Below are 55,220 nucleotides of genomic sequence, written 5' to 3'. Positions count from 1 at the left end.
GCGCCCCAGGGATGCCAGCTCACCGGCATCCGCCCCGACCAACGAACTGCCCGGCCGCACGATGGCGGCCGTCAGACCGGAGAGCGGCGAACGCAGTTGTACGGCCTCGACCAGGGTCTTGCCCATGCGCCCGGCGGCGCCCATCACAGCTATACGTCGCATGCCTTACTCCTTACAGGTCGCCGAAGAAGCGCTTGACGCCCTCGAACCAACCAGTGGTCTTGGGCGAATGCGAATTATCGCCTTCCAGCGAACCACGCAATTCTTCCAACAACTCACGCTGACGACGACTCAGGTTGACCGGGGTTTCCACCGCAACCCGGCACATCAAATCGCCAGCTCCGCCACCGCGCACCGGCGCTACGCCTTTTCCGCGCACCCGGAACTGCTTGCCGGTCTGGGTTCCCTCAGGAATCTTCAGCTTGACCCGACCATCCAGGGTTGGAATCTCCAGCTCGCCACCCAAGGCCGCATCGGCGAAGCTGATCGGCACTTCGCAGAACAGATGCTTGCCATCGCGCTGGAAGATCGCGTGCTCGCGCACATTGATCACTACATACAGATCGCCGGTCGGACCACCCTGGGTCCCGGCTTCACCCTCACCCGACAGACGGATGCGGTCGCCGGTATCGACACCAGCCGGCACCTTCACCGACAGAGTCTTGTACTCTTCGACCCGACCCTCGCCGTGGCACGACTCACATGGATCGGAAATGATCTTGCCCTGGCCATGACAGCGCGGGCAGGTCTGTTGCACCGAGAAGAAGCCCTGCTGCATGCGCACCTGGCCGATACCGCCACAGGTTGGGCAAGTGACCGGCGACGAACCTTTCTTGGCTCCCGAACCATCGCATGGCTTGCAATTGACCAGCGTCGGCACACGGATATTGACCGTGGTACCGCGCACCGCCTCTTCCAGATTCAGCTCCAGGGTGTAGCGCAGGTCGCTACCGCGCTGGGCGCCGCCGCGAGCGCTGCCGCGACCGCCACCGAAGAAGTCGCTGAACACATCGCCGAAGATATCGGAGAAGTTCTGCCCGCCGAAACCGGCACCGCCACCACCCATGCTCGGATCCACACCGGCATGGCCATACTGGTCATAGGCAGCGCGCTTGCTGGAATCGGACAGCACCTCATAGGCCTCGTTGGCCTCCTTGAACAGATCTTCCGACGCTTTGTCGCCGGGATTACGGTCCGGGTGGTGTTTCATCGCCAGGCGACGATAAGCCTTCTTCAGCTCCGCCTCGCTGGAGCCACGCTCCACACCCAACACTTCGTAATAGTCACGCTTTGCCATAAGTCTTTGCACTCTTAAGGACGTCCGGCAAACCCCTCCTGAGCTCCGCCAAACTCGCTGAGCCCCTCTACAGGCCCGGACCCAACTCACGTCAATTCAACGATCCTGGTCTTGAAAGCCGATCCGGTTGCGGATCGACCATCGCGGTCATCGCAGCTGGAAAGCAGGAGCTTTCCGAGCCGACCGCCAGCACGCAAAACTAAGGTTGCATACCATTGGAAATTCATTGACTCCAGACACGCCAACGCGGGAGCAAGCTCCCGCGCGGCGACATCCTACCAGTCACCGCCAGAAGGCAGTCAACCGGCCGACCGACAAGCCATTACTTGTTGTCTTTCACTTCTTCGAACTCGGCATCGACCACATCGTCGGCCTTTTCGGCGGACTCGGCGTGCGGCGCCGCACCTTCAGCAGGCTGGGCCTGCTCGGCGTACATCTTCTGCGCGACAGGCGCCGATACCTTGGACAACTCCTCGACCTTGGCATCGATGGCGGCCTTGTCGTCGCCCTTGACGGCGGCTTCCAGGGCGACCACGGCGGCCTCGATGGCGGTCTTCTCTTCAGCGGTGACCTTGTCACCGGCTTCGTTGACCATCTTGCGGGTCGAGTGCACCAGCGCATCACCCTGGTTGCGGGCAGAGGCCAGCTCTTCGAACTTGCGGTCTTCCTCGGCGTTGGCCTCGGCGTCACGCACCATTTTTTCGATCTCTTCGTCGGACAGGCCGGAGTTGGCCTTGATCACGATCGACTGGGCCTTGCCGGTGGCCTTGTCTTTCGCGCCCACGTGCAGGATGCCGTTGGCGTCGATGTCGAAGGTCACTTCGATCTGCGGCACGCCACGCGGAGCCGGCGGGATATCGGCCAGGTCGAACTTGCCCAGCGACTTGTTCTGCGAAGCTTGCTTGCGCTCGCCCTGCAGCACATGGATAGTCACGGCGCCCTGGTTGTCGTCGGCGGTCGAGAACACCTGCGACTTCTTGGTCGGGATGGTGGTGTTCTTCTCGATCAGCGCGGTCATCACGCCACCCATGGTTTCGATACCCAGGGTCAGCGGGCTGACGTCCAGCAGCAGCACGTCCTTCACGTCACCAGCCAGGACCGCGCCCTGGATCGCGGCGCCCATGGCGACGGCTTCGTCCGGGTTGACGTCCTTGCGCGCTTCCTTGCCGAAGAAGTCGGCAACGGCTTTCTGCACCATCGGCATACGGGTCTGGCCACCGACCAGGATCACGTCGTCGATCTTGCTGGCGTCGATGCCGGCGTCTTTCAGTGCGATGCGGCAAGGCTCGATGGTACGGTTGACCAGGTCTTCGACCAGCGACTCCAGCTTGGCGCGGGAGATCTTCACGTTCAGGTGCTTCGGACCGGTCGCGTCTGCCGTGATGTACGGCAGGTTGACGTCGGTCGACTGCGCCGAGGACAACTCGATCTTGGCCTTTTCAGCGGCTTCTTTCAGACGCTGCAGGGCCAGGGGATCGTTCTTCAGGTCCATGCCGGACTCTTTCTTGAACTCGTCGACGAGGTAGTCGATCAGGCGCATGTCGAAGTCTTCGCCACCCAGGAAGGTGTCACCGTTGGTCGCCAGCACTTCGAACTGGTGCTCACCGTCGACCTCGGCGATTTCGATGACCGAAACGTCGAAGGTACCGCCACCGAGGTCATAGACGATGACAGTGTGGTCGCCCTTGGCCTTGTCCATGCCGTACGCCAGCGCAGCGGCGGTCGGCTCGTTGATGATGCGCTTTACGTCCAGGCCGGCGATGCGACCGGCATCCTTGGTGGCCTGGCGCTGGCTGTCGTTGAAGTAGGCCGGCACGGTGATGACCGCTTCGGTGACTGGCTCGCCGAGGTAGTCTTCGGCGGTCTTCTTCATTTTCTTCAGGACTTCGGCGCTGATCTGCGGCGGAGCCATTTCCTTGCCGGAAGCCTCGACCCAGGCGTCACCGTTGCTGGCCTTGACGATCTTGTAAGGCACCAGCTTGATGTCTTTCTGCACCACGTCTTCTTCGAAACGACGGCCGATCAGGCGCTTGACGGCGAACAGAGTATTGTGCGGATTGGTGACCGCCTGGCGCTTGGCCGACTGGCCAACCAGGATTTCGCCATCGTTGGCGTATGCGATGATCGATGGAGTGGTACGCGCGCCTTCGGCGTTCTCGATAACCTTTACGTTGCCGTTTTCAAGAATGGAAACGCACGAGTTGGTGGTCCCCAGGTCGATACCAATGATTTTGCCCATGTTAACTCTCCCGAAACTTTGGATTTGGATGCCGCAGCGGTGGTGGCAAACTGCGGTAGCACTTAAACGCTTGACTGATAAATGGGGGCTCTAGAGCCGTTTTCAAGCCTTCTCGTTGATCGAAGGCGAAACCGGTGCCGGAGCCTTGCTGACCACGACCATGGCCGGACGCAACAGGCGACCGTTGAGCTGGTAACCCTTCTGGAACACCTTGAGAACACTGTTAGGCTCGACGTCGGCGCTTTCCTGCATGGCCATGGCCTGATGCTGCTCAGCGTTGAAGGGTTCGCCGTGGGGATCGATGGCTTCCAGCTGGTAGCGCTTGAGGGTGTCGTGGAACATCTTGAGGGTCAGTTCGATGCCTTCGCGCATCGGACGAATACTCTCGTCATCCGGGCTGGACAGCTCCAGGCCGCGTTCCAGGCTATCGATCACCGGCAGCAGGTCGCCGGCAAACTTCTCGAGGGCGAACTTGTGGGCCTTTTCCACGTCCTGCTCGGCACGGCGGCGGACGTTCTGCAGATCGGCAGCGACGCGCAGAGCCTGGTCCTGCGCGGTAGCCAGCTGCTCCTCGAGCACTTGTACGCGAGTTGCAAGGTCTTCACCCGCCACCTCGGGGGCCTGATTGGTATCCGGGTTTTGCGTATCCAGGGTCTGTTCGTCAGCCATGAAATTCTCCTTTCAATATCGTCCGTGGGTCGAACCCACTCTTCTGCCCAGCTATATGGGGACGCATTTTCCGGGTTCAAGCCCGCCGCCATGGCAAAAGTCGGCACAGGCCGCCAAATCCACGGCGACCTCATTCCCGAACGCACTAAAGAGCAACGACAGCCAAGTGAATCGAGCTAAGGGAAGGCATTGTCAGGCAGAAACAAAACACTGTATAAATAACCAGACATCTAGTTTGGGAGCGGCCTTAATGCTGGTGCACCTGTCCGTACATAATTACGCCATCGTCGAACACCTGGACCTGGAACTGGATCGCGGGATGAGCGTCATCACAGGTGAAACCGGCGCCGGCAAGTCGATCATGCTCGACGCGCTCGGCCTGACCCTGGGCGATCGCGCCGACAGCGGCGTGGTACGACCAGGCGCGGACAAGGCCGACATCCTTGCCACCTTCGACCTGGGAGACATCCCCGAAGCCCGCACCTGGCTGGCGGAGCGAGACCTGGACACCGACGGCCCCTGCATCCTGCGCCGGGTGATCACCGCCGAAGGCCGCTCCCGCGGCTATATCAATGGCACCCCCTGCCCCCTCGGCGACCTCAAGGCCCTGGGCGAGTTGCTGATCGACATCCACAGCCAGCACGAACACCAGTCACTGCTCAAGACCGACACCCACCGCCGTCTGCTGGACGAATATGCCGGCGCCACCGACCTGGCCCGCCAGGTGCAGCTTGCCGCACAACGCTGGCGCCAGACCCGACAGGAGCTGGAGCGGCTGTCCAACTCCGGGGACGAACAACGGGCCCGCCATCAACTGCTCAGCTACCAGCTGGAAGAGCTTGCAAACCTTGGCCTTGGCGAGAACGAACTCGAGGAACTGGAGCAGGAACACAAGAACCTGACCAACGCCGAAACCCTGCTGGGCATCTGCCGACAAGTAGTGGAGCAGTGCAGCGAAAGCGACTCGGGCAATGTACTCAACGCTCTGACCGTCAGCCTCAACCGCCTGGCCAGCATCGGCAGCTCGTCAGGAGCCCTGACGGAGGCTACCAACCTGCTGGCCAGCGCCCAGATCCAGGTGGAAGAAGCCGTAGGGGAATTGAACCGCTTCGTCGACAACTTCGACGCCGACCCGGCACGCCTGCAGCACCTGGAGGAGCGCCTCGACTCCATCTACACCCTGGCCCGCAAGCACCGCATCCAGCCCTTCGAGCTGGCTGCGATGCAACAGACCTTGCTGGACGAGATCGAGACCCTGGACGCCAACAACGAATCCATCGAGCGACTGGGCGACGAGTTGCAGTCTTTCGCACGGCATTATCACGAGAAGGCCCGGGAGTTGAGCCAACTGCGCCAGCAAGCCGCCACTGGCCTGGCCAACGCAGTGGAGCAGGAAATCCAGCGCCTGGGCATGCCCGGCGGGCGCTTCACCATCGAACTACGAGCCAATACCGGCGACGAACTGCTGCCCCACGGCCTGGAACAGGTCGAGCTGCTGGTCAGCGCCAACCCCGGCCAACCCCTCAAGGGCCTGGCCAAGGTCGCTTCGGGTGGCGAGCTGTCACGCATCAGCCTGGCGATCCAGGTCATCACCGCCCAGACCTCACGAGTCCCGACCCTGGTATTCGATGAAGTCGACGTGGGTATTGGCGGGCCGACCGCCGAGATCGTCGGTCAGTTGCTGCGTCGCCTGGGCGAGCGCGGGCAAGTGCTGACCGTCACCCACTTGCCACAGGTGGCCGCGCAAGGACACCAGCACCTGTTCGTGCACAAGGTGCGCGGCAGCAACGCGACCCACACTGCGGTATCCAAGCTGGGCAAAAACGAAAGAGTCGAGGAAATCGCCCGGATGCTGGGCGGCATCGATTTGACCAAGGAATCCCTGGCTCACGCCAAAAAGATGGTGGTAAACACCAAGGCATGAGTCCTGGCCCCTTCCTTTATATAAGAGTCTTCATACTAGAAGACACGAAGGCGACCCTAGGGTCGCCTTCGATCGTTTCACGACTATGAAAGTCGCGTAGGAAGCTTATTTCTTCTTGCGCACATACAGCACAAGATTGTGATCCACCAGTTCGAAGCCGTGCTTCTCGACAATCACTTTCTGGAGCTTCTCGATTTCTTCGTCGAAGAACTCGATCACCTCACCAGACTCCACGTTGACCATATGGTCGTGGTGACCGCCGTCAGCCAGTTCGAACACGGCATGGCCGCCATCGAAGTTATGACGCACCACCAGCCCAGCGGCTTCGAATTGAGTCAGTACACGGTAGACCGTGGCCAACCCGACATCTTCACCAGCCTCCATCAGCGCCTTGTAGACATCTTCAGCGCTCATGTGCCGCTGCTCGGTGGAGTCGAGCATTTGTAGAATCTTGACCCGTGGCAGAGTCACTTTAAGGCCGGCTTTACGTAGTTCGCTATTTTCAACCATGGTCAGCTTTCTCGCCGATGCTGCTTCGCAGCTTCTCTTAATGCGGGTATGATCGGGGTTTACGTTGTCCCAGCCAAGATAGTGGAAGTCGCCCACCGATGCAAAACACCAAGCTCTTGCTAACCAGTTTCACCTTCGTGGGACTGCTCGCACTCGCCGGTTGTTCATTCCCCGGGGTTTACAAAATCGACATCCAGCAGGGCAATGTCGTGACGCAGGACATGATAGACCAGTTGCGCCCTGGAATGACCCGGCGGCAAGTACGGTTTATCATGGGCAACCCGCTGCTGACCGATACGTTCCATGCCAATCGCTGGGATTATCTCTACAGCCTGCAACCTGGTGGTGGCGAGCGCCAGCAGGAACGCGTCAGCCTGATCTTCAACGAAAGCGATCAGCTGGTGAGTCTGGCCGGAGACTTCATGCCCGGCGTGAGCCGCGACGAGGCCCTGCTGGGTAAAGAGAACGGCAACACCGTTACCACTCCAGCCGAAAACGCCGAGAAGCCCAAGGCCGAGAAGCCGGTCAAGCCTGGCTCCTTGCTGGACCAGATCCAGAAGGACGTGGATGGTGTCGAAACCGTTCCGGTCCCTACGCCGGAACCGCTGGACACCTCGCCGCAATAAATCCGCTGCGACCAAAAAGCCCGGGACTTCCCGGGCTTTTTAGTGCCTGTCGCAACCTGCAGCTACCCTTCGCGCTTACGCGCCTCGGCAGCCTTGGCCGCTCGCATCCGCCGCACTTCCTTGGGATCGGCCAACAGCGGGCGGTAGACCTCGATCCGCTCCCCAACCTGGAGCACATGCCGCTCCGGGTCGTTGACCTGCTTGCCGAAGATCCCGACCGGACAACTCGCCAAGTCCAGTTCGGGAAAATGCTCGCCCAGGACAGAAGCCAGTAGCGCCGCACGCAGGGTCGTGCCTTCAGGCACCTGCACCTCGACCAGCAATTGACGATCGACCGCGGCATGTACCACTTCGATCCGCATCATCGCCTCAGCCATGCAGTTGCTTGGCGCGCTGGCAGAAGGCATCCACCAGGGTATTCGCCGCCTGGTTGAACAATGGCCCCAAGGTGGCGCGAACCAGCGGCCCGGCGTAGTCGAACGACAGGTCGAGACTGATCTTGCAGGCCTTTTCCCCCAACGGCTTGAATACCCACAGGCCGTGCAACTGGTTGAACGGCCCCTCCTCCAGATTCATCTCGATCGACTGACCCGGCACTAGGCTGTTGCGAGTGACGAAGTGCTGGCTCAGGCCGCCCTTGGCCACCTCCAGGCTGGCACGCATCTGCTCGGCGCTACTTTCCAGCACCGTGGACGAAGAGCACCAAGGGAGGAACTCCGGATACCGGGCCACATCGTTGACCAGGTCATACAGAAACTGCGCCGGATAGGGCAAAAGGGCCGAACGTTGAATATGGGTCGTCATGTGAGCTTCATTTCCACAACTGGGCGGCAAACACCACAAGAATGCCGACGGGCGCCACATAGCGCATCAAAAACAAGGCCAGGAAGAACAACAAGGGGCTACGCAGCGACAACTCATCGCGCACCGCCTCACGGCCCATCACCCAACCTGCAAATACCACGAAGCACAAACCGCCTAGAGGCAACATGATCCGCGAGGTAAAGAAGTCGATCACACCGAAGAAGTCCAGGCCGCCTGCCGCACCCCATTGGTAGAGGTGGAAAGCGCCGCCTTCGTTCACGAAAAACTTGGCCTGCTGCCAGATGTTGAAGGAAAACACCGTTCCCAACCCCACGAACCAGCAGCTGAACGCCAGCCAGAATGTCACCCAGCCGCGGCGGATTTTAGTCCTCTCGACAAGATAAGCCACCATCGGCTCCAGCAGAGAGATGGCCGAACTCCATGCGGCGATGGCCACCAGGATGAAAAACACTACGCCCATGAGCTGGCCGAACGCCACATTTCCGAAGGCGAACGGCAGGCTGATGAACATCAGCCCCGGCCCTTCACTGGGGCTCAGGCCCGCCGCGAAGACGATGGGGAACAGCGCCATCCCGGCCAGCAGAGAAACGAAGGTGTCCAGCAGCGCCACGCCCACCACCGTTCCAGCCAGGGACGAATGCTTGGGCATGTAGGCGCCATAGATCATGATCGAACCAACCCCCACACTGAGGGAGAAGAAGGCATGGCCCATGGCCGGCAGCAAGCCGTCCAGCAGGCGTTCCAGGCTGAAGTCGAACATGAAGTGCAGGCCCTGCATGAAGTGCCCGGTGGTCATGCTGTAGCCCAGCAGTACCAGCAACATCACGAACAGCAGCGGCATCATGACCCGCAGGCTACGCTCGAGCCCGGCGACCACGCCCTTGGCGATCACCAGCGCCGACAACAACATGAACAGGGTATGCCAGAGGGTCAGGCGCCAAGGGTCCGCGGTCACGCAAGCGAAGTAAGCGCTGACCTGCTCGGCCGTGACGCCGCTGAAATCGCCGCGTCCCATGTCGATGATGTAGTCCAGCGACCAACCACCGACCACGCTATAGAAGGAAAGAATCAACAACGCCGTGATCATTCCGGCGAAGGCGCCCCAGGACCACCTGGCCGAATGCCCTGCCTCTTGGGCCAGGACTTTCAGGGCGTTGGCCGGGCTCTGCCGGGCGCGGCGCCCGATCAGGGTTTCGGCCAGCATCACCGGCAAGCCGATCAGGGCGATACACGCCAGGAACACCAGGACAAAAGCACCGCCACCATAGACGCCGACCATATAGGGGAATTTCCAGATGCTCCCCAGGCCCACGGCAGAACCAGTTGCAGCGAGTATAAAGACCCAGCGGCTTGCCCAGCCGCCGTGGACAGAGACCCTGTCTGTCGACATCGTTAACGCGCCCAACCGAAAAAAAAGAGCGCGCATTGTCCGGGATTCAATCAACCTGCTCAAGCACGCTGCATCACCGTAGCGGGCGACCGCGCAACTCCCTATAATGCCGCCCCTATGGCTAAACAGAAGAAACATCCAACAGGGACCATCGCGCAAAACAAAAAGGCGCGGCACGACTACTTCATCGAACATCGTTTCGAGGCCGGACTGGTCCTGGCCGGCTGGGAAGTAAAGAGCCTGCGGGCGGGCAAGGCACAACTGGTAGACAGTTACGTGCTGCTCAAGGATGGCGAGGCCTGGCTGTTCGGCAGCCATTTCACCCCGCTGACCACCGCCAGCACCCACGTCATCGCCGACCCGACGCGCACGCGCAAGCTGCTGCTCAACCAGCGCGAGCTGGAAAAGCTGTTCGCCGCCGTGCAGCAGAAGGGTTATGCCTGCGTCTGCCTTTCGCTCTACTGGAGCAAGCACCTGGTCAAGTGCGAGATCGCACTGGGCAAGGGCAAGAAGGAATATGACAAGCGGCACACCGAGCGCGAGCGCGATTCCGACCGGGAATTGCAGCGCGCCGTGCGGACCAAGGGCAAGGAAGACTGACCGTCCTGCCCTGAAGCCGTCATCGCCGGTACTCCGGTTCCTGCACCATCGCTGCAGGAACCGGAGCACCGGCGATTTGCATCAGATGCCCTTGCGCCGTTCGGCCCGGGCCACTCGCTGTACTTCCTGACGCACTTCCTCAAGCACCTCCTGCACATAGAGAATGTGCTGGCTGGAGACCTCACGCGCGTCCTCCGCACGCCCTTCGATAATCGCCAGGTACAGGTCACGGTGCTGGCTGATCAGCATCTCGCGGGTTTCCGTGCGCTGCTTGTACATGCCGCCGATATTGGTCACCACGTTGCGCTTGAGCAGGTCGAACAGGCCGCGAATGGTGTGCAACAGCACCGCGTTATGGCTGGCCTCGGCAATCGCCAGGTGGAACCGCGCATCCGCCGCCCCCTCCTCGCTGCGGCTGTCGTCATTGGCATGGGCGTAGCAATCCTGCAGCTCTTCGAAGGCCTGGGTCAGGCGCTCGCGATCCACCGGGGTCGCCCGCAACGCCGCGTAATAGGCGCAGGACGCTTCGAGGGTATGGCGGAACTCCAATAGATCGCGCTGGGCCTCGGGATTGTTTTCCAGAAGATGCAGCAGTGGGTCGCTGAAGGTCGAGCCCAGGCCTTCCACCACATAATTGCCGCCGCCCTGGCGGCTGATCAGCAACCCCTTGGCGGTCAGCTTCTGGATCGCTTCACGCAGCGATGGGCGTGAAACCCCGAACTGCTCGGCCAGCGTCCGCTCGGCCGGCAAGCGCTCGCCCGCCTTCAAGGTGCCTTCGAGAATCATCGCTTCCAGGCGCTCGACTATATCGTCGGACAAACGGCGCTGGCGTATCTGGTCAAACCCCATCACTCACTCCCCAGCCTCCGACCCATCGTCGGGGGGCTCTATTCTGGCCTATTCACGCCGCGCCAACACCTGGCAGAAAGCAGACATTTCCAGCGATCAGATGCGTTCCCGCGCCCGCTTCCGACAAAAGTTCTAGGGCGGCAAATTGACACACCGAGCATCGGGCTTTTACCCTAGCCAACAGCGATTGTAAATTGGTCTTACCAATTAACCAAGTCGCTAGCAGTGCCTGACCAACAACAATTAGGGGCCACCCCACTATGCAAACCTGGCAACAGCTCTATAGCCCGCTTGGCAGCCTCGGCCTGTCCGCTCTCGCCGCCGTCATCCCGATCGTGTTCTTCTTCCTGGCTCTGGCCGTGTTCCGCCTCAAGGGACATGTCGCCGGGAGCATCACTCTGGCCTTGTCGATCCTGGTGGCGATCTTCGCCTTCCAGATGCCCGCCGACATGGCCTTCGCTGCCGCTGGCTATGGATTTGCCTACGGTCTATGGCCCATCGCCTGGATCATCGTCGCCGCCGTATTCCTCTACAAGCTGACCGTGAAGAGCGGCCAGTTCGAGATCATCCGCAGCTCGGTACTGTCGATCACCGACGACCAGCGCCTGCAGGTACTGCTGATCGGCTTCTGCTTCGGCGCCTTCCTGGAAGGTGCCGCAGGCTTCGGCGCGCCAGTGGCGATCACCGCCGCCCTGCTGGTGGGCCTGGGCTTCAACCCACTGTATGCCGCGGGCCTGTGCCTGATCGCCAACACCGCGCCAGTGGCCTTCGGCGCCCTGGGCATCCCGATCATCGTCGCCGGCCAGGTGACCGGTATCGACGCCTTCAAGATCGGCGCCATGACCGGCCGCCAACTGCCCCTGCTGTCGCTGTTCGTGCCGTTCTGGCTGGTGTTCATGATGGACGGCCTGCGCGGCGTCAGGGAGACCTGGCCGGCGGCGCTGGTGGCCGGCCTGAGCTTCGCCGTGACCCAATACTTCACCTCGAACTTCATCGGCCCGGAGCTACCGGACATCACCTCGGCCCTGGCCAGCCTGGTCGCCCTGACGCTGTTCCTGAAGATCTGGCAACCCAAGCGCAGCGCCGGCGCGCGCATTCCCGGGGTCAGCGCCGACATCGCCATCACCGCCAGCGCCGGCGGCTTCGGCCAGCCACGCAGCACCCTGGCCTCGCCCTACAGCCTGGGCCAGATTTTCAAGGCCTGGTCGCCCTTCCTGATCCTCACCGTGCTGGTCACCCTCTGGACCCTCAAGCCGTTCAAGGCGATGTTCGCCGCCGGTGGCGCGATGTACGCCTGGGTATTCAACTTCGCCATCCCGCACCTGGATCAGCTGGTGATCAAGGTGGCGCCGATCGTCACCACGCCCACAGCCATTCCTGCGGTGTTCAAGTTCGACCCGATCTCGGCCACCGGCACCGCGATCTTCTTCTCGGCACTGCTGTCCATGCTGGTACTGAAGATCGACTTTAAAACTGGTCTGACCACTTTAAAGGAAACCTTCTACGAGCTGCGCTGGCCGATCCTGTCCATCGGCATGGTGCTGGCCTTCGCCTTCGTCACCAACTATTCGGGCATGTCTTCGACCATGGCCCTGGTCCTGGCGGCCACCGGCGCGGCCTTCCCGTTCTTCTCGCCGTTCCTGGGCTGGCTGGGGGTGTTCCTCACCGGTTCCGATACTTCGTCCAACGCCCTGTTCAGTTCGCTGCAGGCCACCACCGCGCATCAACTGGGGGTCAACGACACCCTGCTGGTGGCGGCCAACACCAGCGGTGGCGTGACCGGCAAGATGATCTCGCCACAGTCGATCGCCGTGGCCTGCGCCGCCACCGGCCTGGTGGGCAAGGAATCCGATCTGTTCCGCTTCACCCTCAAGCACAGCCTGTTCTTTGCCACTATCGTCGGTCTGATCACCCTGGCCCAGGCCTACTGGTTCACCGGCATGCTGGTGCACTAGGCAATACTGATGGCGCCGCAAGGAATCGCGGCGCCAGTCATTCACCACCCGGTCTGCAAGGCTGCTGAAAGCTTGCTGGTTTATCTTTCGGCCGCCGCGACAGACGAATAACCGGGACCACCCGGAGACACGCCTGATGAGCGAGCTTTTCTACAACGCCGTGCCCAATGCGACCCGTGTCGCGCCACCTTTGGCCGAGCCCCGGCAGTACCCCGGCGCCAAGCCGGCGCGGGTCTACCTGTTCGGCACTTGCGTGGTCGATCTGTTCTATCCCGAAGCCGGGATGGATGCGATCCACCTGCTGGAGCGCGAAGGCATTCGCGTGGAATACCCACAGGGGCAAAGCTGCTGCGGACAACCGGCCTACACCAGCGGTTACACCGAGCAGGCGCGCACCGTGGCCCGCGCGCAACTGGCGCTGTTCGCCGGGGATTATCCGGTGGTGGTGCCCTCGGGCTCCTGCGCCGGGATGATTCGCGAGCACTACGCGGACTTGTTCAAGGACGAGCCCGAGACCCTGGCACAGGTGCAGGCCCTGGCCGCACGCACCTACGAGTTGGCCGAGTTCCTCCTGCATGTGTGCAAGGTGCAACTCAAGGACAGCGGTGAGCCGATCAAGGTGGCGTTGCACACCTCCTGCTCGGCGCGCCGGGAAATGAACACCCACCTGCACGGGCGTGAGCTGCTGTCACAACTGGGCAACGTGGAACGGGTAGAACACAGCCACGAAAGCGAATGCTGTGGCTTTGGCGGGACTTTCAGCGTCCGAATGCCGGATATCTCCGGCGCCATGGTCGCGGACAAGACCCGCGCCCTGAAGGACTCCGGCGCGCACCAGGTGGTCAGTGCCGACTGCGGCTGCCTGATGAACATCAACGGCGCCCTGGAGAAACAAAGAGAGGCATTGCGCGGCCAGCACCTGGCGAGCTTCCTCTGGCAGCGTACCGGAGGTGCCCGATGAGCACTCCCGAGCTGATTCCGACCACGACGGTGGCGGACGATTTTCGCACCCGGGCCCACCAGGCCCTGGGCGACCAGCAACTGCGCAACAACTTCCGCAGCGCCATGGATTCACTCATGGCCAAGCGGGCGGCATCGTTCAGCGATGCCTTTGAGCGCGAACACCTGCGCGCCCTGGGCAATGCGATTCGCGCCCGGGCGTTGTCCAAGCTGCCCGACCTGCTCGAGCGCCTGGAACAGAACCTGACCCGCAACGGTGTGACAGTGCACTGGGCGGAAACGGTGGACGAGGCCAATGGCATCGTTCTTTCGATCATCCGTGCTCACGAGGCACGGCAAGTGATCAAGGGCAAATCGATGGTCAGCGAGGAAATGGAAATGAACCATGTCCTCGCTGAACAAGGCATTGAATGCCTTGAGTCGGACATGGGCGAGTTCATCGTCCAGCTCGACCACGAGAAGCCTTCACACATCATCATGCCGGCGATCCACAAGAATGCCGGTCAGGTCGCGTCCTTGTTCCACGACAAACTTGGCGTGGAGTACACCAAGGACGTCGACCAACTCATCCAGATCGGTCGCAGGGTCCTGCGGCAGAAATTCTTCGAAGCCGATATCGGCGTCTCCGGCGTCAACTTCGCCGTGGCCGAGACCGGCACCCTGCTGCTGGTGGAAAACGAGGGCAACGGACGCATGTCCACCACCGTGCCGCCGGTGCATATCGCCGTCACCGGGATCGAGAAAGTGGTCGAGAACCTGCGCGACGTAGTGCCGCTATTGTCGCTGCTGACCCGCTCGGCCCTGGGCCAGCCGATCACCACCTACGTCAACATGATCTCCGGCCCGCGCAAAGAGCATGAGCTGGACGGCCCCCAGGAAGTGCACCTGGTGCTGCTGGACAACGGTCGCAGCCAGGCGTTTGCCGACAGCGAACTGCGCCAGACCCTGAACTGCATCCGCTGCGGCGCCTGCATGAACCACTGCCCGGTGTACACGAGGGTCGGCGGCCACACCTATGGCGAGGTCTACCCGGGACCGATCGGCAAGATCATCACCCCGCACATGGTGGGCCTGGCCAAGGTCCCGGATCATCCCAGCGCTTCGTCGCTGTGCGGTGCCTGCGGCGAAGTCTGCCCGGTGAAGATCCCGATCCCGGCATTGCTGCGGCGCCTGCGCGAAGAGAACGTCAAGGCCCCGGACAGCCCGCACCCGGTAATGCGTGGCCAGGGCAGCAAGTTCTCGCGCAAGGAGCGTTTCATCTGGAACGCCTGGGCGCGGCTGAACAGCTCGCCCACCCTGTATCGCCTGTTCACCCTGGCGGCCACCCGGTTGCGGGCGCTGGCCCCGAGCAACGTCGGCCCCTGGACCCAGAACCACAGTGCGCCAAAACCCGCCGCCCGGTCGCTGCACGACCTGGCCCGCGAGCACCTGGCCAAGCAGGAAGATCGCTGATGAGCGCCAAGCACAACATCCTCGCCAAGCTGCGTAACAGCCTGAGCGGCACCACGCCGATTGTGGATAACTTCGACGAGGCGCTGGTCACCGAGCCTTATACCTACACCGCCGAGCAACGCATCCCGCAGTTGCGCAAACAGATGGAAGCGGTGCACACCGAGATCCACCTGAGCCGCGCGGCCGAGTGGCCCGGATTGCTCGCCCGCCTGCTCCAGGAGCGCCAACTGCCCAGCCTGCTGATCGCCCCGGGCACCGCCCATGGCCAGCAGGTGCAGCAGCACTGGGCCGAACATCCCGAGCGGCCCGAGCTCAAGACCTACGATCGGCCAGTGGAAGAATGGAAGGCCGAGCTGTTCAACGACACCCCGGCCAGCCTCACCGGCACCCTGGGCGCCATCGCCGCCACCGGCAGCCTGATCCTCTGGCCGACCCGCGAGGAACCGCGGCTGATGAGCCTGGTGCCGCCGGTGCATTTCGCCCTGCTCAAGGCCAGCGAGATCCGCGACAACTTCTATCAGGCGCAGCAACAGATGAACTGGGCCGCCGGCATGCCGACCAACGCGCTGCTGGTTTCCGGCCCATCGAAAACCGCTGATATCGAGCAAGTCCTGGCTTACGGTGCCCACGGCCCGAAAGACCTGGTGGTGCTGATCCTGGAGGACCAATGAGCCTGCCGGCCACTTTTCTGCGTGACGCCCAGCGCCTGATTCCCCAGGAACGGCGCTTCGACGACCCACTCTCGACCCTGGCCTTCGGCACCGACGCCAGCTTCTACCGGCTGATCCCCAAGCTGGTGATCCGCGTCGAATCCGAGGACGAAGTGGTCGCCCTGCTGCAACTGGCCCAGCGCGACCAGGTACCGGTGACCTTCCGCGCCGCCGGCACCAGCCTTTCCGGGCAGGCCATCAGCGATTCGGTGCTGATCGTCCTCGGGGATAACTGGAACGCCCGGGAGATCCGCGACCAGGGCGCGCAGATCCGCCTGCAACCCGGGGTCATCGGTGCCCAGGCCAACGCCTGGCTGGCGCCGTTCGGACGCAAGATCGGCCCCGACCCGGCCTCGATCAACGCCTGCAAGATTGGCGGCATCGTCGCCAACAACGCCAGCGGCATGTGCTGCGGCACCGCCCAGAACAGCTACCACACCCTGGCCGGCATCCGCGTGGTCCTGGCCGATGGCACGCGCCTGGACACCGAGGACGCCGCCAGCGTCGCCGCCTTTCGCCACAGCCACGCTGCGCTGCTGCAACGCCTGGCGGAACTGGGCCGCGCCACCCGCGCCAACAGCGAGCTGGCTAGCCGCATCCGCCACAAGTACCGGCTGAAGAACACCACCGGCCTGTCGCTCAATGCCCTGGTGGACTTCGACGAGCCGCTGGAGATCCTCAGCCACCTGCTGGTGGGCTCCGAGGGCACCCTGGGGTTCATCAGCGCAGTGACCTACGACACCGTGGTCGATCATCCGCACAAGGCCTCGGCCCTGATCGTCTTCCCCGATGTGGAGACCTGCTGCAACGCGGTGACCGTGCTCAAGAGCCAGCCGGTGTCGGCGGTGGAGCTGCTGGACCGTCGCAGCCTACGCTCGGTGCAGGACAAGCCCGGCATGCCGGCCTTCGTCCGCCAGCTCTCGGCCAACGCCTGCGCCCTGCTGATCGAGTCCCGCGCGGCCTCCTCGTCGCTGCTGCATGAGCAACTGGCGCAGATCATGGATTCCCTGGCCACTTTCGCGGTGGAAAAACAGGTGGACTTCAGCGAGGACCCGCAGGAAAACGCCAAGCTCTGGGCAATCCGCAAGGACACCTTCCCGGCCGTCGGCGCAGTGCGCAAGACCGGCACCACGGTGATCATCGAGGACGTGACCTTCCCGGTCGAACAACTGGCCATCGGCGTCAATCGCCTGATCGAGCTGTTCGACAAGCACCGCTACGACGAGGCGATCCTGTTCGGCCATGCCCTGGAAGGCAACCTGCATTTCGTCTTCACCCAAGGCTTCAACAGCACTGAGGAAGTGCAGCGCTACCAGGCCTTCATGGACGACGTGGCACAACTGGTGGCCGTGGAGTTCGGTGGTTCGCTCAAGGCCGAGCACGGCACCGGGCGCAACATGGCGCCCTTCGTCGAGCTGGAGTGGGGCAGCGATGCCTACCAGCTGATGTGGCAGCTCAAGCGCCTGCTAGACCCCAACGGCATTCTCAACCCCGACGTAGTGCTCAGCGAGGATCCGCAGATCCACCTCAAGCACCTCAAGCCGCTACCGGCGGCCGATGAGATTGTGGACAAGTGCATCGAGTGCGGCTTCTGCGAGCCGGTGTGCCCGTCCAAGGGGCTGACCCTGAGCCCACGCCAGCGCATCGTGATCTGGCGCGATATCCAGGCCCGCAAGCGCGCCGGCATCGACACCACGGAGCTGGAGGCGGCCTACCAGTACCAGGGCGTCGACACTTGCGCCGCCACTGGCCTGTGCGCCCAGCGTTGTCCGGTGGGCATCAACACCGGCGAGCTGGTGAAGAAACTGCGCAGCGAACAGGCCAGCCACGCCGGCACCGCCGACTGGCTCAGCAGCCACTTCGCCAGCACCTTGCAAGGCGCCCGCTTTACGTTGCACGTGGCCAATGGCGCACGCCTGCTGCTGGGCGCACCGCGCCTGGGCAAGCTGTCGGCGGGCCTGACCCGGTTGTCCAAAGGGCGGGTGCCACAATGGACCAACGCCATGCCACAACCGGAGAAAGCCATTCGCTTCAGCCCGGCCGCGCAGGATTCACGCCCACGGGTGGTATACCTGGCGGCCTGCGTGTCGCGGGTGATGGGGCCGGCGGCGGGCGACAAGGAGCAAGGCTCGCTGTACGAGAAGACCCGCGGCCTGCTGGAGAAAGCCGGCTACCAGGTGGTGCTGCCGGACAACCTGGACAACCTCTGCTGTGGCCAGCCGTTCGCCTCCAAGGGGTATGCGACCCAGGCCGAGGACAAGCGCCAGGAACTGATCGGCGCCCTGCTCCACGCCAGCCGTGGCGGCCTCGACCCGATCTACTGCGATACCAGCCCCTGCACCCTGCGCCTGGTACAGGACCTGGGCGACGTGCGCCTGGACCTCTACGATCCGGTGCGCTTCATCCGCACCCATCTGCTGGATCGCCTGGAGTTCACGCCCCAGGAAGCACCGATCGCCGTGCACGTCACCTGCAGCACCCAGCACCTGGGGGAAAGCCAGGCGCTGATCGAGCTGGCCCGGCGTTGCAGCAACAACGTGGTGATCCCCGAAGGCATCCACTGCTGCGGTTTCGCCGGCGACAAGGGCTTCACCACCCCGGAGCTCAATGCCCACTCGCTGCGCAGCCTCAAGGACGCGGTGCAGTACTGCAGCGAAGGCATCTCCACCAGCCGCACCTGTGAAATCGGCCTCAGCCAGCATGGCGGGATCGACTATCACGGGCTGGTCTACCTGGTGGACCGGGTCACCCGCGCCAAATCCGCCTGAGGCCCAGGGCGCCCGGCGACGGGCGCCCACTCCGGCCTTTTCGTACAAAAAGAGAACCCCGGCCCACGGGCGCAGTCCACTCTCCAGGCCCACGACAAAAGCGGGCCTCCCCCCTGTGATCCAAGGAGACGACCATGAAGCGCTCTGCACTGGCTGGACTGTTCATCACTGCTGCAATGTTGGCCTCACCGGCGTTCGCCGCCGGGCAAGAAGACCTGTGCCAGATCAACCTGCAAAAGATCCGCGACGCCAAGGTCAGCACCGAAGCCATGAGCTCGGACCTTGGCAGCGACATCGATGCCAAGGTCCAGCAAGCCACCGACGAACAGGCCAAGGGCACCGAGCAGGGCACCAAGAACTGCATCTCCCTGACCACCCAGGCGATCCAGATGTTGCAGAACAACACCAAGGGCGATCAGTAGCGCACCACCAAGGCCAACCTTCGGGTTGGCCTTCTGACGACGATTAGCGTAGAATCCACCAACCTGTTGTCGATGCATGACAGGCTCGGGGCCGTTTTGGATTCGACGCCGGTTGCGAAACTTTAGGTGCATGCCGAGTTGGTAACAGAACTCGTAAATCCACTGTTGCAACTTCCTATAGTTGCCAATGACGAAACCTACGGGGATTACGCTCTCGCTGCGTAAGCGGCGCTAGCCCTTCCCCCCTGGTACCTTCGGGTCCAGCAATCATCAGGGGATGTCTGTAAACCCGAAATGATTGTCATATAGAACAGAATCGCCGTGCAGTACGTTGTGGACGAAGCGGCTAAAACTTACACAACTCGCCCAAAGCACCCTGCCCGTCGGGTCGCTGAGGGTTAACTCAATAGACACGGCTAAGCATGTAGGACCGACAGCGGAGTACTGGCGGACGGGGGTTCAAATCCCCCCGGCTCCACCAAATGATCAAAAAAAGACGTCCACGGACGTCTTTTTTTGTGCCCGGAATCCGCCAAATCAAGGGCGATCCCAAACAGCATCGCCCCCTCCAGGCGATCATGCAGGGACAACGCTGAACGCTCTCCCTGCATCGTCCATCACCCTCAGTTCTTCACCGTCTCTTCCAGCGACAGACGGCCCAACGGGCTCTGCTGGAAGTGTTCGATGTTCTTGCGCGAGATGTTGATGTACGGGCTGTAGTAGAGGTCGATCCAGTTGACGTCCTGCTTGGCGATGGCTTGCAGCTCGGTGTACATCTGCTGGCGCTTGGCCGGGTCGGCCTCGACCCGGGCATCGGCCACCAGGGCCTTGACCTTGTCGTTCTTGTAGCGGGTCATGTAGTTCATGTTGGTGTCGTGCCCGAGGACGAAGGTGCTCTTCTGGTCGGGGTCGAGGATGTCGTTGGTCCAGTACATCACCGACAGGTCGTAGTCGCCGTCCACCAGCATCTGCCAGCTCTGGGTCGGGTCGACTTTCTGCAGGTTGGCGGTCACGCCCACGGCAGCCAGTTGCTGCTGGACCAGGACGGCGATCTGCTCGTCGGCCTCGTTGCCGGCATTGACCACGTAGTTGAGCTTCAGGTCCGAGGCCCCGGCATCCTTCAAGAGCTGCTTGGCCTTGACCGGGTCATAGGGGCGCTGCGGGTTGTTGGCGTTGTGATACAGCGCGCCCTTGGGGATGTAGGAATAGGCCACCTGGCCCAGGCCGAAGGTCACGGTGTCGACCAGGGATTTCTTGTCGATCGCCATGTCCAGGGCCTGGCGCACTTCGGGTTTGCCCAGCAGGCCGTGATCGTGGTTGATCAACAAGTGATCTTCACGGGTGGACGGGTCCATGTGGATCACCAGGTTCGGGTATTTCTTCAGGGTCTCGACCCGGGAGAACGGCACGAAGATCGCCGAGTCCAGCTCGCCGGCCTGGACCTTCAGCATGCGAGTGTTGTCGTCCGGGATGGAGATCCACTCCACGCCATCCAGGCTCACCTTGTCGGCCTGCCAGAAGTGCGGGTTCTTCTCCAGCACCACGCGCTCGCCGCGCAGCCATTCCTTGACGATGAAGGCACCCGAGGCCACGGGTTCCTGGGCATAGGCGTCCTCGCCGAGTTTCTCCATGGCCTTCTGCGACAGGATCGAGACGTTGGGCGTGGCCAGTTGCGCAAGGAAAGGCACGGACGGCGCCTTGAGGGTCACCACCAGGGTCTGCGGGTCGGTGGCTTGGGCCTTGTCGATGATCTTGTAGGAATCGCTCCACAGCGAGCCCTTGTTGTCGCGAATCCGCAGCAGGCTGAACGCGGCATCGCCGGCAGTGATCGGCGAGCCGTCGGAGAACTTGGCCGGACGCAGCTTGAAGGTGTAGGTCAGGCCGTCGGCGGAAACCTGCCAGCTTTGTGCCAGGCCCGGCAGCAGCTTGGTGCCGGTGTTGTCGACCCGCACCAGCACGTCGTAGACGTTGGCGAAGACCCAGCTGTCGCGGTTCTGTGCGCTCTTGATCGGGTCGAAGGTGGTGCTTTCCTCACGGCAACCGATGGTCAGCACCCCGGCCGCCTGGGCGATACCGGCGGCCAACGAACAGAGGGTCAAGGTGGCGGCGGTCAGCAACCGCAGGTGTTTCGAACGCATGGTCAAACTCCTTTTTGATGAACGTATTTCAAAGCACGGGGTCGGCGAGCACACATCGGTAGCTGTGCCCACCCAGGTCTCGATGGGGTGGCGGTGTTGCGGCGCAGGCGGGTCGGGCCTGCCGGCAGCGCGGGTGGAAGGCACAACCGCCTGGCAGTTCCAGGGGACTGGGCGGCTCGCCCGGCAAGGGTTCGCTCGCCAAGGGCCGATGGGGGTCGATATGCGGGATCGACTGCATCAACGCAGCGGTATAGGGATGGCGCGGGGCACCGAACACGGCATCGGTAGGCCCCTGCTCGACGATCTGCCCCAGATACATCACCGCCACCCGGCTGCACAGGCGCTGGACGATCGCCAGGTCGTGGGCGATGAACAGGATCGCCAGGTTCATGCGCTCGCGCAGCTCCAGCAGCAGGTTGATGATCTGCCCCTGGATGGACACGTCCAGCGCCGCCACGCATTCATCGGCGACGATCAAGCGCGGCTCCACCGCCAGCGCCCGGGCGATCCCCACCCGCTGGCATTGGCCGCCACTGAGTTCTCCCGGCTTGCGCCCGGCCAGTTCCGGGCGCAGCCCGACCAGGCTCAGCAACTCGTCGACCCGGCGCGCAATCAACGGCGCCGCGATCACGCCCTGTATCCGCAGCACTTCGGCGATGGCCTGGCCGATGCTCAGGCGCGGATTGAGCGCGGCATAGGGGTCCTGGAAGATCATCGCGGTCTGCCGGCGCAGGTGCTGGATATCCAGCTTGCGGCCGCGCGTCACGTCCACGCCATCGAACAGCACCTGGCCTGCGTGGATATCATTCAGGCGCAGGATGGCGCGACCCAAGGTGCTCTTGCCGCTGCCCGACTCGCCCACCAGCCCCAGGATTTCCCCCGGGGCAAGATGCAGCGACACCCCGTTGACCGCTTGCAGCCACTGCGGCTTGAAACCGAACAAACCCGTGCCGGGCGCGGCGAAGCGCACCTCCAGATCCTTCACTTGCAGCAGGCTCATGACGGGCTTCCAGCCAGCAAGGGGTAATGACAGGCCACCCGCGTACCCTGCCCCAGGGCTTGCATGTCCGGCAGCGCCTGCGCGCAACGGCTGCCCGGCTGGAGGCAGCGGGGATTGAAACGGCAACCCACCGGCAGGGCATCGAGCAACGGCGGCTGGCCGGCGATGGTGCGCAGCCGGGCTTCACCGGCGCCATGGGTCGGCTGGCAACCGATCAGCGCCGCGGTATAGGGATGTCGTGGATGGGCCAGCAGCGCCTGCTTGTCGCCGTGTTCGCAGAGCCGGCCGGCGTACATCACCGCGATGGCATCGCAGGTCTGGGCGACCACGCCCAGGTCGTGGGTGATCATGATGATCGACAGCCCATGCCGGTCGCGCAGGTCCAGCAGCAGGCGCAGGATCTGCGCCTGCACGGTGACGTCCAGGGCCGTGGTCGGCTCGTCGGCGATCAGCACCTGGGGATTGCAGCCCAGGGCCACGGCGATCATCGCCCGCTGGCGCATGCCGCCGGAAAACTCGTGGGGGTAGCTGTCGATCCGCCGCTGCGGGTCGGGAATGCCTACCTGGCGCAGCACATCGATGGCCTTGGCCCGCGCCTCGCGCCTGGAGGCACCCTGGTGCAGGCGGATACCCTCGGCTATCTGCTCGCCGATGCGCATCAGCGGGTCGAGATGACTGCTGGGGTTCTGGAAGATCATCCCCAGGCGCCGACCGCGCACGCTGCGCATACCGGCCTCATCCAGTTGCAGCAAGTCCTGGCCGGCCAGTTGCACGGCCTTGCCCTGGGCCCGCAGGTTCGTCGAAGGCAACAAGCGCATCAGAGCCCGACAGGCCATGGTCTTGCCCGAGCCGCTCTCGCCCACCAGGCCAAGGATCTCGCCCTCGGCCAGGTCGAATGACAAACGATCCACCAGGGTGACCTCACGGCCATCGTTTTGGGCGATCACGCTGAGTTCCTCGACACGCAATACCGGCGAGCTCATGAATGCCCCCCGACGTGCTCGGCGATGCCGTCGGCCAACAGGCTGAAGCCCATGGCCAGGGTGACGATGGCCAATCCCGGGAAAGTGCAGAGCCACCAGGCCGAGGTGATGAAGCTCTGGCCCTCGGCGACCATGGTGCCCCACTCCGCGGTGGGCGGCTGCACGCCAAGGCCCAGGTAGCTGACCGCTGCGCCATTGAGCAGCACCAGCACCGCGTCGGACATGGAGAACACGATCGAGCCGAACAGCGCATTGGGCAGCAAATGGCGGAACAGGATGCGCCCATGGCCGAACCCCAGGCTCTTGGCCGCCAGGACGAAATCGCTGTGCTTGAGCACCAGGATCTGCGAGCGGATCAGCCGCGCGTAGGACACCCAGCCCACCAGGGCCATGGCGATGTAGAAGTTGCTCAGGCCCGGCCCGAGGATGGCCATGATCGCCAGCATCAGCACCAGGAACGGGAAGGCCAGGATCACATCGATCAAGCGCATGCACACCGTGTCGAAACGCCCGCCGATGTAACCGGCCAAGGCGCCGATGCAGGTGCCGATGAGGAACGGGAACAACACGCCGATCACCGCCAGCTGCAAGTCGATGCGCGCGCCCCAGATCACCCGGGAGAAGATGTCGCGCCCGAAGTTGTCGGTGCCAAAGGGGTGGGCCAGGCTCGGCGCCAACAGGCGGATATCGGTGTTCTGCACGATCGGGTCGAAAGGCGCGACCCACGGCGCGCAGAACGCCAGCAGCAACCAGCCGCCGACAATGGCCAGGCCCAGCACCGTGGCCAACCGACCATTGCGCAAACCCAGGCCCAAGCGCCCGACAGGGATCGAGGCCTGGACGCTCATCGCATGTTCACTCGGGGATCGATCGCCACCGTCACCACGTCGGCGAGGAAGTTGACCAGCACCGTGGGACAGGCCAGCACCATGGCCACGCCCTGCACCACCATATAGTCACGGGTGAAGATGCCGCGCACCAGCAACTGGCCGATGCCGGGAATGGCGAACAGGCTTTCGATGACCACCGTGCCGCTGATCAGCCAGCCGATGTTCACCGCCAGCAGGTTGACCGCCGGCACCAGCGAATTGGGCAAGACATGCCGACGAAAGATCGCCCCTTCGGACAAGCCTCGGGCCCGGGCAGCAGTGGCGTGGTCGGCCTGCAGCTCCATGAGCATGCTGGCCCGCAGGTTGCGCACCAGCACCGCCGATAGCGCCAGGGCAATGGTCAGGCACGGCAGGACCAGGTGGTGCAGCTTGTCGGCCAGGGTGCGGCCATAACCCGAGACCGGGAACAGCCCCAACTGCACGCTCAACAGCAGGATCAGCATGATCCCCAGCCAGAACGCCGGCATGCCGAGGCCGGCGGTGGTGAACAGGCGGATCAGGTGGTCGCTCCAGCCGCCCTTGTTGCGCGCCGCCAGCGTGGCCAGGGGAATGGCGATCAACAGCGCCAGCAACACGCTGCCGGACACCAGCAACAGCGTCGGCTCGATGCGGCTGGCAATCAGCTTGAGGGCATCGACCTTGTACAGCAGCGACTGGCCGAGATCGCCCTTGAGCAGGTTTTTCAGAAAGTAGAAGTACTGCAGCCACAGCGGCTGGTCGAGGCCGTACTGGGCGCGGATCTTGATCAACGCATCCGGGGTACTGCGCGAGCCCAGTAACGCCCGTGCCGGGTCGCCAGGAATCGAGCGCACCAGCACGAAGGTGATCAGGCTGATGCCGAACAACACCGGCAAGAGCTGCAGCGGGCGCGACAGGATGAAGCGATAACGCGCCAGGTTCATGCACTAGCTCCGGTGGCGCTGCAGAAAGTCCAGCAACACCGGGAAGTAGGCCTGGGGTTCTTCGTAGAACGGCATATGGCTGCTGTTGGGGAAGACATGCAACTGGGCATCCTTGAGCGCCATCTTCATGCGCATGGCGCAGGCCGGGGTCAGCTCGTCGTGCTGGCCGGTGGTGATCAGCACCGGCATCTCGAAGCCGGCCATCTCCTGGATGCGGTTCCAGTCCTTGAGATTGCCGGTATAGAGGAATTCGTTGGGGCCCTGCATGGTGACGTACGGCCCCATGTTCCAGTCGCCCAGGGAACGGTTCACCGGTGCCGGCCATTGGTCCAGGCGGCACACGTGCCGGTAGTTGAGCAGGGTGACCGCGGCCTGGTACTGGGGATGATCCAGGGTGCCCATGGCCTCGTGGCGCTGCATCATGGCCACGGTCTCGCTGCCCAGGGCGCTGCGTAGGCGCTCCAGTTCCAGGGACAGGTGCGGCAGGTCGCCGGCGGTGTTCTCCAGGATCAGGGTCTTGAGGGCCTGGGGATGATGGATAGCGTATTCGATCCCCAGCCAGCCCCCCCAGGAATGCCCCAGCAGGTGGACCTGGCCCAGCTCCAGGGTCTGGCGCACGGTCTCCACCTCGGCCACGTAGCGGCCGATATCCCATAGCGCCGGGTCGGTGGGCCGGTCCGAGGCGCCGGTGCCCAGTTGGTCGAAGGCAATCACCCGCAACCCGTGCTCCTTGAGCCAACCATGGCTATCGCGCAGGTAATCGCAGGGCAGGCCCGGGCCGCCGTTCAGGCACAACAGCACCTCATCGCCTTCGCCAAAGCCATAGGCCACCAGTGTGTGACCATCGACTTGCACTTCGTATCGCTGGTCTGGCTCGACTTCACGCCACATCCTTGTTCTCCATCTGGTCAATGCCCTTTTGGCGCAACCTTACCGAGGAAGCCGTACGTCCATAACCTAGTATTTCCTATAGGTTTGGCCTGGCAGTCCTTTACCCGGGCGTGGCATTCTACCGGCCCGATTTCAGGATTGAAATTGCCAAGGGAGCTGAATGGATGCAGACCAAGCTGTCTGATTTCAATGCCCGTCTCGTGCCCGGCAGGAGCCTGGACGAACAGATGGACAACGTATTGCGCATGGCCCGGGCGCTGGGCTTCGATGCCCTGGTCTACGACTACAGTCCGGTACCGCTGGACCACGAGGGAATACTCCTCACCCCTTCGGTGGTCAGGCTGCGCAACACCCCCGATGACTGGCAGTCGCTCTGGTGCCAGGAAGGCTTCTACCAGATCGACCCTGTCCAGCACGTGGCGGTCAATGCCGTTTCCCCTTTTGCCTGGTCCTATCGCCCGGAAGACGAGACGGTGCTGCAGCGGTTCATGGACCGCAACCACGCACCCGTGATCAGCTACCTGCACGATTCGCAGATGACCTGCGGGGTCACCGTGCCGATCCACCTGCCCAAGGGCGGCTTTGCCACCCTGACGGGGCTGCGCTCGGACCCCAGCGCCGGCTCCCTCGCCGATGCCCGCCAGGCCCTGGGGGATTTCACCCTGCTCTCCCACGCCCTGCAGGAAGCGGCCTTCCCGCTGCTGGCCAAGGAGTCCCAGGCCTGCCCGATCCACCTGACCAAACGCGAGCGCGAATGCCTGAAACTCGCGGCCGACGGGCTGACCGCGGGCGAAATCGCCAGCCGCCTGAGCCGCTCGCTGGCCACCATCACCCTGCACCTGACCTCGGCGATGCACAAGCTGGGCGCCAAGAACCGGGTCCAGGCCGTGGTCAGGGCCACCCACTACCGCCTCCTGGATAGCTGAGCCGGTAAAAACCTATCTGTTTCTCTAGTTATCCCAGGGGCTGGGCGCCGGTATCTTGTGTTGCAGGGTTTTTCACAGAGCGGCATGAAATGGAATTTCTCGCAACACGCGAAGGCTTCGCATCTTTTGGTCCCTACCAGACCTGGTATCGCATCACCGGCGACCTGGACAGCGGCTACACGCCGCTGGTGGTCATCCATGGCGGCCCCGGCTGCACGCACGACTACCTCGATGCCTTCAGCGACATCGCCAGCAGCGGGCGCCCGGTGATCCACTACGACCAGTTGGGCAACGGCCACTCGACCCACCTGCCGGAAAAGGACCCTGCGTTCTGGAACCTGCAGCTGTTCCTCGAAGAACTGGACAACCTGCTGGACCACCTGCGCATCAGCAACGACTACGCGCTGCTGGGGCAATCCTGGGGCGGCATGCTGGCCAGCGCCCATGCGGCCCGGCAGCCGGCCGGCCTGCGCGCGCTGATCGCCGCCAACGCCCCGGCGGACATGCGCACCTGGGTCGAGGAAGCCAATCGCCTGCGCCAGCTCCTGCCGGAGGATGTGCAACAGACGCTGCTCGAGCACGAGCGGGCCGGAACCTACGGGGCCGCCGAATACCTTGCCGCATCACGGGTGTTCTACGACCGCCATGTGTGCCGGATCAGCCCCTGGCCGGACGAAGTGGCGCGCACCTTCGCCCAGGTCGATGCCGACCCGACCGTCTACCACGCCATGACCGGCCCCAACGAATTCCACATCATCGGCAACACCAAGGACCTGTCCATCGTCGATGGCCTGCACCGGATCAAGGTGCCGACCCTGTTGATTTCCGGGCGCCACGACGAAGCCACGCCCACCGTGGTCAAGCCGTTCCTGGACCACGTCCCGGATATTCGCTGGGCGCTGTTCGAAGCCTCCAGCCACATGCCCCACATCGAGGAGCGCATGGCCTGCATGGGCACCGTGGTGAAATTCCTCGACGAATCCCTGGCCCACTGATCCACCAGCCCTCTGCCGGGCCTGGGCCGGCACCCAGGACTCAATCGTCAACCCTTGCAACCTCCAGAACGTCGAGCATGACCTGCTCCAGGATCTCGAAGAAACCTCTGATGTGCGCCTGCTTCAGCGCCTGAGGCCGAGTGACCAGATAGACCTCCATATCTGGAATTTCAAGATCCGGGAACACCTCGGTCAGGTCCCTCGCCAGAAGACGCGGCAGTACCGCCACACCCAGGCCGCGCCTCACCGACTCCAGTTGCACGGCGAACGAGCCCACGCTGATTTGCCCACGGCCCAGGCCCGCCGCCTTGGCAGCACGCATTTGCGGCAGCATATCCAGCGGAGGAAGCAAGGCGATGTTGGCCGCCGTCGCCAAGGTCACCTGCGGGAACCGCTTCAGGTAGCTGGCCTGGGCGAAGACGCCATAAGCGAGCTTGCCCAGGGGCCGATAGATCAACGAGGGCTCGCCCAAGTGCACGGTGCGCACGGCAATATCGGCCACGCCGCGAACGATTTTGTGAAAGTCGCCACTGACCAGAAATTCCACGGAGCAGCGCGGATGCAGGGCCGTAAAGCGACTTGCTGCCTCCAGCACACAAGAAGAAAACCCCTCTCCGGCACTGACCAGGACAGTGCCACACAGCTGCGCCTGCCCCCTGGACAGATCCGTCGCCGTTTGACGCCTCAAGCCGGCTTCCGCCGCCAGAGCCACTTCCACCAGGGACTGGCCACGCGCGGTCAGCCAACAGCCTTCAACGCCTCGCTCGACGAGCGGCTCACCCAGGGCCACTTCCAGTTGGGTCAGGCGACGGGACACCGTCGACGCCGCGATACCCAACAGCTGGCCCGCCTGCAGAAAACTGCCACGCCGCGAGACGGCCAGCAGCAGCCGGAGATCGTCCCAATTTGCCTGCAACGACATACCTTCCATGCCCCTTGGTTTGCATAAATGCAAAGCCATTATGCAGTAGTCGCTGTTTTTCAAGCACGGTCTCGCCGGTATATCTACCGGCCTTCGAAACCACTGGAATGCAATCTATGACGACAGGCCCCCACGACTACGCAGAACGCGCCGCTCGCGCCTTCAATCACCGTGACCTGGACTCGATGCTCGCGCTGGTATGCGAAGACTTCATCTACCTCGATGGCATGGGCATGCAAAGCGGTCGTGAATCCATGCGCAAACGGGAGACCGCCCTGTTCGAGGCGTTCCCTGATGCCCACGTGACCCTCACGCCCTTTATCGTCGCTGACGACCGGCTGGCCCTGAGCGCCCTGTTGACCGGCACCTTCACCGCCCCTCTGGTACTGCCGGGCCGGGTCATCCCGCCTCATGGGCAACCGGTGGCCGTGCGCTACAGCGCACACTTCACCTTCACAGACGGGTTGGCCCGCCGCGAAGAAGTGTTCTTCGACAGCGCAGCGTTGATGTCCCCTGCCGACCAGCAGGAGGGTTGAGCCATGGGTACTGTATTCGTGACAGGTGCCACCGGCTTGCTGGGCTACAACCTGGTGCGGGAACTGGTCGCCCGTGGCTACACCGTCAAGGCCCTGGTGCGCTCAAGAGCCAAAGGTGAGCAGCAGTTCAGCGATCTGCCGGGGGTGAGACTGATCGTGGGCGACATGGCCGACATCGAGGCCTTCGCACCTTCGCTGCGAGGCTGCGATACGGTGTTCCACACGGCGGCGTTCTTTCGCGATAACTACAAGGGTGGCAGCCACTGGGCAACCCTGGAAAAGATCAATGTCACAGGTACACGAGACCTGCTGCACCACGTCTACCGCGCGGGCATACGCCGGTTTGTCCACACCTCTTCGATTGCCGTGCTCGACGGCGCCCCCGACACCTTTATCGATGAGACCTGCCTGCGCGCCGAAGCCGATGCGGATGACTACTACCGCAGCAAGATCCTCGCCGACCGCGAGGTCTTGAGCTTCCTCGACACCCATCCGCAGATGCATGCCTGCATGGTCCTGCCCGGCTGGATGTGGGGCCCGGGCGACAGGGGCCCGACGTCCTCGGGACAGTTGGTCAAGGATGTGTTCGACGGCAAGCTGCCCGGGCTGATCCCGGGCACCTTCTCTGTGGTCGATGCCCGTGACGTGGCCTGGGCCCAGATTTCCGCGGCCAAGAATGGCCGGCGAGGAGAGCGCTATCTCGCGGCGGGTCGAAACCTGAGCATGCGTCAGTTGGTGCCGCTCCTGGGGCGTATTGCGGGCGTCAAGACCCCTACCCGGCAACTGCCACTGCCCGCGTTGTACCTGTTGGCGGCGGTGCAGGAGGTCTACGCGCGCCTGACCGGCAAGCCCGTCTTGCTGAGCATGGCCACGGTGCGCCTGTTGGTACGCGAGGAGAACCGGACCAGCTTTAACCACCGCAAGAGTGAACAAGAGCTTGGCGTGAGTTTTCGCGCGCTGGAGCGAACTGTTTCTGACACCGTGGCCTGGTATCGGCAACATGGCGGGTTCACGAAGACCAAGGACGAAGGCCAGCAGTGAGCAAGACAATCATCCTGATGCGTCACGGCCAGCCAAGGATCGCCGCAGCCGAAAAGATCTCAATGCTCGAGATGAAGGACTGGATCGCGCAATACAACCGATCCGAAGTCATCCGCGCCCCTGCGCCGGAAGCCAGCCTGCAACTCGCCGCCACCGCCAGCACCGTTGTTTCAAGCAGCGCGCCTCGTGCCCTGTCTTCCGTCGAGGTACTCGGGCTGCAACCTGCCGTGGTCGACGCGCTGTTCTGCGAAGCACAACTGCCCCATGGTGGCTGGCGATTTCCCCGGTTATCGCCGTTTACCTGGGCCTTCATCTTTCGCGTCCTGTGGCTGTGCGGCTATTCGAGCAACGTCGAATCCTTCGGTGCTGCAAAGCAGCGTGCCAGCGCCGCCGCTCAACGGTTACAGGCTCTTGCCGGCGATGAACCGGTGCTGCTGCTCGGTCATGGCGTCATGAATCGGATGATTGCCAAGCAACTGCTGGCAAGCGGATGGACTCGCCAACAGCGTAGTGGCAGCCGCTATTGGAGTGCGTCGGTGTATCACTACGCAGGTGTCTAAACGGTGCTCGCCACAGCACGATCTGTCACGCGGTAGCTTGTGAGTCGGGGCTCAGCGCTCCGACATCACCACCATCACTTCCGCATCCTCGTTTCCCTCGGCCAGGTAGATATGGCCGATGCTGCTGTTGAAGTAGGCGGTTTCCTGCGGCCCGATGCTCACCTGCTCCCCCGTCTCGAACTGGATGCACACCCGCCCGGACAGCACCAGGGCGAACTCCTGGCCGGGATGGCGGATGTAGTCCTCGAACTGCTGCAACTCACGGGCGAAGATCCGCGCATACATGGGCGTCATGTTGCGCCCGGGGAAATCACCGGCCATGGGGTGGTAGTCATAGTTGCCGGTGCTGTAGCCCGGCGCGTCGGCGATGGTGGTGCTGACCACCGTGGGCTGCACCGCCCGGCTGGCCATGGCCGACGGGGCGAACAACTGGGCGATATCGACACCCAGGGCCCGGGCCGCCGCCGCGAGCTTTTCATAACTTACCGAAACCTGGGCCAGCTCCATTTTTGACAAGGTCGACAGCGCCACGCCGGAACGCTCCGAGAGCTGCTTGAGGGTCAGTTTCTGCGCCTTGCGGATGCTACGCAGGCGCGCGCCGACCTGGGTCCGGTCGGTCAGTGGATGGGCGGGGGAGCACGAGGTGGGCTGGGCTCGGTCGGCACTCATGGAGGCTCTCTGTCAGGCGGATAAGGACTGCCACGACAGGAGCCGGGGCAATGGCGAAATATTACCCCATGATCTCCGGTTGACTGGAAAATTCTCATATCTTAGATTTCTCTTATGCGAGAATTTTTCTCGCGACCTTTTTTCGGACAATGAAGGTAGTTCGCCATGCACGACACCCCATGCTTCGACTTCGTCATCATCGGCGGCGGTATTGCCGGCGCCTCCCTGGCCTACCGCCTGGCCGGCCAGGCCAGCGTGCTGGTGCTGGAACGCGAATCGCAGCCGGGCTACCACGCCACGGGGCGCTCGGCGGCGATGTTCATGGAGGCCTACGGTACCCCGCAGATCCAGGCCCTGACTCGCGCCAGCCGGGCCTTCTACCAGCAACCGCCGGAAGGCTTCAGCGAGCACCCGCTGCTCGAACCCCGGGGCTGCCTGTATGTCGCCAATCACGAACAGCTGGAGCAACTGCAGCAGACCTACGACGAAACCCGCGCCCGTTCCGCCAACGTGAGCCTGATCGACACCGACCAGGCCCGGGCGCTGGTGCCCTGCCTGCGTCCCGAAACCACCGCCGGCGCCATGCTGGAAACCGCCGCCCAGGACCTGGACGTGCACGCCCTGCACCAGGGCTTCCTGCGGGCCATGCGCCGCTCCGGCGGAACCTTGCAGTGCGACGCCGAGATCGTCGAAGCCTTGCGCGCAGACCGCCATTGGAACCTCACGCTCAAAGATGGCCAGCGGCTGCAAGCCCGCAGCCTGGTGAACGCCGCCGGTGCCTGGGCCGACGAAGTGGCCAGGTTATGCGGCGTGGCGCCCATTGGCCTGCAACCCTGCCGGCGCAGCGCCTTCACTTTCGAGGGCCCGCAAGACACCGACTTCAGTCGCTGGCCGGCGGTGATCGGCATCGATGAAAGCTTCTACTTCAAGCCCGATGCCGGCCAGTTGCTTGGCTCTCCGGCCAATGCCGACCCGGTGCCGCCCCAGGACGTGATGCCCGAGGAGCTGGACATCGCCACCGGCATCTACCACATCGAGAACGCCACCTCGCTGAACATCCGCCGTCCGCGCCACAGCTGGGCCGGCCTGCGCTCCTTCGTCGCCGACGGCGACCTGGTGGTGGGCTGGGACGACGAATGCGAAGGATTCTTCTGGCTCGCCGCACAGGGCGGCTACGGTATCCAGTCGGCCGCCGGCGTCTCGCAACTGGCCAGTGCCCTGCTGCTGGGGCAACCGATCCCCGAAGAGCTGTTGAGCCAAGGCGTCGATCCGCAGCGCCTGGCCCCTGAACGCTTGCGTTAATCCAAAAACCCCGTCCACGAGGAATATTCCATGTCCAACGAAATCCAGCGTTACCCCAGCTCCCTGCCCCTGCCCTTTTCCAGGGCGATCCGGGTCGGCGGCTTCCTGTTTCTCTCCGGGCAGATCCCCATGAGCGCCGAAGGCGAAGTGGTACGGGGCGATATTCGCATCCAGACCGACGCGGCCATGCAGCGTATCGGCGACACCCTGGCCGAGTGCGGCGCCAGCTTCGACCAGGTGGTGAAAAGCACCGTCTGGATCACCGACATGCAGCACTTCGCCGGCTTCAACGAGGTGTACCAGGGCTACTTCAAGAACGGTTTCCCGGTGCGCTCCACGGTCGCTGCGCAACTGGCGCTGGGTGTGGACGTAGAGATCGAAGTCCAGGTCTGGGTCGGGGACAACTGAGCCACCCGCCCAACCTTCAAGTGCGATGCCCAGGATGACCACGACCCTCCAGCGCCGTGGCGTCCTCCTTACATAACAAGAACAATCCGAGGCCAATCGTCATGAAAGAAAGTCTGAAGATCGCCGGCGCCTTCGTCGGTGTGATTGTCGGGGCGGGGTTCGCCTCCGGCCGGGAACTGCTGCTGATGTTCGTCGACTTCGGCGTCTGGGGCCTGCTCGGGGCCGTGGTCAGCGCCGCGCTGTTCACCTTCCTCGGCATGGCCCTGGCCAGCCTCGGCAGTCGCTTGCGGGCTGCCTCGCACAAGGACGTGGTGCATGCCCTGTGCGGCCGGCACCTGGGCGCCCTGGTGGACTTGATGATCACCTTCTTCATGTTCGCCGTGACCGTGGTCATGCTCGCCGGCGGCGGGGCCTTGCTGGAGCAGCAGTTCGGCATCCCGGCGATCACCGGCAGCGTGCTGGTCACCCTGGTGGTAGTGGCCATCGTTTGCCTGGACGTGCACAAGGTGATCGGCATGATCGGCGCGGTGACCCCGTTCCTGATCGTCACTGCCGTGGGCATCGCCCTGTATGGCGCCGCGACCCGCCACCTGGACTTCCAGCAACTCGACCAGCTGGCCGGCCGGCAGCAGGCCGGGGCCAGCCACTGGCTGCTGGGCGCCCTGCTCTACGTCTCCTACAACATCGTCGCCGGCGTGCCGATCCTGGCGATCATGGGTGGCGCGGCCAAGGGCGAGAAACAGGCCATGTGGGGCGGCATCCTCGGTGGCGCGCTGCTGGGCCTCTTGATGCTGGTCATGAGCCTGGGCCTGTTGTCACGCCTGGACAGCGTGGCGGACCTGCCGATGCCGATGCTGTCGATCGCCAACGAGGTCTCGCCGCTCCTGGGCCTGCTGATGGCGCTGATCATCTTCTGCATGATCCTCAATACCGCCGTCGGCACCCTGTACTCCTTCTCCGCCCGCCTGTTGCCCGCCGGCACCCGGCAGTTCCGCCTCGGTTCCATCGCCGCCGGGGCCCTGGCCTTCGCCGGCAGCCTGGTGGGCTTCATCAGCCTGGTGGGCCAGGTCTACCCGTTCTTCGGCTACCTGGGCTTCCTGCTGATCGCCGCCGTGGTCATCGGCTGGCTGCGCCCACGGCGGCTGGCCATGGCGTAAGGCGCCAGTTCGGATAGGCTCGGTACAAGCCACAAAAGCCCGGCCTGAACCGACAGCGGGTGCCCGAAGGCACCCGCTGTCTCGTTGCACCAGCCCTACGGCTGAACCGGCTCGGCCTGCGCCAGGGCATGCACCGAACCACCGGCCAGCTTGCGCAGGGTCACGTAGAACACCGGGGTCAGGAACAAGCCCAGGAGCGTCACCCCGAGCATGCCGAAGAACACCGTGATCCCGGTGGCGGCGCGGATTTCGCTACCGGCGCCCGTACCGATCAGCAACGGCACCGCCCCGGCGATGAAGGCCACCGAAGTCATGACGATCGGCCGCAGGCGCAAGCGACAGGCCTCCAGCGCTGCGTCGACGATGCCCCAGCCCTGGGCCTCCAGCTCCCGGGCGAACTCCACGATCAGGATCGCGTTCTTGCAGGCCAGGCCCATCAACACCACCAGCCCGACCTGGACGAACACGTTGTTGTCGCCGCCGCTGAGCCACACCCCGCTCAAGGCCGCCAGCATGCACACCGGCACGATCAGGATCACCGCCAGGGGCAGGGTCCAGCTTTCATAGAGCGCCGCCAGCACCAGGAACACCAGCATCACCGCCAGGGGGAAGACCACCAGCGCCGCATGGCTCTGGGTCACCTGTTGATAACTCAGGTCGGTCCACTCCAGGACGATGCCCTTGGGCAGCACCTGGTCGGCGATCTCCTGCAACTTGACCAGGGCCTGGGCCGAGGACAGCTGCTTGGGGTTGGCATCGCCGATCATCCCCGCCGCCGGATAGCCGTTGTAGCGCACCACCGGGTCCGGGCCGAAGGTGTGGGTGACGGTGATCATCGCCGCCAGCGGCACCATCTCGCCCCGGTCGTTGCGCACCCGCAGCGCGCCGATGTCCTCGGCGCTCTGGCGATAGCGGGCGTCGGCCTGGGCCATCACCCGGTACACCCGCCCGAACAGGTTGAAGTCGTTGACGTAGGCCGAGCCCAGGTAGACCTGCAAGGTGTTGAACACATCGCTCAGGGCCACGCCCTGGGCCTTGGCCTTGACCCGGTCGACCTGCACTTCCAGCTGGGGAATGTTGGCCTGGTAGGAGCTCACCGGGAAGCTCATGCCCGGAGTCCGGGCCACGGCCGCCTGGAAGGCGCTCATGGCCCCTTGCAGGGCGCCGTAGCCCAGGCCCTCGCGATCCTCCAGGTACAAGGCGTAGCCCGAGCCGTTGCCCAGGCCCTGGATCGGCGGCGGCAACAGCGCATAGGCGAAGCCTTCATGCAGTTGCGACAGCTTGGCGTTGAGCTCGGCGTTGATCTGCGCGGCGCTGCGGGTGCGCTGGTCGAACGGCTTGAGGATGATGTACGCCGCCATGACGTTGGGGGTGTTCGTTCCCTGCAAGGCGTTGAGGCCACTGAAGGCTGGCGCCATGTCCACGCCCTCCACGCTCAGGGCCGTGTCGATGACCTTGCGCGTCAGCTCGTCGGTGCGCGCCAGGGAGGAGCCCTCGGGCAGCTTGGTGCCGGCGAACAGGTAGAGCTTGTCCTGGGTCGGGATGAAACCGCCGGGCACGATCTGGAACAGCCACACCGTGGCCACCAGCAACAGGCCGTAGATCGCGAAGACACTGCCGCGATGACGCAAGATCCCGGTGACCGAACCCTGGTAGCGCTCGGAGCTGCGATTGAAGAAGCGGTTGAAGACCTTGAAGAAGCCGCCCAGCAGGCGCTGGATCAGGCGTTCCAGGGGGTCCTTGGCGGCATCGTGGGGCTTGAGCAACTTGGCCGCCAGCGCCGGCGACAAGGTCAGCGAGTTGATCGCCGAGATCACCGTGGAGATGGCGATGGTCACCGCGAACTGCTTGTAGAACTGCCCGGTGACGCCCGAGAGGAAGGCCATGGGCACGAATACCGCGCACAGCACCAGGGCGATGGCGACGATCGGCCCGGAGACCTCCTTCATCGCCCGGTGCGCGGCTTCCCGCGGACGCAGGCCCTGGGCGATGAAGCGCTCGACGTTCTCCACCACGACGATGGCGTCGTCCACCACGATGCCAATGGCCAGCACCATGCCGAACAAGGTCAGGGTGTTGATCGAGTACCCCAGCAGGTAGAGCCAGGCGAAGGTGCCGATGATCGACACCGGCACCGCCAGCAGCGGGATGATCGAAGCCCGCCAGGTCTGCAGGAACACGATCACCACCAGCACCACCAGGATCACCGCTTCGATCAGGGTGTGCTGCACCGCGGCGATGGACTCGCGGACGAACACCGTCGGGTCCCAGATCGCCTTGTAGGCCACGTCCTCGGGGAAGTTCTGCGCCAGCTCGTCGAACTTGGCATAGACCGCATCGGCCACCTGCAGGGCGTTGGCCCCCGGCAGCAGGAAGATGCCCACGGTGGCCTGCTCCTTGCCGTCCAGGGAGGCGCGCAGGGTGTAGTCGCCGGCCCCCAGCTCGATGCGCGCCACGTCGGCCAGGCGCACCACCTGGCCGTCCCTGCCGGACTTGAGCACGATATCGCCGAACTCCTGCTCGCTGCGCAGGCGCCCGCGAACGTTGATCGACAACAGGAAATCGGCTTTCTGCGGCGATGGCTCGGCCCCCAACTGGCCCGCCGAGACCTGCACGTTCTGCTCGCGCACGGCGCCCAGCACGTCGGCCGCCGTCAACCCGCGGGACGCCAGGGCATCGGGGTCCAGCCACAGGCGCATGGCGTAGTCGCCGGAGCCATAGACCCCGACATCACCGATGCCGGGCAGGCGCGACAGGGCATCCTTGACGTGCAGGGTCAGGTAGTTGCGCAGGTACAGCGAGTCGTAGTGGCCTTCCTTGGAATACAGGCTGACGTACATCAGCGGGGTCGGCGACTGCTTCTGGGTGGTGACGCCGTATTGCCGCACCTCCTCCGGCAAGCGTGACAACGCCTGGCTGACGCGGTTCTGCACCCGCACTGCCGCGGCGTCCGGATCGATGCCGGGGCTGAAGGTCACGGTCAGGGCCAGGGTGCCGTTGGAGCCGGCCACCGACTTCATGTACATGATGCCTTCGACACCGTTGATCGCCTCCTCCAGGGGCACCGCCACCGACTCGGCGATCTCCTTGGGGTTGGCGCCGGGATAGGTGGCGCGGACCATGACGCTGGGCGGCACCACCTCGGGGTATTCCCCGGAGGGCAGCAGCGGGATCGAGATCAGTCCCAGGGCGAAAATGATGATCGACAAGACAATGGCGAAGATCGGCCGGTCGATGAAGAACTTCGAGAAATCCATGGTCCGTCTCCGTCAGTGGGCCGACAACGCCGGGGCATCTGGGCTCAACGACGGTTTCGCGACGGGCGGCGCCACCTCCTTGGGGCGGATCGGCATGCCGGGGTAGAAGATTTTCTGCGCGCCGCTGACCACCACCTGGTCACCTGCGGCCAGGCCCGACTCGATCACCCGCAAGCCATCGAGCAAGCGCCCGAGGGTCACGTCCTTGCGCACGGCCTTGTCCTCCGGCCCCCGCACATACACGTACTTGCGGTTCTGGTCAGTGAGGATCGCGCGATCGTCCACCAGCAGCGCCTGGGTTTCCCCGGCGCCCTCCAGGCGCACCCGCGCATACAGCCCGGGGGTCAGCTTGCCCTCGGGGTTGGGTAGCACCGCCCGGGCGCGGATGGTGCCGGTGGTGGCATCCACCCGGTTATCCAGGAAGTCCACCTGGCCACTGAAGGGAAAACTGTCGCGCTGGCTGGCCAGGCCGACCCGCACCTGATGGGCCAGCCCCGGGCGCGCCCCCGCCCCGGCCTGGTCGCTGTAGCGCAGGAAGCTGTGCTCGTCGGCATCGAAGTAGACGTATATCGGGTCCTGGGACACCACCGTGGTCAGCACCGTCTGGTCGGCCTGGGCCAGGTTGCCGGCGGTGATCTGCGCCCGCCCGGCACGCCCGGCGAACGGCGCCCGCACCTGGGTGAACCCCAGGTTGAGCCGGGCCATGGCGACATCGGCCATGGCCGCATTGACCTGGGCCTGGCCCTGGCCCAGGGAGGCGCTGCGGATATCGCCCTCCTCGCGGGAAATCGCCGCCTGGCGAACCAGCGCCTGGCCGCGCTGGTCCTGGGCCCTGGCCAGGCGCAGCGAAGCCTGGGCCTGCTGCAGGCGCGCCTCGGCGCTGGCCAGGGCCTCGCGGTAAGGCCGCGGATCGATCTCGAACAGCACCTGGCCCTGGCGCACCTGTTCACCATCGCGAAACGCCACGCGGTCGACATAACCGCTGACCCGTGGCCGCAGGTCGACGGTGTCCACCGCACTGATGCGCCCGTTGAACTGGTCCCACTCGCGGATAGTGCGCAAGGCCAGGGTACTGACCTCCACCTCCGGAGCCTGCGCCGCCGGGGGCGCCTTGCTTTCACCACAGGCCGCCAAGGCCAGGACCACGCCGTACAACGCCACACCTCGCGATACACCACGGGCCCGGTAGAGAACTCGCTGGGCTGAATTCACGAACATGCACTCCCCGACAATCGAACATTGGTTTTTTTGCTGCCGGCACGGTACAAGTTAAAGTCAACTTTAAGTAAAGCCCTCCCAGGAGCGAGCATGTATTCCCAAGGCGATCCCCACCTGACCATCACCGAAATCGCCCGACGCAGCGGGGTCAACGCCTCGGCGCTGCGCTTCTACGAGTCCCGCGGGCTGATCAATTCAGCCCGCTCCGGCAGCGGCCACCGGCGCTATCCACGCTCGGTGCTGCGGCGTGTGGCCTACATAGTGTTCGCCCAGCGGGTGGGCTTCTCCCTGGAGGAAATCAGCGAGCAACTCGACGGCCTGCCCAACAACCACGCCCCCATGGGCGAAGACTGGCAACGCCTGTCCGCCACCTGGAAAGCCCGGGTGCAACAACGCATCGCCGAGCTGGAACGGCTGAACATGAGCCTGGAGGAGTGCATCGGCTGCGGCTGCATGTCCATGGACCACTGCAAGATGAACAACCCGGGGGACATCTACTCGCGCAACGGCAGCGGCGCCCGGCGCTGGATCGGCGACGAGAAGATCGATGTGGAGGCGTTGCGGGGGGAAGCTTGAATTTCTGGCAACTCACTGGCTATCGGGGCTGCCAGCGTATGCCTGGAGCTAGCCGAAGGTTCTCATGAACGGCTCGGCACACTGCCTGATTGCGGCGACGACCTGGGGCGCTTGTTCAACCCATTCTGGCGAACGGGCCAACACCCGCTCCACAACTTGTAGTTGCTCGCGAATGACCTCTTCGGGCCGCGCTACATCACAGACCCTGGCAAATTCCAGCAAGCCTTGGCGCGAAGAGAACAGAGACTTGTTGCCAAGCAGATCCAGTGCCAGGACATCTTCCGGAATATACGCCGTGGTATTGACGATGTCGTAGGCCGGCGCAAGCCGTGCGTTGCGCTGGGTAGGGTCGGAGTACAACAGGCCGAAATTCTTCAGGTGGGCATCGCCATTACCCACGATGCAACTCAGGCTTACCATGGCAAACAGCTGGGCCAGCGAGGCCCGCACCTGCTCGGGCGCACAGAACAGGCGGACTGCCTTGGCAATCGCCGAATAACTCTTGCTGTACTTCTGTTCGGTGCCCAGCCCCATCAGCGCAGCCATGTCCTCGAACCCCAGTGGATCGAGCCGCTCGTCCCGATCGAAGCGACGCATGACGAACAATTTGCCGTTGGCGGATAGATAGAACTCCGGAACCGCAATCCCCGCCTCCCGGGCCATGGACATGCAAAGAAATTCGTTGATCGCCAGCCCTGGAAACTCATCCCGGCCACTCTTGATGATCAAGTCGGAAGTCTTCGAGGTAAAACGCGGTGACATGGCGTCCTGCTGCTCAGGCACCAGCACCTTGGGCTGAACGCCCGAGATACCGGCGCGCAGGATGTAGCGATCCACCAGGCCAGCGAAAATATCCTCGGCGCCGTCCCAGGCCAGGATTTCCTCAAGCCGTTCTCCGGCAAACTGCTGGCGTTGCAAGAGCGTATCGATTTCAGGGGAATGCACCATTACCCGGCCGATGGGAGAACTGCTGCCAGACAGGGCCAACAGCAACATGGGATCGATGCTCACCAATTTGGCCAGACGGTTGCGCAACTGCTCCAGCACATAACCTTCCGGCAGGTTCATCTGGAAAATCGGGTGCAGTTCGCGGTAGCGGTATTCCTCCAGGCGCACAGGCATCAACAGACTGATAGCGGCCTGGGCCACAGCGTCTTCGTGGTAGCGAAACAGATAGTCCCCGACGGTAGTGAAGACCTTTCCGCTCCCTCCCTCTGGCGTTGCGACTTGCAGCATGGCCGGCTTCACTCGAACACTCCCTGGATCTCATCCAATGTGGGCATGGCGGCAGGCATCAGCGTGAACTCACAGTCCAGGGCTGCCAGTACTCGTGCGTAAGCCATCATGCCCACCGACAAATCGCCCTTTTCGATGGTTATGACTTTCTGCCGGGTAATGCCCGCCAAGGACGCCAAGCTGGCCTGGGTCAACCCGCGGTTCAGGCGGCGCTGGCGAATCTGCTCGCCTAGACGCAATGCAATGAGCGCATGATCCATGTTCTATATACGTAACAGTCAAACATTAAAGTAACGTATACATTACCTATAAAAAAATCAAAGCGACTCAGACCAGTTGCATTCCAGGCCCCAGGAGAAGCGGCTCCTGACCATCGGCGATACGGATTCCAGCCGCTATTCCTGACTTCTACGAACAACTGTATTGAGCATACCTGCCTGTTTCCCCCAGGCCGCGCCACGTACCTTGGCCCCACTGCAACTTGCCAAGGACTTTCCCATGTTCAATCGCTTGATCCTGCCCTTCACCCTGCTGTTTGCCATCGGTGCGGCCCATGCCGCCGATACCCAGAAGTGGTACCCCTCCAAATACGGCGCGCAAGACGAGATCGGCGCGGCCAACCTGCTGGATGCCCAATCGGTGCTCGATGCCGCAAAGCTGATCAAGACCGGCAAGACCTACCCGCTGGCGGTGCCCATCGACAAGAACCTGCCGGCCTTCCGCCACCGCAGCTTCCACCTGACCAACGTGCAACCCGGCGAAGCCGGCGGCACCTCCCTGGGCCCCAACCAGTTCACCTTCAACGATGAACTGGTGGTGGGCTGGACCGGGGTCGGCACCCAGCTCAACGGGATCGGCCATATCGGTATCGACAACGTCTACTACAACGGCAATCGCGCGGCGGACTTCGTCAGCGTCGAAGGCGTGAAGAAGCTCGGTATCGAGAAGGTACCGCCGATCGTGACCCGGGGCGTGGTGCTGGACATGACCGCCGTCTACGGCAAGGCCATCGTCCCGGAGAAGACCGAATTCACCGTCGCCGACATCCAGAAAGCCCTGGACCGGCAAGGCGTCAGCATCCGCAAGGGTGACGTGGTGCTGTTCAACACCGGCTGGCTGGAGCTGATCGGCAAGGACAAGCAGAAATTCCTCGCGGTCGAGCCCGGTATCGGCATGGAGGCCGCCAAGTGGCTGGTGGACAAGCAGATCGTGGCCTTCGGCGGCGACACCTGGGCCTCGGAAATCTACCCGGCCAAAGATGGCCAGGAGTTCCCGGTCAACCAGTACATGCTGGCCAAGAACGGCATCTACAACCTGGAGCTGATCGACAGCCGCGCCCTGGTGCGGGACCAGGCCTGGGAGTTCATGTTCGTCCTCGGCCAACCGCTGTACAAAGGCTCGACCCAGGTCAACATCAACCCGGTGGCGATCCACTGATCGACTGACCCGGGTACGACCCGGCCGCGCCCTCCCCCGGAAGGCGCGGTTTTTTTATCGCCCTTGCTCAAAGCGGGCGCTCCATGACCAGGGTCCGCTCCTCGCCGTCGAACTGCTCGCGCACCGTGCGAAACCCCAGGCGCGCATAAAAACCTTCGGCGGTGATCGAGGCCGGGACGATCAACGACTGCGCGCCGGCCTCCCTGGCCGCTTGCTGCAAGACGGTCATCAGTTGCCGGCCGACACCGCGCTTATGCCAGGAGGGCTCGACGAACAGGGTACGCACCACATTGGCGTCCAGGCTGGCGGTGCCCACCAGCACGCCATCGACCCAGGCGACGAACATCCGCCGGCGCTGCATCAGCTGCAGCACCCCGGCGGCGGTGAAACCGTGCCGGACCCGTTCGATCACGCTTGCCGGATAATCCCGGGCATTGCTGGTGAGCAGCGCCGCCAGGATCACCTGGCTGATCCGCGGGGCATCGGCCGCTGCGGCTTCCCGTACCTGACACTGCATGAGCGCTCCCTGCCTGGCCCTGGTCAAAGGGCCAAATTACGTTGTGGAGCGCCGGCTGCCAAGGCGCTAGGGCAACCGGAACACCAGGCTGGCATTGTCGTTCAGGCGCCCCTCGTACACCGGCTGGAGCTGTTCCAGCGAGGTGCCCCGGAGCCTCTCGCGCTCCTTGCGTGTCACTATCACCCAGGAGCCGTGGGGCAACCGGTCCAGCTGTTCCGGAGCATCACCCATGACGAACAGCGGACGCTCGTCGTAGTCCAGGTTCATCATGTAGCGCACCGCCCCGGTGTCCTGGCCGAGGTCGAAGAACACCAACGGCCCTGGGCGTTCGGCACGCAAGCGCTCGACCTGGGAGACGAAGCCCCGGGTGTCGTATTGCCGGTCCTTGGCCGGGTCCAGCACCGATACCAGCAGCCACCATTGCGCCGCCAGGGCCAGGCCACTGAGCACCACCAGGCGGCGTCCCTGGTCTGCCACGGTGCGCCGCCAGTGATACAACGCCAGCGCTTGCAGCAAGGCGAAGATGACGACCAGCAACGGCATCGACACCGGCGGCCAGTAGCCGTGCTTGTGCCAACTGTGGCGCAAGACGAACAGCACCAGGATGCACAGCCCCGGCAGCAACGCCACCAGCCACTGGTAGCCCTGGCCCAGGCGGGCCATCCCGCCCTTGGCGTTGAGCAGGCCATGGGCCGCCACGGCAGCGAACATCGGCACCATGGGCAGGATGTAGTAGGCGCGTTTGAAGTGGGGCAGCGATAGTCCGACCAGGACCATCAGGCCGCAAGCCCCCAGGCGCAGTACCAGTTGCAACTGCGCGTCGACATGCCGTCGCGCCCACTGGCGCCGGAGCCCCCAGAGGGTCGCCAGGGCCAGGAGCACCACCGGGAAATAGCGATACAAAGCCAGTTGGAAGTAGAAGTAGAACGGCTCGCCGCTTTCATCCAGGCGCCCGCGAACCTGCATGTCGTAGACCTGCTGGACAAAACCGTCACCGCCGCTGATATAGGCAAGCTTCATCAGCAGCCACCAGCAGCCGGCCAGAAGCGCCAGCCCCGCGATGCCGTAACCCACTACACGCCTGAACATCGCCTTGCGCGCTTCTGGGGTACGAGCATCGCCCAGCAACCAGTAGAAGCAGATCACGCCACACACCTCCACCAGCCCCAGGGGCCCGCGGATGGCGAAAGCCAGCACCAGCAGCGGCAACACCGCCAGTTGCCGCCACCGCGAGCCCGTCTGCTCGCCAGTGTGCAGCAGGTAGAAGGCGCCCAGGCACAACAGGGAAATCATCTGGTCCAGGCAAACCGAGCGCGACTTGTCGAGCAACTGGCTGGTCAACGCCGTGAGCAGTACCGAGAGCAAGGCCCAGGTTCGCCCCTGGGGCGCCAGCAGGCGATACAACAGGGCCAGCACCCCGGCCGAGGCCAGGGCCGTGGGCAGGATATTGGCCAGGTGGTTGGGGGCGCCGAACGCCTGGGCGAACAGGTAGCTGAGAAAGGTCGCGGTTGCGGGGTAGTCCGGATAGGGCTGGCCATAGGTGGTGGGAAACAAACTGGCACCGTGGCGGAACATCTCCTGCAGGAAAAACGCCCAACGCCCATCGAAGCCCTGGGGCTGCTCGTCCCAGATGCCCCAGGTGAACAACACCAGCGCCACCAGGTAGACCGCCCAGGACTCGACACCGAAACGCTTTTCTCGAACCATCTTCGCTCCACCAGAAAGTGCCGTTGCCAGGGCTCGGCGCAAAGCAGGCAATGTTGCCGGAGCGGGTACTGAACAGTGCCTGAACGACCCTTGAAAACCGCTGCGCTTCTTCAGCGGGCCAGCGCCAACCGGCGCCAGCGCACCTGGCCCACCACCAGCGCCAGCAGCACCAGGGCCATGGACAGCCCGTCGTCCAGGCTGATGCCTTGGCCCAGCAACAACATCGAGCCCGCGGTACCGAACAGCGGAATCAGCAGCGACAAGGGCGCCACCCGTGATACCGGGTACTCGCGCAGCAGCAGGTTCCACCCCCAGTAGCAGAAGTGCGTCGCGGCATAGACCTGGAACAACAGCGACAGCACGGCGGCCCAGCGGAACGGCCCAAGCACTTGCACGAACGGCGCCGGGCCGTGGGCCAGCCAGGTCAGCGCCAGCAACGGCAGCGGCGCGAAGAGACTGGCCCAGACCACGAAGGCGAATACCTCGCGCACCCCGCAGCGCTTGATGATCACGTTGCCCAGGCTCCAGCTCAAAGCGCTGGCCAACAGCAAACCATAGCCCTGGCTGGTGGCCTGCCCGGGGCTGGAACCGATGATCCGCAACAGGCCCCAAAGGGCGATCGCCATGGCCAGCCACTGTGCCGGGCGCAAGCGCTCACCGAACAACAAGGCTCCCCAGCCCAGGGAAAAGAACGCGCTGAACTGGATCAGCAACGACGCGGTGCCAGGGGCGACACCCTGGTCGATCCCCAGGTTGATCAAGGCCCACATGGCCACGCCGAAGATCAACCCATAGGCCACCAGCCAACCCATGGCCACCTGCGGCCGTGGCACCAGGAACACCCAGGGCAACGCCGCCAGGGTGAAACGCAGGGCCGTGAGCAGCAATGGGTCGATGCTCGCCAGTCCGAGCTTGGTGATGGGAAAGTTCAGGCCCCACAAGGCCGTCACCAGCAAGGCCAGGAGCCAGTGTTTGTTCTGCATGTCGCACGATCCGTGGAAAGCGGTCGTGGGCCAGTCCCCGACCGGGTCGCCACTATCGCCGCTCGACCTGCTGGCCCGCTTGCAGTATCAGGTCAGATACCAGTAAATTCGGGCCATGCCACCCATCACCCTCGACCCGTACCAGGATTCCCCCCGGGATGCGCTGGTCACCGCCACCGACTACCAGGACGGACAGCACTTCGCCGAGCACCAACATCGGCGCGGGCAGTTCGCCTACGCCGCTTGCGGGGTGATCAGCGTATTCACCGACCAGGGCAACTGGGTGGTGCCGCCACGCCGGGCAATCTGGGTTCCCGCCGAAGTGCCCCACGCCATGCACATGAGCGGCTCGGTACTGATGCTCAACACCTATGTCCACCCGCAGGCGGCGCAACGCCTGGGCCTGCCGGGGCATTGCCAGGTGCTGGAGGTTTCCGAGCTGCTGCGCCAGTTGCTGCTACGTGCCGTGGACGTTCCCGCGCACTACGCCACCGAGGGGGCCCACGGCCAGTTGATGGGCCTGTTGCTGCACGAGATCGCGGCGATGGCGCCGCTGTCGCTCAATGCCCCGCTCCCCGCCGAACCGCGCCTGATGAAGGCTTGCCGCAGCCTGCTGGAACAGCCGTCGCTGCAATGGCCAGTGGATGAAATGGCCCAACGGGCCGGCATGAGCCGCCGCACCTTCACCCGCCTGTTCCGCCAGCACACCGGCATCAGTTTCGTGGAGTGGCGCCAGCAAGCCTGCCTCTTGGCCGCCGTGGTACGCCTGGGCAATGGCGAACCCGTGACCCGGGTGGCCATGGACCTGGGCTATAGCAGCCCGAGCGCCTTCACCGGGGTGTTTCGCAGGATATTGGGGCAGGCGCCCAGTCGCTACTTCGCCCGGGACCGGGCCTGAAAGGCCGCAGGCCCGGCAGTTGAACGGCCAGGCCCGGCCTGCGAGATCCGCGCTACAGGAACACGGCGGACAACATGCCCAGCGCGCCCAGGCAGAAGCCGATCAGCGCGCCGCGCCCGGGCATCTGCTGGAACAGCGCCCAGATCACCAGCGGTTCCAGGAGCAGCAGCGAAGTCACCGAGACCACGGTGACGATCCAGATATCCCCTACCGCCATGTACCCCAGCCAGTAGGCCGCCAGCAGGCACAGGCCGCCCAGGCACATGATCAGCACTGGCACCAGGAGCCCGCTGCTCCCCGTGTCGCCGGCATGGGCCAGCCGCGCCACCACCACTTCACTGTAGATGGCGCAGAACTCGCCCAGCACCATCAGCCCTACAGCAGAAACTCCGAGTAATTCTTTGGACATGAAACAAACCCCTTCGTATTGAGAGCCCGATTTTTCAGCTCCCAGGCATTGATCGCTCCGCTGACGGAGCCGGCATGGCAATGCACAGGGGTACGAGGCAACTCGGTTACGTTGAGGAACTTGTTCATTTCCATCTCCTTTTGGGTGACTGACACCAACAGGGTTCACAGCCCTGCTTGTATAAGTGATTTGCTCCCCCGGTGTCATCCGCTCGTGAGCCTCCCTCACAAAAAAACCACGCAAACTCCACAGTCCACCCGCGCACTTGCCGATAGCCTGGGTCGGTCATCCTCAATCTGCAGGCAGCGCCTACCATGTCCCAGCCGTCCCTCCCTGTTCGTACCGTACGACCCAGCGAATGGGTCGCCACCTACTTCATCGGCGTCGCGGCGCTGGCCCTGGTGCTGACGCTCACGCTCTGCCTGATAGTGCAGGTCTCCAGACGGGATCCGTGGAGCGACCTGGGCAGTTCGATATCGTTCTACGTGACGGGGCTGCTGCTGAGCACGGTGGTGATCGGAATCAGCGCCGCACTGCCCAGTGCCCTGTTCTTTTGGCTGGCCCAGCGGTTTGCCTGGCACCGCCTGCCGATCTACTTGCTGTGCGGCGCCCTGGCCGCCCTGCCCACCATTGCGGTGGTAATGACCTTGCTTTTCGGTTCCTTCAACCTTTCATCCAACGCCCCCGGCGTGCTCCGCTATCTGCCTGAAGCGCTGCTGTTCAGCGCTTCGGGAGCCTTTCTGGGGGGCATCTTCTGGTGGCGCAGCGGACGTCACCTGCGCTGACGCCATTCCCAGGGACCGGCTTGCTGGCGAAAAGACACGGGCCATGACCTTGGCCAGCCCACCTACCTGCTCAAGCGATGTTTCCATGTCCTCGACACCCCCAACCCAACGTACCGTGCAACCTGAAGACTGGTTCGCTGCCTACTTCATCGGCGTCACCGCCCTGGCCCTGGTCCTGTCGGCAGGGCTCATGCTGATGATGCTGGCCGGCGCCGGTACCGTGCGCTGGACCGAGATTGTCCAAGTGCTGTTCATGGGCCTGCTGACCCTGGTGGCCAGCGGCCTGGTGATCGCTATTCTCACAGCCCTGCCCTGCGTCCTGTTCTTCTGGCTGGCCCATCGTTTTGCCTGGCGCAACGTGCTGATCTATCTGTTCTGTGGTGCGGTCTTTGCCTTGCCGACCATTCCCGTGGTGATGCCCCTGATGCCCGACTCCTATATCGACCCGCCCGAAGATCCGCCAGTGCCCAGCCTGCTGGAAAACTGCTCGTCCATGGCGCCGCTGTTCAGCACTTCGGGGGCATTCCTGGGGTTGATATTCTGGTGGCGTAGCGGGCGTCACCTGCGCTGACCGGTCAGTGACCGATACCGGCATCGGGATCATGGGCCACCACCACCTTGCCGGGCTGGCCGCCCAGCTCCACCTGCCCATGGGCCAAGAGCAGGTTATCCACGGTAAAAGGGCTCAGGACCTCCCGCAGGGTGCAGCGGATAACGCCCTGGTCCAGCAGCTGCGCCACACGTTCCAGGATGCGATGTTGCTCGTGCATGTCCGGGGTCTGGAACAGCGCCCGGGTGAAGACCATCTCCCAATGCAAGGACACGCTCTTGCTCTTGAGCGGTACGGCATCGAAAGACTGATGATCGTCGATCAGCGCGATATGCCCATGGGGCTCGATGATCTCCACCAGCTCGGCGAAGTGCTCTGCGGTGTGGGCCAGGGCCGCGATATGGGTCACGCCCGGCAGTTGCAACTGCGCCAGCTGCGGCACCAGCGGGCGGGAATGATCCAGCACATGCTGGGCTCCCAACTCCAGGCACCACTGGCGGCTGGAGGGCCGCGAAGCAGTGGCGATCACCGTCATGCCGGTCAACTTGCGCGCCAGCTGGATCAGCATCGACCCCACGCCACCAGCCCCGCCGAGGATCAGCAAGGTCCCCTGGCTGGCCAGATCGCCGGGCACCCGGGCCAAGCGCTCGAACAACAACTGCCAGGCCGTCAGCGAAGTCAGTGGCATCGCCGCCGCCTGGGCGAAGGACAGGCTCTTGGGCTTGTGCCCCACCAGGCGCTCGTCGACCCGGTGCAACTGGGCATTGGCGCCATCGCGAGTGAAAGTCCCGGCATAGAACACCGTGTCGCCCGGTGCGAACAGGGTCACCGCACGGCCCACTGCACGCACCACCCCACTGGCATCCCAACCCAGGACCCGCACGCTATCGGGCACCGCCACCAGCCCCGCCCGGACCTTGGTATCCAGCGGGTTGACCGATACCGCGCGCACCTCCACCAGCAAGTCATGAGGGGCGGGCGACGGTACTGGTCGTTGCTGCTCGAAAAGGGCCTGGGGATCGGTCAGATCCGACCCTGGAAGATAGTGGATGACGTGCATTGCAAGGCTTTCCCGAAGACTGAAAGCGCACACTTAAATCCTTCATGCCCCATCGGCACAAGTACGGTACTTTTGCGTACCAGCTACGCAAAAGGGTCGTCAGGCAATGAAGAACAAGCACTACCAGGACATTCCCGGATGCCCGGTCGAGGTCACCCTGGACCTGATCGATGGACGCTGGAAAGGAGTGGTCCTGCACCAACTGCTCAACAATGACTACCTGCGCTTCAATGAACTGCAACGTCGCCTGCCCGGGATTTCCCAGCGCCTGCTGACCAAACAGCTGCGCGACCTGGAAGCCGCCGGCCTGGTACTGCGCACGGTGTACGCCGAAGTCCCGCCGCGGGTGGAATATCGCCTGAGCGAAGAAGGTCGCTCGCTGCAGCCGGTAATCGAGGCGCTGTCCGCCTGGGGCCAGGGACGCATAGCCCGTCTGCAACAGGCCGCGAGCGCCTGAACACTGGAACCTGCATGTCCTCTCGCCTGCCCCATCCCTCAAGATTCGGCATTTTCTAGGGATCGACCCTGTTGGGCTGGTCGGCGCTCGAATCGAGCGATCCACCGATGGGCGTCGCTTGCGGCCAGCTTTTCGTCCCCCCGGCCTATGCCGCGCTCCAGGAACAGGTGCGTACAAGCAATGGCACAGACCAGAGCGACCTGCACCTGGTGGCCTACCACCTCGGCCCCCCCTGCCGGCCATGGCAGTGAGCATCCTGGACGCAGACGCCCGACTGAACCGACGCACCTGCCCAGTGGGATGCCGACGGCAAAACCTCCTACTTATTCACAATTCGTTAAGACTCGCCTGCGTATACTCCGGCGCTTGCCCGCAGCCCTCGCCTGCCTCCCGGACGCTCCCCATGTCACGACCTGCCCCATTGTTGTTCCTGCTGGCCTGCCTGCTGTTCTTCTTCGCCCTGGGCAACCATGAGTTGCAGGGCTCCACCGAAGCCCGGGTCGCCGGGATCGCCATGCAGATGCACCTGGATGACGACTGGGTCACCCCGCGCCTGTTCGGCACACCATTTTTGGAGAAACCGCCGCTGAGCCTGTGGCTCGATGCCGGCGCCATCCGCGCCTTTGGCGGCACGCCCCTGGCGGTACGCCTGGCCTCGGCCTTTGCCGGGCTGTTCAGCGTGATGCTGCTGTATGGCCTGTTGCGGCGTTTCGGGCGTCCCGCCGGGGTGGCGCTGATGGCCGGGCTGATGCTGGCGACCATGGCCAGTTACTGGAGCAACGTGCGCGGCGTGGGCGAGGATGCACTGCTGAGCCTGGGCGTGACCCTGGCCCTGCTGGCGTTTTTCCAGGCCCACCGGCGCCAGCAAGCACGACAACCAGTCCCCCTGGCCTGGCTGGCATTCGCCGCCGGGATCGCCATCGCTACCCTGAGCAAGGGGGTGCTGGGCCTGGCCATGCCGGGGGTGGTGATCTTCGCCTACCTGCTAGTGGACAGCCTGCTAGCCAGGCGCCTGGCCCTGGGCCATTGGCTGCGCCCTGCATTGCTGACCCTGCTGGGCCTGGTGCCCCTGGCGATCTGGCTGGCGCTGCTGTACCAGCGCGGTGGCCCGGCCGCCCTGGCGGAGGTGCTGTGGACCAACAGCGTCGGACGCTTCGGTGGCTCCTTCGTCGAGGCCGGCCACTACGAGCCCTTTTATTACTACCTGGCCAAGCTGCCCCAGGCCTTCCTGCCCTGGAACCTCCTGCTCTACCTGGGCCTGTGGCACTGGCGCAAGGAACTGGCGAACAACCGCTACCTGCTGTTCTTCGTGCTCTGGCTGCTGGCGCAGTTCGCCCTGCTGTGCCTGGCGTCGAGCAAGCGCACCGTGTACCTGATGTCGCTGACCCCAGCGGCGGCGGTTCTGGCGGCCGAGTACGGGGCGGTGCTGTACCAGCGCCTCGCCCGGCGTGCCGCGGGCAGTGGGTTCTGGAGCGCGGTGGGACGCCGACGCAAGGGCCTGGTCGTGGGGCTGATGAGCCTGGTGGTGGCCGCCTACCTGGCGAACGCCCAGTGGTTTGCACCACGCCTGGACCGTGAACTGTCGTTCGTGCCGGTAACCGACCAGATCATGGCGCTCGAGGCCGACGGTCACCCATTGGCGCTGTACCAGGCCAACGAACGCATCGCCGGGGCCAGCGTGTTCTACACCCAGCGCCTGCTCGGGGACCTGCAGACCGAGTCGCAACTCATGGCATTTCTCGCCGAGTCGCCCCGCCACATGGCGGTGCTCGGTGGTGCCGAGGCCCCCAAGCCACCACTGCAGATACAAAAGACGTTGATGGTGGGACGCCAGGCCTATTACTTCGTCAACCTGGCGCCCGCCAACTGACACAAGGAAAAACGGCACCCACCGGGGTGCCGTCGAGCTTGTCGGGCCGAGTAGGTCGCACCCGGCAAGCGCAGGATTACTGCGGATTCTTCAGCTTGACCACGTCACCGGACACCTTGGTGGTGTAGCCGTTGAGCACCCAGGCCCAAAACCAGTTTTCCTGGACTTGGGTATTGATCAGCGCATCGCCGCCCTTGGCCTTGATCGCAGCATTCTGGGCGCGCACGAAACGGCTGTTCTGCTGGATCGGGATGAACCCGAACAGCATGATCCCGGTAGCAGTCGCTTCACTGTGACCGATGACCGTGTACTGGCTGCTGTCCAGTTGCTGGGTTTTCATCGGGGTGCCGGTGCAGCCGGCAAGAACCAGGCCTAGACAGGCAGTGGCAACGACTTTATTGATGTACTTCAAGACACGACTCCATGGGGAAAAACGCCGGGGAATCATTTCCCGGGCGGCGGCACTCTACTCGGCAACTTGGCAAATAGCCATCACTCTGCCCATCCAGGAAATGTCTCCTTCCATCATTCCCCACCGCCATAGCTAACCCCCGTGGCGGTCGCAGGAGTTGGCGACACCTGGCGCGCACCTCTTCAGTTCATCGGACGCAATCCAGCGCAGCAGCGTGGGACCGATACAACACCTGGATGTAATAGTTCCCCGAAATAAGGGAGAGATTTCCTACTGCAAACATGAATGGACCTCTCCTTAGCATCGAACCGGCTTTATCTATAATTCCAAGGAGGTACCAAATGGACGTGAAAGACCTCAGCCTTATCGATGTTCGCCAACTTCCCCATTCGCTCCAGGCCCTTATCGACTGCATCGGACTGGAGAACGCCTATCGCCTGACCTGTGAATACGGCGGCCGTCCTAAATACATCCCCAAGCATGCCCAACGCACCACCCTGGCCCAGATCCTCCCGGCCGATGCCCTCGATGCCTTGATCGAGCGCTTCGCCGGCCTGGCCCTGGAGATTCCCAAGGCCGACCACTTCTGCCGGCAGATCCGCAACCAGAACATCCAGCTGGAAAGCTTGGGCGGGATTTCGCGTAGCGTCCTGGCGGACAAGTACGGCCTGAGCCTGAGGCAAATCGGCAATATCCGGCGCCTGGAGGCCAGCACTTCCCGCTGATCGAGCCCCTCTGGCCTGTGCCGATGAGGCGCCCGGCAGGCCAGGGCACCGTCCTTCCATGAAGAGCCTGGACGCGAATCGCCAGAGCCACGCCCACTCGGTGACCTCAGGGCTTGAGGTTCACCGAGCGCCAGTCGCTGGCCTCGATCGACCCGAGCATCTTCGGTGTGCCGTCCAGGGTGTCGGTGGAGACGAACAGGGCTGCGCCGTAGCCCAAGGTCGGTGTCGCCAGCTTCAAGTCACGTTCCAGTTGCGCCATGCACTCACTGTGAGTCACCAGCACCAGGTTGTGTCCGGCAACCTTATGCGCCAGGGCATCGCGCAACATGCTGCCCTTGCAGTTGAAAAGCCAGTTATCGCCGCTGCTGACCTTGCTGAACATGTAGCTGGCAGTCTGCGCGGTACGGGTCAGGGGGCTGTTGTAGATATCGGTCCGGGCCAGGCCCAGTTGCTCGAACCGGGCGCCGAGTGCCACCGCCACTGCCCGGGCACGGTCGGTGATGCCATCGGCCGGGCCCAGGCAAGCGGCATTGGAACGATCGCAGCGCTCCACATGGCGCACCAGGACGATCATGTCGCCCTTGGCCCAACCGCTGGCCAACGCCTCGAGTCCGCTCGCATTGCCATGGGCCAAGTCGGGAACCGCCGCCGGCTGGAGCAGGTACAGGCCCAGCAGCAGGGTCAGGCCCAGGCCCAGCAACCAGGCCAGACGCCGTTTGTAACGGGCCAGGGTACGCCCCGGGAATGGGCCCTTGGCCTGTGCCAATACCAGTCTTGTGGTCACGTTCCAGCCGCCCTTTAGAGAAATGATCCGGGTATCGAGCAGCTCGTGCCGAGCCAGGCGGGCCTGATGGCAGACGAGCTTCGCCGCATGCACGAGGGCAGCGACCGGCCAGACTCTAGGGTGGCGCCCGTGGGGCGAGGGTGAAATCGATGTGAAAAAAAGCTCAACGCCCAGCGGGTTCATCCCGCAAAATAGCCGTCAAACCCTGAAACATTGTCTTGGCGCAATGCCGACGAAATCGTTTCAGCTATGGCACATCCCGCCGATACACCCCCTACAAAACACCTTGCTGGTCACCAAGAACAACAATCTTCCGGCCAACTGAGATCAAGAAGCACTACGTTCCTGGAGGAATTCAATGAATAGCTGGTTCGCCAACATCAGCGTCAACCTTAAGTTGGGCCTGGGCTTCGGCCTGGTCCTGGCCCTGACCACCGTTCTTGCACTGACCAGCTGGACCAGCCTGGGCGGCATGATCGACCGCAGTAACTGGATGAGCGACATCACCCAGTTGAACATCGGCCTGACCAAGCTGCGGGTCACCCGCTTGCAATACATGCTGACCAACGGCGACGAGACCGCCGCGCAGAGTGTCCAGGCCACCCTGGACGACTTCAGCGCCCAGCAGAAGAAGCTCCTGACGTCATTCCAGAGCCCGGAAAACATCAAGCTGCTGCAAGGCCTGGGCGCGACCATCGCCGCCTATCAGGACTCGCTGAACAAGATGCGCAACGCCTACCGCACCGGCAACGCCGCGCGCCAAGCCATGAACCAGAATGCCGACGACGCCAACGACTTGATCAACGGGATCAACGAGCGGGTCAAGCAGATGCCCCTGAGCGACGAGCGTTTCGAGCAGTTCCAGGCCATCACCGAGGCCAAGGAAGCCTTCCAGCTGGCCCGCTATGAGGTGCGTGGCTACGTCACCACCAGCAACCCGGAGACCGAACAGAAGGCCGTCGCCCAGCTTAACGCCGCAATCACTGAGCTTGAGCAGTTGAACAAGCACTTCGGCCGCACCCAGGGCGATGCCCTGCAGCGCCTGGCCAGTGCCCTGACCCACTACCGCAGCTCGCTGCAGACCTTCAAGGCAGCCTTCTCCGACGCCGTGCAGGCGCGCAAGGAAATGACCGACCAAGGCGCCGACATCGTCGAGCGCAGCGACGCCCTGTACCAGATCCAGCTGGATCGCCGCGATGTCGAAAGCGCCCAGGCCCGTAGCCTGCAACTGACCAGCACCCTGCTGGCGCTGCTGGTGGGCGTACTGGCCGCGGTGATCATCACCCGCCAGATCACCCGCCCGCTGCGCGAGACCCTGGTGGTGGTCGAGCGCATTGCCTCCGGCGACCTGACCCAGGACCTGCACGTTACCCGCCGCGACGAGCTGGGCGTGCTGCAACAAGGCATCGCCCGCATGGGCGTGACCCTGCGCGAGCTGATCGGTGGTATCCGCGACGGCGTGACCCAGATCGCCAGCGCCGCCGAGGAACTGTCGGCGGTGACCGAGGAAACCAGCGCCGGGGTCAACAGCCAGAAAGTCGAGACCGACCAGGTGGCCACTGCCATGCACGAGATGACCGCCACCGTTCAAGAAGTCGCGCGCAACGCCGAGGAAGCCTCCCAGGCTGCGGCCGCCGCCGACGGCGAAGCCCGCGAAGGCGACAAGGTGGTGGCCCAGGCCATCGAGCAGATCGAGCGCCTGGCCAGCGAAGTGGTGCGTTCCACCGACGCCATGAGCATGCTGCAACAGGAAAGCGACAAGATCGGCAGCGTCATGGACGTGATCAAGGCCGTGGCCGAACAGACCAACCTTCTGGCCCCGC

At 63.8% G+C, this 55,220-nt stretch carries 55 protein-coding genes and 1 other RNA gene (1 of these 56 running past the window's edge); 27 read left to right on the top strand and 29 right to left on the bottom strand.

Translation table 11 applies throughout. The features are described from left to right. The 4 genes from dapB to grpE form a co-directional block, all read right to left on the bottom strand. On the bottom strand, positions 1–162 hold the beginning of the coding sequence (dapB, locus tag ACK6AU_RS06845; RefSeq protein WP_409298421.1) for a 4-hydroxy-tetrahydrodipicolinate reductase. 645 nt of this gene lie to the left of the window's left edge; the window shows 162 of its 807 coding nt (coding positions 1–162); it begins with the start codon at positions 160–162; its stop codon lies beyond the left edge, outside the window. A gap of 10 nt (positions 163–172) precedes the next feature. Continuing rightward, positions 173–1,297 carry a molecular chaperone DnaJ gene (dnaJ, locus tag ACK6AU_RS06840; RefSeq protein WP_185697777.1) on the bottom strand — a complete coding sequence of 375 codons (1,125 nt, stop codon included), beginning with the start codon at positions 1,295–1,297 and terminating at the stop codon, positions 173–175. A gap of 322 nt (positions 1,298–1,619) precedes the next feature. Continuing rightward, positions 1,620–3,536 carry a molecular chaperone DnaK gene (dnaK, locus tag ACK6AU_RS06835; RefSeq protein ID WP_185697776.1) on the bottom strand — a complete coding sequence of 639 codons (1,917 nt, stop codon included), beginning with the start codon at positions 3,534–3,536 and terminating at the stop codon, positions 1,620–1,622. A 102-nt stretch (positions 3,537–3,638) separates the two neighbouring features. Then, entirely contained in the window at positions 3,639–4,205 is a 567-nt protein-coding gene (gene grpE, locus ACK6AU_RS06830; protein ID WP_185697775.1) for a nucleotide exchange factor GrpE, read from the bottom strand. A 250-nt stretch (positions 4,206–4,455) separates the two neighbouring features. On the opposite strand from grpE, the gene recN reads away from it, so the two are divergent. After that, on the top strand, positions 4,456–6,129 hold the full coding sequence (gene recN, locus ACK6AU_RS06825; RefSeq protein ID WP_409298418.1) for a DNA repair protein RecN: 1,674 nt from the start codon (positions 4,456–4,458) through the stop codon (positions 6,127–6,129). A 105-nt stretch (positions 6,130–6,234) separates the two neighbouring features. On the opposite strand, the gene fur is transcribed toward recN, so the two are convergent. Continuing rightward, positions 6,235–6,639, bottom strand: a complete 405-nt coding sequence (fur, locus tag ACK6AU_RS06820; RefSeq protein ID WP_185697806.1) for a ferric iron uptake transcriptional regulator — start codon at positions 6,637–6,639, stop codon at positions 6,235–6,237. A 98-nt stretch (positions 6,640–6,737) separates the two neighbouring features. Here fur and ACK6AU_RS06815 point away from each other — a divergent pair, with 98 nt between their 5' ends. Continuing rightward, a complete protein-coding gene (locus ACK6AU_RS06815) occupies positions 6,738–7,265 on the top strand; it encodes an outer membrane protein assembly factor BamE (protein WP_185697773.1) in 528 nt (175 codons plus the stop codon). A 62-nt stretch (positions 7,266–7,327) separates the two neighbouring features. Here ACK6AU_RS06815 and ACK6AU_RS06810 read toward each other — a convergent pair whose 3' ends face one another. Genes ACK6AU_RS06810 through ACK6AU_RS06800 form a run of 3 tightly spaced genes read right to left on the bottom strand, consistent with a single transcriptional unit; the run spans position 7,328 to position 9,480 of the window. Beyond that, a complete protein-coding gene (locus tag ACK6AU_RS06810) occupies positions 7,328–7,642 on the bottom strand; it encodes an RnfH family protein (protein WP_185697772.1) in 315 nt (104 codons plus the stop codon). After that, positions 7,635–8,069 (bottom strand): type II toxin-antitoxin system RatA family toxin, encoded by a 435-nt coding sequence (locus ACK6AU_RS06805; protein ID WP_409298416.1) that lies wholly within the window; start codon positions 8,067–8,069, stop codon positions 7,635–7,637. The genes ACK6AU_RS06810 and ACK6AU_RS06805 overlap by 8 nt, the downstream gene beginning before the upstream one ends. A gap of 7 nt (positions 8,070–8,076) precedes the next feature. Beyond that, on the bottom strand, positions 8,077–9,480 hold the full coding sequence (locus tag ACK6AU_RS06800; RefSeq protein ID WP_409298448.1) for a sodium-dependent transporter: 1,404 nt from the start codon (positions 9,478–9,480) through the stop codon (positions 8,077–8,079). Between the two features lie 117 nt (positions 9,481–9,597). Here ACK6AU_RS06800 and smpB point away from each other — a divergent pair, with 117 nt between their 5' ends. Further along, positions 9,598–10,080 carry an SsrA-binding protein SmpB gene (gene smpB, locus ACK6AU_RS06795; protein ID WP_022642145.1) on the top strand — a complete coding sequence of 161 codons (483 nt, stop codon included), beginning with the start codon at positions 9,598–9,600 and terminating at the stop codon, positions 10,078–10,080. Positions 10,081–10,161: 81 nt separating this feature from the next. Here the strand turns inward: smpB and ACK6AU_RS06790 are convergent, their stop codons facing one another. Continuing rightward, positions 10,162–10,929: a GntR family transcriptional regulator gene (locus ACK6AU_RS06790; protein WP_409298414.1), complete on the bottom strand. Its 768-nt coding sequence runs from the start codon at positions 10,927–10,929 to the stop codon at positions 10,162–10,164. Positions 10,930–11,189: 260 nt separating this feature from the next. Between ACK6AU_RS06790 and ACK6AU_RS06785 the strand changes: the two genes are divergently transcribed. The 7 genes from ACK6AU_RS06785 (at position 11,190) to ssrA (ending at position 19,677) form a co-directional block, all read left to right on the top strand. Then, entirely contained in the window at positions 11,190–12,884 is a 1,695-nt protein-coding gene (locus tag ACK6AU_RS06785) for a lactate permease LctP family transporter (protein WP_409298412.1), read from the top strand. Between the two features lie 136 nt (positions 12,885–13,020). Next, positions 13,021–13,845, top strand: coding sequence for a (Fe-S)-binding protein (locus ACK6AU_RS06780; RefSeq protein WP_185697768.1), 825 nt, complete (start codon positions 13,021–13,023; stop codon positions 13,843–13,845). Continuing rightward, entirely contained in the window at positions 13,842–15,296 is a 1,455-nt protein-coding gene (locus ACK6AU_RS06775; protein WP_409298409.1) for a LutB/LldF family L-lactate oxidation iron-sulfur protein, read from the top strand. The genes ACK6AU_RS06780 and ACK6AU_RS06775 overlap by 4 nt, the downstream gene beginning before the upstream one ends. After that, positions 15,296–15,967 (top strand): lactate utilization protein C, encoded by a 672-nt coding sequence (locus ACK6AU_RS06770; protein ID WP_409298407.1) that lies wholly within the window; start codon positions 15,296–15,298, stop codon positions 15,965–15,967. The genes ACK6AU_RS06775 and ACK6AU_RS06770 overlap by 1 nt, the downstream gene beginning before the upstream one ends. After that, positions 15,964–18,774 (top strand): FAD-binding and (Fe-S)-binding domain-containing protein, encoded by a 2,811-nt coding sequence (locus ACK6AU_RS06765; RefSeq protein ID WP_185697765.1) that lies wholly within the window; start codon positions 15,964–15,966, stop codon positions 18,772–18,774. The genes ACK6AU_RS06770 and ACK6AU_RS06765 overlap by 4 nt, the downstream gene beginning before the upstream one ends. Before the next feature lie 134 nt (positions 18,775–18,908). Further along, the gene (locus tag ACK6AU_RS06760; RefSeq protein ID WP_409298405.1) at positions 18,909–19,196 is read left to right on the top strand and encodes a hypothetical protein; all 288 of its coding nucleotides are present in this window, start codon (positions 18,909–18,911) and stop codon (positions 19,194–19,196) included. 87 nt (positions 19,197–19,283) lie between these two features. After that, positions 19,284–19,677, top strand: a transfer-messenger RNA (tmRNA) gene (gene ssrA / locus ACK6AU_RS06755). Positions 19,678–19,819: 142 nt separating this feature from the next. Here the strand turns inward: ssrA and ACK6AU_RS06750 are convergent. Genes ACK6AU_RS06750 through ACK6AU_RS06725 form a run of 6 tightly spaced genes read right to left on the bottom strand, consistent with a single transcriptional unit; the run spans position 19,820 to position 26,000 of the window. After that, positions 19,820–21,334 carry an ABC transporter substrate-binding protein gene (locus ACK6AU_RS06750; RefSeq protein ID WP_409298403.1) on the bottom strand — a complete coding sequence of 505 codons (1,515 nt, stop codon included), beginning with the start codon at positions 21,332–21,334 and terminating at the stop codon, positions 19,820–19,822. Between the two features lie 28 nt (positions 21,335–21,362). Beyond that, on the bottom strand, positions 21,363–22,334 hold the full coding sequence (locus ACK6AU_RS06745) for an ABC transporter ATP-binding protein (RefSeq protein ID WP_409298401.1): 972 nt from the start codon (positions 22,332–22,334) through the stop codon (positions 21,363–21,365). After that, entirely contained in the window at positions 22,331–23,317 is a 987-nt protein-coding gene (locus ACK6AU_RS06740; protein ID WP_185697711.1) for an ABC transporter ATP-binding protein, read from the bottom strand. The genes ACK6AU_RS06745 and ACK6AU_RS06740 overlap by 4 nt, the downstream gene beginning before the upstream one ends. Beyond that, a complete protein-coding gene (locus tag ACK6AU_RS06735; RefSeq protein WP_185697710.1) occupies positions 23,314–24,165 on the bottom strand; it encodes an ABC transporter permease in 852 nt (283 codons plus the stop codon). The genes ACK6AU_RS06740 and ACK6AU_RS06735 overlap by 4 nt, the downstream gene beginning before the upstream one ends. Then, on the bottom strand, positions 24,162–25,109 hold the full coding sequence (locus ACK6AU_RS06730; RefSeq protein ID WP_409298398.1) for an ABC transporter permease: 948 nt from the start codon (positions 25,107–25,109) through the stop codon (positions 24,162–24,164). Before ACK6AU_RS06730 ends, ACK6AU_RS06735 begins: the two co-directional genes overlap by 4 nt. A gap of 3 nt (positions 25,110–25,112) precedes the next feature. Next, the gene (locus ACK6AU_RS06725) at positions 25,113–26,000 is read right to left on the bottom strand and encodes a proline iminopeptidase-family hydrolase (protein ID WP_409298396.1); all 888 of its coding nucleotides are present in this window, start codon (positions 25,998–26,000) and stop codon (positions 25,113–25,115) included. 164 nt (positions 26,001–26,164) lie between these two features. On the opposite strand from ACK6AU_RS06725, the gene ACK6AU_RS06720 reads away from it, so the two are divergent. Together ACK6AU_RS06720 and ACK6AU_RS06715 are read left to right on the top strand one after the other, a co-directional pair. Next, positions 26,165–26,926, top strand: coding sequence for a LuxR family transcriptional regulator (locus ACK6AU_RS06720; protein ID WP_185697707.1), 762 nt, complete (start codon positions 26,165–26,167; stop codon positions 26,924–26,926). A gap of 89 nt (positions 26,927–27,015) precedes the next feature. Next, positions 27,016–27,921: a proline iminopeptidase-family hydrolase gene (locus tag ACK6AU_RS06715; RefSeq protein WP_409298393.1), complete on the top strand. Its 906-nt coding sequence runs from the start codon at positions 27,016–27,018 to the stop codon at positions 27,919–27,921. A gap of 40 nt (positions 27,922–27,961) precedes the next feature. Here the strand turns inward: ACK6AU_RS06715 and ACK6AU_RS06710 are convergent, their stop codons facing one another. Then, positions 27,962–28,843 carry a LysR family transcriptional regulator gene (locus ACK6AU_RS06710; protein WP_409298391.1) on the bottom strand — a complete coding sequence of 294 codons (882 nt, stop codon included), beginning with the start codon at positions 28,841–28,843 and terminating at the stop codon, positions 27,962–27,964. Between the two features lie 116 nt (positions 28,844–28,959). On the opposite strand from ACK6AU_RS06710, the gene ACK6AU_RS06705 reads away from it, so the two are divergent. From ACK6AU_RS06705 to ACK6AU_RS06695, 3 genes are read left to right on the top strand one after another with little or no spacing between them, the layout of a single operon-like run. Then, positions 28,960–29,379 carry an ester cyclase gene (locus ACK6AU_RS06705; protein ID WP_409298389.1) on the top strand — a complete coding sequence of 140 codons (420 nt, stop codon included), beginning with the start codon at positions 28,960–28,962 and terminating at the stop codon, positions 29,377–29,379. A 3-nt stretch (positions 29,380–29,382) separates the two neighbouring features. Then, positions 29,383–30,420 carry an SDR family oxidoreductase gene (locus ACK6AU_RS06700; RefSeq protein WP_409298387.1) on the top strand — a complete coding sequence of 346 codons (1,038 nt, stop codon included), beginning with the start codon at positions 29,383–29,385 and terminating at the stop codon, positions 30,418–30,420. Positions 30,421–30,437: 17 nt separating this feature from the next. Beyond that, positions 30,438–30,980 (top strand): histidine phosphatase family protein, encoded by a 543-nt coding sequence (locus ACK6AU_RS06695; RefSeq protein ID WP_409298446.1) that lies wholly within the window; start codon positions 30,438–30,440, stop codon positions 30,978–30,980. 51 nt (positions 30,981–31,031) lie between these two features. Here ACK6AU_RS06695 and ACK6AU_RS06690 read toward each other — a convergent pair whose 3' ends face one another. Then, positions 31,032–31,649 carry a helix-turn-helix domain-containing protein gene (locus tag ACK6AU_RS06690; protein ID WP_409298385.1) on the bottom strand — a complete coding sequence of 206 codons (618 nt, stop codon included), beginning with the start codon at positions 31,647–31,649 and terminating at the stop codon, positions 31,032–31,034. A gap of 165 nt (positions 31,650–31,814) precedes the next feature. On the opposite strand from ACK6AU_RS06690, the gene ACK6AU_RS06685 reads away from it, so the two are divergent. From ACK6AU_RS06685 to ACK6AU_RS06675, 3 genes are all read left to right on the top strand, one after another. Continuing rightward, entirely contained in the window at positions 31,815–32,951 is a 1,137-nt protein-coding gene (locus tag ACK6AU_RS06685) for an FAD-binding oxidoreductase (RefSeq protein WP_185697702.1), read from the top strand. Between the two features lie 30 nt (positions 32,952–32,981). Beyond that, complete coding sequence (locus tag ACK6AU_RS06680) at positions 32,982–33,359, top strand: RidA family protein (protein WP_185697701.1); 378 nt, start codon at positions 32,982–32,984, stop codon at positions 33,357–33,359. Between the two features lie 101 nt (positions 33,360–33,460). Beyond that, positions 33,461–34,516, top strand: a complete 1,056-nt coding sequence (locus ACK6AU_RS06675) for a hypothetical protein (RefSeq protein WP_185697700.1) — start codon at positions 33,461–33,463, stop codon at positions 34,514–34,516. Positions 34,517–34,611: 95 nt separating this feature from the next. Here the strand turns inward: ACK6AU_RS06675 and ACK6AU_RS06670 are convergent, their stop codons facing one another. Beyond that, a complete protein-coding gene (locus ACK6AU_RS06670; RefSeq protein ID WP_185697699.1) occupies positions 34,612–37,773 on the bottom strand; it encodes an efflux RND transporter permease subunit in 3,162 nt (1,053 codons plus the stop codon). Between the two features lie 12 nt (positions 37,774–37,785). Next, positions 37,786–38,985, bottom strand: a complete 1,200-nt coding sequence (locus ACK6AU_RS06665) for an efflux RND transporter periplasmic adaptor subunit (protein WP_409298382.1) — start codon at positions 38,983–38,985, stop codon at positions 37,786–37,788. Between the two features lie 96 nt (positions 38,986–39,081). On the opposite strand from ACK6AU_RS06665, the gene soxR reads away from it, so the two are divergent. Next, positions 39,082–39,567 (top strand): redox-sensitive transcriptional activator SoxR, encoded by a 486-nt coding sequence (gene soxR / locus ACK6AU_RS06660; RefSeq protein ID WP_409298380.1) that lies wholly within the window; start codon positions 39,082–39,084, stop codon positions 39,565–39,567. Positions 39,568–39,615: 48 nt separating this feature from the next. Here soxR and ACK6AU_RS06655 read toward each other — a convergent pair whose 3' ends face one another. Continuing rightward, positions 39,616–40,803, bottom strand: a complete 1,188-nt coding sequence (locus ACK6AU_RS06655) for a type II toxin-antitoxin system HipA family toxin (RefSeq protein WP_409298444.1) — start codon at positions 40,801–40,803, stop codon at positions 39,616–39,618. A gap of 8 nt (positions 40,804–40,811) precedes the next feature. After that, entirely contained in the window at positions 40,812–41,063 is a 252-nt protein-coding gene (locus ACK6AU_RS06650) for a helix-turn-helix transcriptional regulator (protein WP_409298378.1), read from the bottom strand. A gap of 238 nt (positions 41,064–41,301) precedes the next feature. On the opposite strand from ACK6AU_RS06650, the gene ACK6AU_RS06645 reads away from it, so the two are divergent. Then, positions 41,302–42,240, top strand: a complete 939-nt coding sequence (locus tag ACK6AU_RS06645; RefSeq protein WP_409298376.1) for a cyclase family protein — start codon at positions 41,302–41,304, stop codon at positions 42,238–42,240. 67 nt (positions 42,241–42,307) lie between these two features. On the opposite strand, the gene ACK6AU_RS06640 is transcribed toward ACK6AU_RS06645, so the two are convergent. From ACK6AU_RS06640 to ACK6AU_RS06630, 3 genes are all read right to left on the bottom strand, one after another. Further along, the gene (locus tag ACK6AU_RS06640; protein ID WP_185697694.1) at positions 42,308–42,757 is read right to left on the bottom strand and encodes a GNAT family N-acetyltransferase; all 450 of its coding nucleotides are present in this window, start codon (positions 42,755–42,757) and stop codon (positions 42,308–42,310) included. Between the two features lie 66 nt (positions 42,758–42,823). Next, positions 42,824–44,464, bottom strand: coding sequence for an ArnT family glycosyltransferase (locus ACK6AU_RS06635; protein ID WP_409298373.1), 1,641 nt, complete (start codon positions 44,462–44,464; stop codon positions 42,824–42,826). A 110-nt stretch (positions 44,465–44,574) separates the two neighbouring features. Continuing rightward, on the bottom strand, positions 44,575–45,447 hold the full coding sequence (locus ACK6AU_RS06630) for an EamA family transporter (protein WP_185697692.1): 873 nt from the start codon (positions 45,445–45,447) through the stop codon (positions 44,575–44,577). A gap of 115 nt (positions 45,448–45,562) precedes the next feature. On the opposite strand from ACK6AU_RS06630, the gene ACK6AU_RS06625 reads away from it, so the two are divergent. Beyond that, the gene (locus ACK6AU_RS06625; RefSeq protein ID WP_409298371.1) at positions 45,563–46,345 is read left to right on the top strand and encodes an AraC family transcriptional regulator; all 783 of its coding nucleotides are present in this window, start codon (positions 45,563–45,565) and stop codon (positions 46,343–46,345) included. 52 nt (positions 46,346–46,397) lie between these two features. Here the strand turns inward: ACK6AU_RS06625 and ACK6AU_RS06620 are convergent, their stop codons facing one another. Together ACK6AU_RS06620 and ACK6AU_RS06615 are read right to left on the bottom strand one after the other, a co-directional pair. Then, positions 46,398–46,715 (bottom strand): hypothetical protein, encoded by a 318-nt coding sequence (locus ACK6AU_RS06620; RefSeq protein WP_185697799.1) that lies wholly within the window; start codon positions 46,713–46,715, stop codon positions 46,398–46,400. 5 nt (positions 46,716–46,720) lie between these two features. Next, positions 46,721–46,882 (bottom strand): hypothetical protein, encoded by a 162-nt coding sequence (locus tag ACK6AU_RS06615; RefSeq protein ID WP_185697690.1) that lies wholly within the window; start codon positions 46,880–46,882, stop codon positions 46,721–46,723. Positions 46,883–47,068: 186 nt separating this feature from the next. Between ACK6AU_RS06615 and ACK6AU_RS06610 the strand changes: the two genes are divergently transcribed. Both ACK6AU_RS06610 and ACK6AU_RS06605 read left to right on the top strand, forming a co-directional pair. Continuing rightward, complete coding sequence (locus tag ACK6AU_RS06610; protein WP_185697689.1) at positions 47,069–47,539, top strand: hypothetical protein; 471 nt, start codon at positions 47,069–47,071, stop codon at positions 47,537–47,539. Positions 47,540–47,624: 85 nt separating this feature from the next. Beyond that, positions 47,625–48,110: a hypothetical protein gene (locus ACK6AU_RS06605; RefSeq protein ID WP_409298369.1), complete on the top strand. Its 486-nt coding sequence runs from the start codon at positions 47,625–47,627 to the stop codon at positions 48,108–48,110. A gap of 4 nt (positions 48,111–48,114) precedes the next feature. On the opposite strand, the gene ACK6AU_RS06600 is transcribed toward ACK6AU_RS06605, so the two are convergent. Further along, positions 48,115–49,149, bottom strand: coding sequence for a zinc-binding alcohol dehydrogenase family protein (locus tag ACK6AU_RS06600; RefSeq protein WP_185697687.1), 1,035 nt, complete (start codon positions 49,147–49,149; stop codon positions 48,115–48,117). A gap of 106 nt (positions 49,150–49,255) precedes the next feature. Between ACK6AU_RS06600 and ACK6AU_RS06595 the strand changes: the two genes are divergently transcribed. Both ACK6AU_RS06595 and ACK6AU_RS06590 read left to right on the top strand, forming a co-directional pair. Then, positions 49,256–49,606 carry a helix-turn-helix domain-containing protein gene (locus tag ACK6AU_RS06595; protein ID WP_185697686.1) on the top strand — a complete coding sequence of 117 codons (351 nt, stop codon included), beginning with the start codon at positions 49,256–49,258 and terminating at the stop codon, positions 49,604–49,606. 403 nt (positions 49,607–50,009) lie between these two features. Then, positions 50,010–51,476, top strand: coding sequence for an ArnT family glycosyltransferase (locus tag ACK6AU_RS06590; RefSeq protein WP_409298366.1), 1,467 nt, complete (start codon positions 50,010–50,012; stop codon positions 51,474–51,476). A gap of 76 nt (positions 51,477–51,552) precedes the next feature. On the opposite strand, the gene ACK6AU_RS06585 is transcribed toward ACK6AU_RS06590, so the two are convergent. Continuing rightward, positions 51,553–51,924 (bottom strand): hypothetical protein, encoded by a 372-nt coding sequence (locus ACK6AU_RS06585; protein ID WP_409298364.1) that lies wholly within the window; start codon positions 51,922–51,924, stop codon positions 51,553–51,555. A 305-nt stretch (positions 51,925–52,229) separates the two neighbouring features. Between ACK6AU_RS06585 and ACK6AU_RS06580 the strand changes: the two genes are divergently transcribed. Continuing rightward, positions 52,230–52,613 (top strand): transcriptional regulator, encoded by a 384-nt coding sequence (locus ACK6AU_RS06580; RefSeq protein WP_185697683.1) that lies wholly within the window; start codon positions 52,230–52,232, stop codon positions 52,611–52,613. Between the two features lie 106 nt (positions 52,614–52,719). Here the strand turns inward: ACK6AU_RS06580 and ACK6AU_RS06575 are convergent, their stop codons facing one another. Next, the gene (locus tag ACK6AU_RS06575) at positions 52,720–53,397 is read right to left on the bottom strand and encodes a histidine phosphatase family protein (protein WP_409298362.1); all 678 of its coding nucleotides are present in this window, start codon (positions 53,395–53,397) and stop codon (positions 52,720–52,722) included. 358 nt (positions 53,398–53,755) lie between these two features. Between ACK6AU_RS06575 and ACK6AU_RS06570 the strand changes: the two genes are divergently transcribed. Further along, on the top strand, positions 53,756–55,220 hold a 1,465-nt coding region (locus tag ACK6AU_RS06570; protein ID WP_409298360.1), incomplete at its 3' end, for a methyl-accepting chemotaxis protein.

The organism is Pseudomonas sp. KCJK8993 (genome assembly GCF_046230915.1).
Lineage (GTDB): Bacteria > Pseudomonadota > Gammaproteobacteria > Pseudomonadales > Pseudomonadaceae > Aquipseudomonas > Aquipseudomonas piscis.
This window is presented reverse-complemented; position numbering and strand designations above follow the sequence as displayed.

Coding starts and splice junctions, on each gene's coding strand:
- dnaJ (WP_185697777.1), bottom strand. CDS start 1,297: ATGGCAAAGCGTGACTATTACGAAGTGTTGGGTGTGGAGCGTGGCTCC.
- dnaK (WP_185697776.1), bottom strand. CDS start 3,536: ATGGGCAAAATCATTGGTATCGACCTGGGGACCACCAACTCGTGCGTT.
- grpE (WP_185697775.1), bottom strand. CDS start 4,205: ATGGCTGACGAACAGACCCTGGATACGCAAAACCCGGATACCAATCAG.
- recN (WP_409298418.1), top strand. CDS start 4,456: ATGCTGGTGCACCTGTCCGTACATAATTACGCCATCGTCGAACACCTG.
- fur (WP_185697806.1), bottom strand. CDS start 6,639: ATGGTTGAAAATAGCGAACTACGTAAAGCCGGCCTTAAAGTGACTCTG.
- ACK6AU_RS06815 (WP_185697773.1), top strand. CDS start 6,738: ATGCAAAACACCAAGCTCTTGCTAACCAGTTTCACCTTCGTGGGACTG.
- ACK6AU_RS06810 (WP_185697772.1), bottom strand. CDS start 7,642: ATGGCTGAGGCGATGATGCGGATCGAAGTGGTACATGCCGCGGTCGAT.
- ACK6AU_RS06805 (WP_409298416.1), bottom strand. CDS start 8,069: ATGACGACCCATATTCAACGTTCGGCCCTTTTGCCCTATCCGGCGCAG.
- ACK6AU_RS06800 (WP_409298448.1), bottom strand. CDS start 9,480: ATGTCGACAGACAGGGTCTCTGTCCACGGCGGCTGGGCAAGCCGCTGG.
- smpB (WP_022642145.1), top strand. CDS start 9,598: ATGGCTAAACAGAAGAAACATCCAACAGGGACCATCGCGCAAAACAAA.
- ACK6AU_RS06790 (WP_409298414.1), bottom strand. CDS start 10,929: ATGGGGTTTGACCAGATACGCCAGCGCCGTTTGTCCGACGATATAGTC.
- ACK6AU_RS06785 (WP_409298412.1), top strand. CDS start 11,190: ATGCAAACCTGGCAACAGCTCTATAGCCCGCTTGGCAGCCTCGGCCTG.
- ACK6AU_RS06780 (WP_185697768.1), top strand. CDS start 13,021: ATGAGCGAGCTTTTCTACAACGCCGTGCCCAATGCGACCCGTGTCGCG.
- ACK6AU_RS06775 (WP_409298409.1), top strand. CDS start 13,842: ATGAGCACTCCCGAGCTGATTCCGACCACGACGGTGGCGGACGATTTT.
- ACK6AU_RS06770 (WP_409298407.1), top strand. CDS start 15,296: ATGAGCGCCAAGCACAACATCCTCGCCAAGCTGCGTAACAGCCTGAGC.
- ACK6AU_RS06765 (WP_185697765.1), top strand. CDS start 15,964: ATGAGCCTGCCGGCCACTTTTCTGCGTGACGCCCAGCGCCTGATTCCC.
- ACK6AU_RS06760 (WP_409298405.1), top strand. CDS start 18,909: ATGAAGCGCTCTGCACTGGCTGGACTGTTCATCACTGCTGCAATGTTG.
- ACK6AU_RS06750 (WP_409298403.1), bottom strand. CDS start 21,334: ATGCGTTCGAAACACCTGCGGTTGCTGACCGCCGCCACCTTGACCCTC.
- ACK6AU_RS06745 (WP_409298401.1), bottom strand. CDS start 22,334: ATGAGCCTGCTGCAAGTGAAGGATCTGGAGGTGCGCTTCGCCGCGCCC.
- ACK6AU_RS06740 (WP_185697711.1), bottom strand. CDS start 23,317: ATGAGCTCGCCGGTATTGCGTGTCGAGGAACTCAGCGTGATCGCCCAA.
- ACK6AU_RS06735 (WP_185697710.1), bottom strand. CDS start 24,165: ATGAGCGTCCAGGCCTCGATCCCTGTCGGGCGCTTGGGCCTGGGTTTG.
- ACK6AU_RS06730 (WP_409298398.1), bottom strand. CDS start 25,109: ATGAACCTGGCGCGTTATCGCTTCATCCTGTCGCGCCCGCTGCAGCTC.
- ACK6AU_RS06725 (WP_409298396.1), bottom strand. CDS start 26,000: ATGTGGCGTGAAGTCGAGCCAGACCAGCGATACGAAGTGCAAGTCGAT.
- ACK6AU_RS06720 (WP_185697707.1), top strand. CDS start 26,165: ATGCAGACCAAGCTGTCTGATTTCAATGCCCGTCTCGTGCCCGGCAGG.
- ACK6AU_RS06715 (WP_409298393.1), top strand. CDS start 27,016: ATGGAATTTCTCGCAACACGCGAAGGCTTCGCATCTTTTGGTCCCTAC.
- ACK6AU_RS06710 (WP_409298391.1), bottom strand. CDS start 28,843: ATGTCGTTGCAGGCAAATTGGGACGATCTCCGGCTGCTGCTGGCCGTC.
- ACK6AU_RS06705 (WP_409298389.1), top strand. CDS start 28,960: ATGACGACAGGCCCCCACGACTACGCAGAACGCGCCGCTCGCGCCTTC.
- ACK6AU_RS06700 (WP_409298387.1), top strand. CDS start 29,383: ATGGGTACTGTATTCGTGACAGGTGCCACCGGCTTGCTGGGCTACAAC.
- ACK6AU_RS06695 (WP_409298446.1), top strand. CDS start 30,438: ATGCGTCACGGCCAGCCAAGGATCGCCGCAGCCGAAAAGATCTCAATG.
- ACK6AU_RS06690 (WP_409298385.1), bottom strand. CDS start 31,649: ATGAGTGCCGACCGAGCCCAGCCCACCTCGTGCTCCCCCGCCCATCCA.
- ACK6AU_RS06685 (WP_185697702.1), top strand. CDS start 31,815: ATGCACGACACCCCATGCTTCGACTTCGTCATCATCGGCGGCGGTATT.
- ACK6AU_RS06680 (WP_185697701.1), top strand. CDS start 32,982: ATGTCCAACGAAATCCAGCGTTACCCCAGCTCCCTGCCCCTGCCCTTT.
- ACK6AU_RS06675 (WP_185697700.1), top strand. CDS start 33,461: ATGAAAGAAAGTCTGAAGATCGCCGGCGCCTTCGTCGGTGTGATTGTC.
- ACK6AU_RS06670 (WP_185697699.1), bottom strand. CDS start 37,773: ATGGATTTCTCGAAGTTCTTCATCGACCGGCCGATCTTCGCCATTGTC.
- soxR (WP_409298380.1), top strand. CDS start 39,082: ATGTATTCCCAAGGCGATCCCCACCTGACCATCACCGAAATCGCCCGA.
- ACK6AU_RS06655 (WP_409298444.1), bottom strand. CDS start 40,803: ATGCTGCAAGTCGCAACGCCAGAGGGAGGGAGCGGAAAGGTCTTCACT.
- ACK6AU_RS06650 (WP_409298378.1), bottom strand. CDS start 41,063: ATGGATCATGCGCTCATTGCATTGCGTCTAGGCGAGCAGATTCGCCAG.
- ACK6AU_RS06645 (WP_409298376.1), top strand. CDS start 41,302: ATGTTCAATCGCTTGATCCTGCCCTTCACCCTGCTGTTTGCCATCGGT.
- ACK6AU_RS06640 (WP_185697694.1), bottom strand. CDS start 42,757: ATGCAGTGTCAGGTACGGGAAGCCGCAGCGGCCGATGCCCCGCGGATC.
- ACK6AU_RS06635 (WP_409298373.1), bottom strand. CDS start 44,464: ATGGTTCGAGAAAAGCGTTTCGGTGTCGAGTCCTGGGCGGTCTACCTG.
- ACK6AU_RS06630 (WP_185697692.1), bottom strand. CDS start 45,447: ATGCAGAACAAACACTGGCTCCTGGCCTTGCTGGTGACGGCCTTGTGG.
- ACK6AU_RS06625 (WP_409298371.1), top strand. CDS start 45,563: ATGCCACCCATCACCCTCGACCCGTACCAGGATTCCCCCCGGGATGCG.
- ACK6AU_RS06620 (WP_185697799.1), bottom strand. CDS start 46,715: ATGGTGCTGGGCGAGTTCTGCGCCATCTACAGTGAAGTGGTGGTGGCG.
- ACK6AU_RS06615 (WP_185697690.1), bottom strand. CDS start 46,882: ATGAACAAGTTCCTCAACGTAACCGAGTTGCCTCGTACCCCTGTGCAT.
- ACK6AU_RS06610 (WP_185697689.1), top strand. CDS start 47,069: ATGTCCCAGCCGTCCCTCCCTGTTCGTACCGTACGACCCAGCGAATGG.
- ACK6AU_RS06605 (WP_409298369.1), top strand. CDS start 47,625: ATGTCCTCGACACCCCCAACCCAACGTACCGTGCAACCTGAAGACTGG.
- ACK6AU_RS06600 (WP_185697687.1), bottom strand. CDS start 49,149: ATGCACGTCATCCACTATCTTCCAGGGTCGGATCTGACCGATCCCCAG.
- ACK6AU_RS06595 (WP_185697686.1), top strand. CDS start 49,256: ATGAAGAACAAGCACTACCAGGACATTCCCGGATGCCCGGTCGAGGTC.
- ACK6AU_RS06590 (WP_409298366.1), top strand. CDS start 50,010: ATGTCACGACCTGCCCCATTGTTGTTCCTGCTGGCCTGCCTGCTGTTC.
- ACK6AU_RS06585 (WP_409298364.1), bottom strand. CDS start 51,924: ATGATTCCCCGGCGTTTTTCCCCATGGAGTCGTGTCTTGAAGTACATC.
- ACK6AU_RS06580 (WP_185697683.1), top strand. CDS start 52,230: ATGGACGTGAAAGACCTCAGCCTTATCGATGTTCGCCAACTTCCCCAT.